The sequence below is a fragment of the Paraburkholderia sp. Tr-20389 genome (assembly GCF_017104565.1).
In the GTDB taxonomy this organism is placed as follows: Bacteria; Pseudomonadota; Gammaproteobacteria; order Burkholderiales; family Burkholderiaceae; genus Paraburkholderia.
In genome coordinates this window covers 1-57,671 of sequence record NZ_JAAGPD010000047.1, presented here as the reverse complement: position 1 = coordinate 57,671, position 57,671 = coordinate 1, and the positions used below count along the sequence as shown (strand labels likewise).

The window sequence follows — 57,671 nt, the reverse complement described above, 5'->3', positions numbered from 1 at the left end:
CGCCAAAAGCGCCGCTGCTATCGTGCGCAGGTCATGTGGAAGCGCTTCCACTTCTCGCTTCCATCCCGTCGACCGATGCGCTGCAATGCGCATCAACTCATCCAGCGAGAGGAGGTTCCGTGGCATACGATGCAGTGGCACCCGGCAGCAGTCAGCAAACCGATCCGTTCACGCCTTCCGCCGATTCGGTGCTGTGGCGCAAGGACTTTCTGCTCGGCGCGGCGACGGCCTCGTATCAGATCGAAGGCGCCGTCAACGAGGACGGCCGCCTGCCGTCGATCTGGGACATCTTCTCGGCGACGCCCGGCAAGGTGCTCGCGGGCGACACGGGCGCGGTGGCCTGCGATCACTATCACCGCTGGGAAAGCGATCTCGACCTGCTGACGCGCCTGAATTTCGAGGCGTACCGTCTGTCGATCGCATGGCCGCGTGTGATGGACGAAGCAGGGCGGCCGAATCAGAAAGGCCTCGATTTCTACAAGCGGCTGCTCGGCAGGCTGAAGGACAAGGGCTTGCAGACCTTTGTCACGCTGTATCACTGGGACTTGCCGCAGCATCTCGAAGACCGCGGCGGCTGGCTGAACCGCGAGACCGTCTATCGCTTCGCCGATTACGCGGACCTGATGAGCCGCGAACTGGCAGGCCACGTCGATGCATGGATGACGCTCAACGAGCCATGGTGTTCGGCGTTCCTCGGCTACGGCAACGGCCATCATGCGCCGGGCCTCGCGAACGTGCGCTACGCGACGCAGGCGATGCATCATCTGCTGCTCGCGCATGGTCAGGCCACCCAGGTGTTGCGTAGCAACGATCCGTCGTCGATGAAAGGCATCGTCGCGAACGTGGGGCGCGGCACGCCTGCGTCGTCGAGCGAAGCGGACCAGCGCGCCGCGCATCGGTTCGAGGTGCAGCACAACGCCTGGATTCTCGACCCGCTGCTCAAGGGCGAGTATCCCGCCGATCTATGGGAACTGTGGCCGGGCGCCGAGCCGCTCGTGCTCGCCGGCGACATGCAGACCATCGCCGCACCGCTCGACTTCCTCGGCATCAATTATTATTTCCGCACCAATGTGAAGAGCGACGGCGCGCATGGTTTCGTCGACGTGCCGCTGCCCGATGTCGAACGCACGCAGATGGGCTGGGAAGTGCATCCGGACGGCCTGCGCGATCTGCTGACGGGCTTTCACGGCACCTATGCGAACCTGCCGCCCATCTACATCACGGAGAACGGCATGGCGTCGGATGACCAGGTGCGCGATGGCCGCGTCGACGACCCGCAGCGTATTTCGTTCCTGAAGCGGCATCTTGCCGCCGTCGATCAGGCCGTCAAGCAGGGCGTCGATATCCGCGGCTACTTCGTGTGGTCGCTGCTCGACAACTTCGAATGGGCGTTCGGCTATGAGCGGCGCTTCGGCGTCGTGCATGTCGATTACGGCACGCAGCAGCGCACGGTCAAGCGCAGCGGCGAGCTGATCGCGAAGTTCATCGAGGCGCGCAGCAAGAAGGACTGACACGCGAACTGACACGCAGCCGACATAAGCTGGTATGCAGTCGAGCCGATAAATCGGGCATCGAGCCTGAAGGAGACGGAATGAACAGCAGAAAACAGTGGGCGTTGAGAAGCGGTATTGCACTGGCATTGGCCATCACGGGCGTCGTCGCGCATGCCGAGCCGTTGAAGGCCAATGTGATTCACTGGTGGACCTCGGGCGGCGAATCGGCGGCCATCCGGCAGTTCGCCGACGCGTACAACCAGGCGGGCGGCCAGTGGGTCGACAACGCCGTGGCGGGTGCGGACCAGGCGCGTGCGACCGCGATCAACCGTATTGTCGGCGGCGATCCGCCCACGGCTGCGCAGTTCAACACGTCGAAGCAGTTTCACGATCTGATCGATCAGGGCCTGCTCAATAACGTCGATGCCGTCGCCAGCAAAGAGAACTGGGCCGCCATCTTCCCGCAATCGATACTCGACAGCATCAAGGCCAACGGCCATTACTACGCCGCGCCCGTCGACATTCACATGCCCGCGTGGTTCTTCTATTCGAAACCGGTGTTCGCGAAGGCGGGCATTGCGGGCGACCCGAAGAGCTTCGACGAATTTCTCGCCGATCTCGACAAGCTGAAAAAGGCGGGCGTGATCCCGCTCGCGCTCGGCGGCCAGCCGTGGCAGGAGAAGATCACCTTCGACGCCGTGTTCGCCGACGTGGGCGGTCCGGACCTCTATCTGAAGGTGTATCGCGACCGCGATGCGAAGGCAGTCAATTCCGATGCCTTCAAAAAGGTGCTCGCGTCGTTCAAGAAGCTGCACGACTATGTCGACCCGGGCTCGCCGGGCCGCAACTGGAACGACGCGACGGCGCTCGTGATTTCCGGCAAGGCGGGCGTGCAGATCATGGGCGACTGGGCGAAGGGCGAGTTTTCGGCGGCGAAGCAGACGCCCGGCAAGGACTTCGGTTGCTTCCCGGGCTTCGGTCCGCACTCGCCGTATCTGGTGGCGGGCGACGTGTTCGTGTTCCCGAAGACCGACAACGCGAACGCGATCAAGGCGCAGAACCTGCTCGCCACGGTGATGACGTCGCCGCAGGCGCAGGTCGCGTTCAGCGCGAAGAAAGGCTCGATACCGATCCGGCCCGACGTCGACGTCAGCCAGCTCGATATCTGCGCGAAGGAGGGCATCGCGATCATGAAGGACAAGTCGCGCCAGTTGCCGAATCCCGAAATGCTGCTGTCGCCCGACATGCAGGGCGCGTTGACGGACGTCATCACGAACTTCTGGAACAAGAACCAGTCGGTCGACGATGCGCAGAAGGCCTTTGCCAGCGCGCTCAAAGGCTGACGCACGATGGGGACGCTCAAGTCGCACGCGTTGCCGGACATGACGACGAAGCCACGGCCCGTTGCCAGGACGCGCGGGCGACCCTTGCGCAAGCGCTGGTCGATCGCCGCGTGGATCGCGCTGATCCCGATGGCATTGACGGTGATCTTCGCGTATCTCGGCACGATGCTCTGGACCGCGCGCGTGTCGCTCAGCAACTCGCGCACGTTTCCGTCGAACGACTTCGTCGGTGTCACGCAATACGTGCGGCTGTTTCATAACGACCGCTGGCTCGTGTCGCTGCAGCACATCGCCATCTACGGCGTGTGCTTCATCGTCGCGTGTCTGGCGATCGGCATGCTGCTCGCGATCTTCATCGATCAGCGCGTGATGGCGGAAGGCGTGCTGCGCACGGTGTTCCTGTATCCGTATGCGATGTCGTTCGTCGCGACGGGGCTCGTGTGGCAATGGATCCTCAATCCCGAACTCGGCGCGCAGTCGCTGCTGCACAAGATGGGCTTCACGCATGCGCGCTTCGACTGGATCGTCGATCAGGACTGGGTGATCTATACGATCGTGATCGCAACGGTGTGGCAGGCATCGGGCCTCGTGATGGCCGTGATGCTCGCGGGCTTGCGCGGTATCGACGACGAGTTGTGGAAGGCCGCGCGCGTCGACGGCGTGCCGCGCTGGCGTGTCTATGCGAGCATCGTCATTCCGATGCTAGGCCCGTCGATCTCGACCGCCTTCGTGCTGCTGTTCGTCGCCGTCGTGAAGCTGTTCGACGCCGTCGTCGCGATGACGCAGGGCGGTCCCGGCACGGCGAGCGAAGTGCCCGCGAAGTTCATCATGGACTATCTGTTCGGACGCGCGAACATCGGGCTGGCGTCGGCGGCTTCCATCGTGCTGCTGGCCACGGTGCTCGCGATACTCGCGCCGTTTCTCTACGCGCGCAGCCGCAACGCGTCGCGCAAGGAGGTGTGATGAGCACGACGCTGCAACCCTCAGCAACGGCACCGCGAAAACGTCACGCGCACAGGAAGCGCTTGTCGCCGTCGCGTCTGGGCATCTACGGTTTTCTGATCGTTGCCGCGCTGTTCTTCCTGTTGCCGCTCTATGTGATGCTCGTCACTTCGGTGAAGCCGATGAGCGAGATACGTCTCGGCAACCTGCTCGCGCTGCCGATGCACTTCACGCTGCAACCGTGGGGCGATGCATGGCAGTCGGCCTGCACGGGGCTCGACTGCAACGGCATCCGTGTGGGCTTCTGGAACTCGGTGCGCATCGTCGTGCCGAGCACGGTGTTTTCCATCGTGATCGGCGCGATCAACGGTTATGCGCTGTCGTTCTGGCGGCCGCGCGGCGCGGGCGTGTTCTTCGGCGTGCTGCTGCTCGGCGCGATCATTCCGTATCAGGTGATGATCTATCCGATGGTGCGCGTGCTCGCGGCTGTGCATCTGTTCAGCTCGCTGCCCGGCATCGTGATCATTCATACGATCTTCGGCATGCCCGTGATGACACTGCTGTTCCGCAACTACTACGCCGGCATTCCCATCGAGCTGTTCAAGGCGGCGCGCATCGACGGCGGCGGCTTCTGGCGCATCTTCTTCCAGCTGATGCTGCCGATGTCGCTGCCCATCGTCGTCGTCGCGATGATCCTGCAGGTGACGAACATCTGGAACGACTACCTGCTCGGCCTCGTGTTCGCGGGCACGCGCAATCTGCCGATGACGGTGCAACTGAACAACATCATCAACACGACGACGGGCGAGAAGATCTACAACGTCAACATGGCGGCGACGATCCTGACGTCCGTCGTGCCGCTCGCGGTGTATTTCATTTCGGGCCGCTGGTTCGTGCGCGGCATCGCGTCGGGCGCAGTGAAAGGTTAGAAGGATTGATATGGCAACCGTACCGAACATGGCAAACGTCGCGGTCCGCGACCTGAAAATCCAGCTGGGCGCGAACACGGTGATCGACGCGCTCGATCTCGACGTTCGCGCGGGCGAATTCGTCGTGCTGCTCGGGCCGTCGGGTTGCGGCAAGTCGACGCTGCTGCACAGCATCGCCGGTCTGATCGACGTGACGGAGGGCAGCATCGAGATCGGCGGCGAAGACATGACCTGGGCCGATCCGAAAGACCGGCGCATCGCGCTCGTGTTCCAGTCGTACGCGCTGTATCCGACGATGAGCGTCGAGCGCAATCTGTCGTTCGCGCTGCGCATCAACGGCACGCCGAAGGCGGAGATCGCGCGACGCGTCGCGCGCGCGTCGGACATGCTGCAACTCGGGCCGCTGCTCAAGCGCAAGCCGGCGCAACTGTCGGGCGGACAGCGGCAGCGCGTCGCGATTGGCCGCGCGATCGTGCGCGAAGCCGACGTGTTCCTGTTCGACGAGCCGCTGTCGAATCTCGACGCCAAGCTGCGCACCGAACTGCGCCGCGAACTCAAGCAACTGCATCAGCGGCTGGGCGCGACGATGATCTACGTGACGCACGACCAGGTCGAAGCGATGACGCTCGCGACGCGCATGGCCGTGATGAAGAACGGTGTGATCCAGCAGTTCGGCACGCCCGCCGAAGTGTATGCGCGGCCCGCGAACCTGTTCGTCGCGACCTTCCTCGGCTCGCCGGCGATGAACCTGCTGAACGGCACGCTGCATACCCTGGGCGACGGCGTGCGCTTCACGGGCGCGAAGCTCGAACTCGACGTTTCGCCGTATCCATTCGCCGCGTCGCCCGGCAACGGCCAGCCGTGCGTGCTCGGCGTGCGGCCCGAAGATGTGCGCGTGCGGCTGGGCGCCGACTCGAATCAGCGCGGAGAAGTGTCGCTTATTGAACCAATGGGCAACCACCGGGTTATCTGGCTCGATTATCATGGCACACAGATAGCGTCGATCGATCAGGAGAAAACGCCCGTCGCCGTTGGCGACTCCGTGGCGTTCGCGATCGATGGCGCGCATATATCGCTGTTCGACGAGGCGGGCGGGGCGCGCCTCTGAACGGCAGGCGCAAACACTACAAGCGGACGGAGACACCGTGGCGACCCTCAAAGATGTGGCGGAGCTGGCGGGCGTGGGGCTCTCGACAGCCTCGCGCGCCATTTCGGGCAAAGGACCCGTATCGGCCGAAGCAGCCGCGCGCGTGAAGGCGGCGATCGCCGAACTCAACTTCCGGCCGTCGTCGATCGGGCGCGCGATGGCCACGCAGCAACTGGGCATCATCGGCCTGTTCGTGCCGACCTTCTTCGGCTCGTACTACGGCACGATCCTCAAGCAGACGGATCTCGAACTGCGCGCGGTGCATCGGCATGTGGTGGTGGCGACGGGCTGCGGCGAGTCGACGCCGCGCGAACAGGCGCTCGAAGCCGTGCGCTTCCTGATCGGGCGCGACTGCGACGGCGTCGTCGTGATCAGCCATGATCTGCATGACGAAGACCTCGACCAGTTGCATCAGATGCACCCGAAAATGGTGTTCCTCAACCGCGCGTTCGATGCGTTGCCCGATGCGTCGTTCTGCCCGGATCATCGGCGCGGCGGCGAACTGGCGGCCACGACGCTGCTCGAACATGGGCATCGCAAGCTGGCTGTGATCTCGGGACCGTTCACGGCGTCGGACAATGTCGAGCGGCTCGACGGCTTCTTTGACGAACTCGCGCGGCACGGCATTGCACGCGACAGCGTGCCGCTGATCGAATCGGACTTCTCGCCGGAAGGCGGCTATGCGGCGACGTGCCAGTTGCTCGAATCGAAAGTGCCCTTTACCGGGCTCTTTTGCGCCAACGATACGATGGCGGTCAGCGCATTGGCGCGCTTCCAGCAACTCGGCATCTCGGTGCCCGGCGATGTGTCCGTGATCGGCTACGACGACGATTATTCGGCCGCTTACTCGGCGCCCGCGCTGACGTCCGTCCATATTCCGACCGCGGAACTGACCCAGAACGCAGTGCGCTGGCTCATCAACCAGTGCTACGGCACGAAGTGGGAGATCTTCCGCGAGTTCCCCGTGACGGTGTCGATGCGGGCTTCGGTAGGGCGTGTTTAAAGAAGCTACACCCACCGGCTCTACACCCATCGGACTACTCCATCCCGCCTAGCGACGCTTCGCCGCGTCATCCCACGGGCGGATAGGCAGCGCGCCCGTCGCTTTCTACCCTTTGGTCGGTACTGTTACCGAAGGGAAAGGCGATGAGCGTCGCACATCTATCGATCGATGAAACCACGGATGCCCGTGCCTGGCGTGTGCTGGGCACGAGCACATTCGCGTTCACGATCTGCTTTGCCGTCTGGATGATCTTCGCGATCCTCGGCATTCCACTCAAGAAACAACTGCATCTGTCCGATACGGAATTCGGACTCGTCGCCGCGATGCCCGTCCTCACCGGCTCGCTCGCGCGCGTGCCGCTCGGCATCTGGACCGATCGTTTCGGCGGGCGCGGCGTGTTCTTCCTCACGATGATCGCGACCGTCGTGCCCATCTGGTTGATCTCGCTCGCGACGCAGTTGTGGCAGTTCCTTGTCCTCGGGCTGTTCGTCGGCATCGCAGGCGCGGCGTTTTCGGTCGGCACGCCCTATGTGGCGCGCTGGTTTCCGAAGTCGCGCCAGGGGCTCGCGATGGGCATCTTCGGCGCGGGCAATTCGGGCGCCGCGCTGACGAAGTTCGTCGCGCCCGTGTTGATGACTGCCGCCGGCACATGGACGATCGTGCCGCGCGTGTACTCGGTTGCCATGCTGTTGACGGCGCTGGCGTTCTGGCTGCTGTCGTCGTCGGATCCCGCGCATTGCCTGCAAAGCAAGGAGAGCTTCGCGGATCAGATGAAGGTCATCCGCGACCCACGTGTATTGCGCTATGCACAGTACTACTCGGTCGTATTCGGCGGCTATGTCGGTCTGTCGCTGTGGATGCCGCAGTACTACGTGAACCAGTACGGCTTCAGCCTCGAACACGCGGCATTCCTCGCCGCCTGCTTTTCGCTGCCGGGCGGCGTGCTGCGCGCGCTGGGCGGCTGGCTGTCCGACCGCTACGGCGCATCTCGCACCACGTGGACGGTGATGTGGATCGCGCTCGCGTGCTTCTTCCTGCTCAGCTATCCCGACACGGACTTCGTCATTTACTCGATGCACGGACCGCTTGCCTTCCATATCGCGCACGGCCCCGTCGCCTATACGGTGCTGATGTTCGTGGTGGGCGTCGCGATGGCCGTGGGCAAGGCGTCCGTCTTCAAGTTCGTGTCGAACGATTTCACGACCAACATCGGCGCGGTGTCCGGCGTGGTTGGTCTGGCGGGCGGACTTGCGGGCTTCCTGCTGCCCATCCTGTTCGGGCTGCTCGTCGACCTGACGGGCGTGCGCAGCACCTGTTTCATGCTGATGTTCGGCGCGACGGCCGTCAGTCTCGTCTGCATGCACTTCACTTTCCGCACGCGCGAGCGTGCAGCACACGTCCTCAATTCCTGAGCCTCGCGCGGACGCAATCGTTCGCTTCAAAAGAAAAGCCGCGCATCGTGCGCGGCTCAACCCTGATCCAACCAACATCATGTCCAGATATCTTCTTACGCAATGGGAGCCGGAAAACGCCGTCTTCTGGCAAGCAAACGGCGAGTCGGTCGCGAACCGCAACCTGTGGATTTCGATTCCCGCGCTGATGCTCGCCTTCGTCGTGTGGTCGCTGTGGAGCGTCGTCGTGGTCAACCTCGACAAGGCGGGCTTTCATCTTTCGAAGGGCCAACTGTTCTGGCTGACGGCCTTGCCCGCGGTGTCGGGCGCGACGCTGCGCATCTTCTATTCGTTTCTCGTGCCGATCTTCGGCGGCCGGCGCTTCACGGCCGTGTCGACTGCGAGCCTGCTGCTGCCCGCGCTCGGCATGGGCTTCGCGCTGCGCGATCCGTCGACGGGCTATCCGACCTTGCTCGCGCTGGCGCTGCTGTGCGGCCTCGGCGGCGCGAACTTCAGTTCGTCGATGGCCAATATCAGCTTCTTCTTTCCGAAGGCGAAGAAGGGCTTCGCGACGGGCATGAACGCCGGCATCGGCAACCTCGGCGTGTCGCTGGTGCAGTTCGTCACGCCCATCGTGGTGTCGAGCGCGGTGTTCGGCGCGCTGGGCGGCGCCGGGCAGACGTACAGCATGAAGGGCGTCGAGCACGGCATCTGGTTGCAGAACGCGGGCTTTCTGTGGGTGCCGTTCATCGTCGTGGCCACGCTGGCAGCATGGTTCGGCATGAACGACATCGCCGACGCGAAGGCATCGTTTGCCGAGCAGGCTGTGATCTTCCGGCGCATGCACAACTGGCTGATGTGCCTGCTGTATGTGGGCACGTTCGGCTCGTTCATCGGCTTTTCGGCGGGCCTCGCGCTGCTCACCAAGTCCGAGTTTCCGTCGATCAACCCGACCGCGTATGCCTTCCTCGGGCCGCTTGCGGGTGCGCTCGCGCGGCCCATCGGCGGCTGGATTTCCGACCGGCTCGGCGGCGCCCGGGTGACGCTGTGCACCTTCATCGCGATGATGGCGGCCGTGGCAGGTGTGATCGCTTTTCTGCCGCATGGCGAAGAGGCCGGCAACTTTGCTGGCTTCCTCGCCATGTTCATCGTGCTGTTCGCGCTGACGGGCATCGGCAACGGTTCGACGTTCCGCATGATTCCCGTGATCTTCCTCACGCAAAAGGAACGCGCATCGAAAGGGCAGCCGGAAGAGGTGAAGCGGCAGGCCATCCGCGACGCGGGCAAGGAGTCGGCCGCGGTGCTCGGCTTCGCGGCTGCGATCGGCGCGTATGGCGGCTTCTTCATCCCGAAGAGCTTCGGCACGTCGCTCGATCTGACGGGTTCTCCCGTGGCGGCGCTGTACTGCTTCATCGCCTTCTATGCGCTCTGCACGGCCGTGACCTGGTTCTTCTACGCGCGCCGCAACGCGCCGATGCCGTGCTGATCCATCGTTCGGCTCTATCCGTTCAATCCGGACTACGCCGAAAGGCGTAGCCACGCCCCGCCACTCGCTCCGAAGACGTATGCATGACGCTCCCTTTGAGGAATGGGCAGTGGCGGGCCGAATCCCTAAGCTTTGCGTATTGAATCCGCGGCTTCGTATGACAACCGCTTCCGGTTGTCAGCGCGTGGCCGCGATGCCTGGAGAGCAGGATGAGTCATTTTCTGGACCGATTGAAGTTCATGTCGCGCACGAAGTCGACCTTTGCGGGTGGGCACGGCGCCGTCGTGAACGAGGATCGCAAATGGGAGGACGGCTATCGCAGCCGCTGGCAGCACGACAAGATCGTGCGCTCGACGCATGGCGTGAATTGCACGGGCTCCTGCTCGTGGAAGGTGTACGTCAAGAACGGCCTCATCACGTGGGAAACCCAGCAGACGGATTACCCGCGCACCCGCGCCGATCTGCCGAACCACGAGCCGCGTGGCTGTCCGCGCGGCGCGTCGTATAGCTGGTACGTGTATTCGGCGCAGCGCGTGAAGTATCCGTTGATACGCGGGCGGTTGATGGAGATGTGGCGCGAGGCGCGCAAGACGCTGGACCCTGTGGCTGCATGGGCATCGATCTGCGAAGACCCCGTCAAGGCGAAGCGCTACAAGAGCGTGCGCGGGCTCGGCGGCTTCGTGCGCGCGGACTGGGATACCGCAACGGAAATCGTCGCAGCCGCCAACGCCCATACGATCGGCAAGTACGGCCCCGATCGCGTGATCGGCTTTTCGCCGATCCCAGCCATGTCGATGGTGTCGTATGCAGCGGGGGCGCGCTATCTGAGCCTGATCGGCGGAGCATGCCTGTCGTTCTACGACTGGTATTGCGATCTGCCGCCCGCGTCGCCTCAGATCTGGGGCGAGCAGACCGACGTGCCGGAATCGGCCGACTGGTACAACTCCACCTACCTGATGGTGTGGGGCTCGAATGTGCCGCAGACCCGCACGCCCGATGCGCACTTCTACACCGAGGTGCGGTACAAGGGCACCAAGACCGTGGCGGTGTCATCGGACTTCGGCGAGATGGTGAAGTTCGGCGACATCTGGCTCGCGCCGAAGCAGGGCACGGACGCCGCGCTCGCGATGGCGATGGGGCACGTCGTGCTGAAGGAATTCCACGCGGCCGGCAAGTCGGCATACTTTCGCGACTATCTGAAGCAGTACACGGACATGCCGATGCTCGTCACGCTGCGCGAGCATGGCGGCACGTGGGTGCCCGACCAGTTTCTCCGCGCGTCGCAACTCGTCCGCAATCTCGACGAAGCCAACAATCCGCAGTGGAAGACACTCGTGATCGACGCGCACACGGGCAACGTGGTCGCGCCGAACGGCACGATCGGTTTCCGCTGGGGCGAAGGCGCTCATGACGACGGCGCAAAGCTCGGCCGCTGGAATCTCGAACTCAAGGACGGCGGCAGCGGCCGCGACATCGATCCACAACTGTCGCTGCTCTCCACGCACGACGACGTGGCCGAAGTCGGTTTTCCGTACTTCGGCGGCGAGCATGGCGAGTTGCTGTCGCGCCGCGTCCCCGTGAAGAAGATCGAACTGGCCGATGGCTCGCATGTGCTCGTCGCGACCGTCTACGACCTGCAGATGGCCAACTATGGCGTCGACCAGGGCCTGGGCGGTCCGAACGTCGCGGCATCGTTCGACGACGACGTGCCGTACACGCCCGCATGGCAGGAGAAGCACACGACGGTGCCGCGCCAGCGCGTGATCCAGGTGGCACGCGAGTTCGCGGACAATGCCGACCGGACGCACGGCAAGAGCATGGTCATCGTCGGCGCGGCGCTGAATCACTGGTATCACAACGACATGATCTACCGCGGCATCATCAACCTGCTGATGATGTGCGGTTGCGTCGGACAAAGCGGCGGCGGCTGGGCGCATTACGTGGGCCAGGAAAAGCTGCGTCCGCAGTTCGGCTGGGCGCCGCTCGCGTTCGCACTCGACTGGTCGCGCCCGCCGCGTCAGATGAACGGCACGTCGTTCTTCTATAACCACACGAGCCAGTGGCGTCACGAGAAAGTGGGCGTCGACGAGATTCTCGCGCCCACGGCGGACCTCGCGCGCTACGGCAAGCTGACGATGCTCGACCTCAACGCGAAGTCCGAGCGCATGGGCTGGCTGCCGTCCGCGCCGCAGCTCGGTGCGAATCCGCTCGATCTCGTCGATGCGGCAAAGCGCGCGGGCCGTCTGCCCATCGAGTACGTGACCGGTCAGTTGAAATCGGGCGAACTCGGCTTTGCTTGCGACGACCCGGACAATCCCGCGAACTTCCCGCGCAACATGTTCGTGTGGCGCTCGAACATACTCGGCAGCTCGGGCAAGGGCCACGAGTACTTCCTGAAGTATCTGCTCGGCACCCAGAACGCGCTGTTCGCCGACGAGGCCGATGCGATCCGTCCCACGGAAGTGAAGGTGCGCGAGGCAGCCGAAGGGAAGCTCGATCTGCTCACGGTGCTCGACTTCCGCATGAGCACGACTTGCCTGTATGCGGACATCGTGCTGCCGAGCGCGACGTTCTACGAAAAGGACGACCTCAATACCTCCGACATGCATCCGTTCATCCACCCGCTGTCGGAAGCCGTGCAGCCGTTGTGGGAGAGCCGCAGCGACTGGGAGATCTACAAGACGATCGCGAAGAAGTTTTCGGAAATCGGCGGCGCGCATCTCGGCACGCGCACCGATCTGGTCTGCACGCCGCTCATGCACGACACACCCGGCGAGCTTGGACAGCCGTTCGAGCCGATGGACTGGCGGCATGGCGAATGCGATCTGATTCCCGGCAAGACGGCGCCCGCGATGACGCTCGTCGAGCGCGACTATCGGCAGATCTACGACAAGTTCACGTCGGTGGGACCGCTGCTCGACAAACTCGGCAACGGCGGCAAGGGCATCAACTGGCAAACCGGCCACGAGGTGACCGAGCTTGCGCACCTGACGGGACGCAGCGATCGTCAGGGCGCGGGCGAGGGACGCCCGAAGCTCGAGACGGCGATCGACGCAGCGGAAATGATCCTGACGTTCGCTCCCGAAACGAATGGACAGGTCGCCGTGAAGGCCTGGGAAGCGCTGTCGAAGATCACGGGACGCGATCACTCGCATCTGGCGATGGGCCGCGAGCACGACAAGATCCGTTTCCGCGACGTGCAGGCGCAACCGCGCAAGATCATTTCGGCGCCGACGTGGTCGGGGCTCGAATCGGAAGAAGTCAGCTACAACGCGGGCTACACGAACGTTCACGAACTGATTCCGTGGCGAACACTGACAGGGCGTCAGCAGTTCTATCAGGACCACCGGTGGATGCTCGATTTCGGCGAAGGATCCTGCGTGTACAAGCCGGCCATCGACACGAAGACGATCGCGCCGATGCACGGCGCGAAGCCCAACGGCGAACACGAACTCGCCCTGAACTGGATCACGCCGCATCAGAAGTGGGGCATTCATTCGACCTACACCGACAACCTGCGCATGCTGACGCTCTCGCGCGGCGGCCCGCATGTGTGGGTGTCCGAGTCGGAGGCGAAGGAGGCGGGTATCCGCGACAACGACTGGGTAGAAGTGTTCAACGTGAACGGCACGCTCACGGCACGGGTCGTGGTCAGCCAGCGCGTGCCGCGCGGCATGTGCCTGATGTACCACGCGCAGGAAAAGATCATCAACGTGCCGGGCGCCGAAACGAGCGGCATGCGCGGCGGCATCCACAACTCGGTCACGCGCACGGTGCTCAAGCCGACGCACATGATCGGCGGATACGCGCAACAGGCATACGGGTTCAACTATTACGGCACCGTCGGCAGCAACCGCGACGAGTACGTGATCGTGCGCAAGATGAAAAAGGTCGACTGGCTTGAAGCGCCGCTGTCGGAAGGAGCAGCAACATGAAAATCCGCGCCCAGGTGGCAATGGTCCTCAATCTGGACAAGTGCATCGGCTGCCATACGTGTTCGGTGACGTGCAAGAACGTCTGGACGTCGCGCGACGGCGTCGAGTACGCATGGTTCAACAACGTCGAGACGAAGCCGGGCATCGGCTATCCGAAGGAATGGGAGAACCAGGAGAAATGGCAGGGCGGCTGGGTGCGCAATCCGAACGGACGCATCGAGCCGCGCCAGGGGCCGAAGCTGAAGGTGCTCGCGAATCTCTTCGCGAACCCGAACCTGCCCGCCATCGACGATTACTACGAGCCGTTCACGTTCGACTACGAGCATCTGCAGAAGGCGCCGCTGTCGCAGACACCGCCGACGGCGCGGCCCGTGTCGGTCATCACCGGCAAGAAGATGGACAAGATCCACTGGGGACCGAACTGGGAAGACGACCTCGGGGGCGAATTCGAGTCACGCAGCCGCGACCAGCTGTTCGAGAACGTGCAGAAGGAGATGTACTCGACTTTCGAGAACACCTTCATGATGTATCTGCCGCGTCTTTGCGAGCACTGCCTGAACCCTGCGTGCGTCGCGTCGTGTCCGTCGGGCTCCGTCTACAAGCGCGAGGACGACGGCATCGTGCTCGTCGATCAGGACAAGTGCCGCGGCTGGCGCATGTGCATCTCCGGCTGCCCGTACAAGAAGATGTACTTCAACTGGCAAAGCGGCAAGGCGGAGAAGTGCATCTTCTGTTATCCGCGTATCGAGGCGGGCCAGCCCACCGTGTGCTCGGAAACCTGCGTGGGACGCATCCGCTATCTCGGTGTGATGCTCTACGACGCTGACCGCATCGGCGAGGCGGCATCCGTCGAACAGAAGACGGATCTGTATCAGGCGCAACTGGACGTGTTTCTCGATCCGTCCGATCCCGCCGTGCAGGCCGAGGCGCTGCGCCAGGGGATCGCGCAGAGCTGGCTGGACGCAGCCGTGCGCTCGCCTGTCTACCGGATGGCCTGCGAGTGGAAGATCGCGTTCCCGCTGCATCCTGAATACCGGACGCTGCCGATGGTGTGGTATGTGCCGCCGCTTTCGCCCATCCAGTCGGCAGCGGACGCGGGCCATGTGGGCATGAACGGCGTGATTCCCGACGTGCAGAGCCTGCGCATCCCCGTGCGCTATCTCGCGAACCTGCTCACGGCGGGCGACGAAGCGCCCATCGTGTCGGCGCTGAGCCGCATGCTGACGATGCGCGCATACAAGCGGGCGCAAACAGTGCACGGCGTGGCCGACGATGCGCTGCTCGCGAGCGCAGGCTTGAGCGCCGCGCAGATCGAGGACATGTACAGGATCATGGCGCTCGCGAACTACGAGGACCGTTTCGTCGTGCCGTCGTCGCACAAGGAAATGGTCGAGGACAGCTTCAACGACAAGGGCAGTTGCGGCTTTTCGTTCGGCAACGGATGCTCGGGCGGGGTGTCGGACGGCTCGCTGTTCGGCAAGCGTGCCGAGGGCAGCGTCGTGTACGCGGCGATGCCGAAATCGCGCAAGAAAGCAGGAGTGAACGGATGACGACCCATCGACCCACGGAGCGTGCCATGACGCCTTATGCCATTCTTTCCGCTCTGCTCGATTATCCGCAGCAGGAATTGATCGACGCGTTGCCGGACATCGAGTCGGCGCTCGCGGCATGGCCCGACGCACGCCGCGAACTGACGCCCGTCCTCGCGGCGCTGAGCGGCCACTCACTGATCGAGTCGCAGGAATGCTATGTGGCGACCTTCGACCGCAACCGGTCGCATTCGCTGCATCTGTTCGAGCACGTGCACGGCGAAAGCCGCGAACGCGGTCAGGCGATGGTGGATCTGCTCGACGAGTACCGCAGCCACGGGTTCGACGTCGCGGCGAACGAACTGCCCGACTACGTGCCGCTCTTCCTCGAAGTGCTGGGCCTGCTCGACGCGGACCAGGCGCAGGCGCTGCTCGACGAGGCGATTCATGTGCTCGCGGCGGTGGGCGAGCGGCTCGCGCGCGCCGAGAGTCCGTATGCGGGCATCTTCGCGGTGCTGCGCCAGCTCTCGCGGGTGCAGCCGCAACCGCTGATGAAGCCGCCCGTCAGCGACATGGACGAGGCGCTCGAAGTGTTCGGTGTCGGACCCGATGGCGTCGAGCCGCTGCTCACGCCTTCCGCGACCCAGACCATCCGCTTTCACCCGCGCGGGACGGCGACGCCTCGGGACATGCCGCCCGCGCATCTGAGCAGAGGGGCGTGAGATGAATACGTTCAATCAGTTTCTGTTTGGCATCTATCCGTATATCGCCGCCGCCATTTTCCTGTTCGGCAGCCTGGCGCGCTTCGAGCGCGAGCAGTACAGCTGGAAGGCCGACAGCACGCAGCTGATTCACCGCGGCAATTTGCGGCTTGGCAATATCCTCTTCCACGTCGGCATACTCGGGTTGTTCTTCGGTCACCTGTTCGGCCTGCTGACGCCCGTCGCCGTGTGGGACTGGCTCGGCGTGCCGCATAGCGTAAAGCAGGCTGTCGCGATGGCGGCAGGCGGCGTGATGGGGACGATCTGTCTCGCGGGTCTGGCCATCCTGCTGCATCGTCGGCTCACGAACGCACGGCTGTCCGCCGTCACGAAGACGGGCGACAAGATCCTGCTGGTGTGGATTCTCATCACGCTGCTGCTCGGTCTTTCGACGATCGGCGAGTCGGCCGGTCACATGGACGGCGCGATGATGGTGCGGCTCATGACCTGGGCACAGCATCTGGTCACGTTCCGCGGCGATGCGGCGAGCTACGTGAGCGAGGCGCCGCTGATCTTCCGCTTCCATCTGTTCATGGGCATGACGCTGTTCGTGATTTTCCCGTTCACGCGTCTCGTGCATATCTGGAGCGGATTCGCGTCGCTCACGTATCTGACGCGCGCGTGGCAACTCGTGCGCAGCCGCTGACGGACCGATGATGGTCGACGATGATCGATGAACGGGCCGGCTGTCGGCGGCCCGGGTTTGCCGGGCGGCATGGGCCGCCCGGACTTTTTGAGGAGAATCGGTGCAATGACGCGTCTGTTTGGAATCGCCGGCCGCTCGGGGCAGGGCAAGACGACCTTGATCGAGGCCATGCTGCCGTGGTTCACGGCGCGCGGGCTGACCGTCAACGTCGTCAAACACAGTCATCATCCTGTCGAACTCGAGCCGCCGCGCAAGGATAGCGCCCGGTTTCGCGCGGCGGGCGCGGGCGAAGTGCTGATCGCGTCGCCGGCGCGCTACGCGATCGTGCGCGAACTGCGCGACGCGGCGGAACCCTCGCTCGACGCGCTGATCGCAAGGCTCTCGCCCGCCGACCTCACGCTGGTGGAAGGTTTCACGCAGGTCGACATGCCGAGACTCGAAGTCGTGCGTCCTTCGACGGGCGGCCAGCCGCTCTGCCTGACGCAATCGAGCATCATTGCGGTGGCGTCGGATTCGCCCTACGAGGCAACCGCCTGCAATCTGCCGTTGAACGATCCGGCACGGGTGGCGGAGTTTATCTGCAGGATGCTTGGCGTCAATACGGACACACATCAGACGGCGGACAATCGCGTCATCCTGTCCTGACACGATGTCCTCCGAATGTCTGCCATACCCGCCGGCTCCGCCGATCCTTCGCCTGACGCGCCGCCCGAGCCATCGCCTGGCCAGCGTCTCGCGACGCGCATCGTGGTGCTGTCGGCGGTGGCGCTCGCGCTGGTGCTGAGCATGATCGGCGGGACCTTGTGGCTGTCGTGGCAACTGGAAGGCGCGGGCGCCGCCATCAACGACGCGGGCAGTCTGCGCATGCGCGCCAATGCCATCGCCATCTCGCTGTTCGAAACGCGCGCCGGACATGCGTCGTCGTTGCGCGCGCAGATGGGCCAGCTCGACGGCACGCTCGCGCGTCTGCGCGAAGGCGATCCCGCACGGCCGCTGTTCCTGCCCGACGACCCGCAGATCCGCCGTCAGTTCCGGATCGTCGAAACGACCTGGCAAAATCAGCTCAAGCCTGCCGTGCAGCAGGATCTGCAAGCGGCATCCACGACACCTTCCGTCTACCTCGGTCAACTGACGCAGTTCGTCACGGCCGCCGATGCGCTCGTCAGCCTGATCGAACAGGAGAATGCACGCAAGACGGCGTGGCTGCGGCTGTCGCAACTGGCGGTGGCGGCGCTGTCGTGCATCGGCACGGTGGCGATCGTCTACATGCTGTATCTGTGGTTCGTGGTGCCCGTGCAGCGTCTGCAGGAAGGACTCTGGCGTATCGAGGCGCGGCAGTTCGACGCCCGTCTGCCCGTCGACACGCGCGATGAATTCGGTCACCTCGCCGCCGGCTTCAACCGCATGGCGGCCGAGTTGCAGGCGCTCTACCGCGAACTGGCGCAACGGGTCGATGCGAAGACGGCGGAGCTTGCTGCGCAGAACCGCGAGCTGGGCATGCTGTACGAGATGGCCGCCTTCCTGAACCGGCCCGACGAGGTCGACGCGTTGTGCCGGGGTTTTCTCACGCGCCTGATCTACCAGTTCGAAGCAGACGGCGGAACGGTCCGGCTGACCGCGCCCGATGACCGCAATCTTCACCTGGTCGTGTCAGAGGGACTTCCCGCCAATCTCGTTCGCGACGAGCGGTGCATGCCCGCCGAGCACTGCATCTGCGGGGAAGCGGCCAGCCGGGGTGTGTCGATCGTGCGGAACATGACGGATCGATCGGCGGCTTTCGACGCGGTGCAGGGTCACTGCGTGCGCGCGGGTTTCGTGGAGGTGGCCGCGTTCGGGATCACGTCGCAGGGAGAGGTGCTCGGGTCGTTCTCGCTGCATTTCCGCCGCGACCGGCCGACGCCGCCTTCGGAAGTCAAACTGCTGGAAACGCTCGGCAAACACCTCGGCACCGCGCTGAACAACCGGCGGCTCGCCGCACTGGCAAGACAACTCGCTGTTTCCGAGGAGCGCAATCTGGTTGCGCAGGGATTGCACGACAGCATCGCGCAGACGCTCAACTTCCTCAAGATGCAGGTGCATCTCCTCAAGCTCGCCGCGAGCGAAGGCAATCTCGCCGAGATCGACGAGATCGTGCCGCTGCTGGAGGGCGGCGTCGGCGAGAGCTACGACGACGTCCGCGAACTGCTGTCGAACTTCCGCACCCGGCTCGGCGAGGGCGAACTGAGGCGCGCCGTCGACGACACCGTGGCACGCTTTCGCACGCAGGCGGGCATTCCCGTGACGCTCGACTACCGCGAGGACGGCGGCGCACCATTGGCGCCCGACCAGCAACTGCAAGTCCTGTTCATCCTGCAGGAAGCGCTGTCGAACATTCGCAAGCACGCGCAGGCGCAACACGTGCGCGTTCTGATCGTCAATGCGCGGGCCTTCCGGCTGCTCGTCGAAGACGACGGCGAGGGCTATGTCCTCGACGATATCGACGCCGATGGTGAGTCGCATGTCGGCTTTCACATCATGCGCGAGCGGGCCGCGCGGATCGATGCGACCTTGCGTCTGGATGGCTCGCGGGGGCATGGCGCGCGCGTCGAACTGCTGGTGCCCGAGAAAGCGCGGCAGACAGCCTGACAGGACATCGACCCTTTCTGCTGAGACCTCCATGACCATCCGCATTCTGTTGATCGACGACCACACGCTGTTTCGTTCCGGCGTGCATGCACTGCTCCAGCGGCAGCCCGACTTCGAGGTGGTAGGGGAAGCACCCGACGGCGTCGAAGGCATCAAGCGCGCGAAGCAGTACCGGCCCGACGTGATCCTGCTCGATCTGAACATGCCGGGCTTGTCGGGGCTCGAAACCTTGCAGTTGCTCGTGCAGGATCTGCCGGATACGGCCATCGTCATGCTCACGGTATCCGAAGAGGTGGAAGAGTTGACTATCGCGATGCGCGACGGCGCGTGCGGTTATCTGCTGAAGAACATCGAGGCAGACGTGCTGGCGGCTGCTATCCGCAAGGCGGCTGCCGGCCAGCCTGTGATCGCCGACGATATGACCGCGAAGCTCGTCGCGCAGATGCGGCGCCCGCCGCCCGCTCCCGTGCGCAACGACGACACAGCGGAGTCGCTGACGATGCGCGAGCGCGACATCATGAGCGAACTCGCGCGCGGCGCCAGCAACAAGGACATTGCACGCACGCTCGATCTCGCCGAAAGCACGGTGAAGATCCATGTGCGCAACATCCTGCGCAAACTGAAGCTCACGAGCCGCGTGCAGGTTGCCATCTACGCGATGGAACGCGAGCCGCACGCCGGCACGACCGACCGTGTTCAGAAGACTTAAGACGTGCATCGAAGGTATCCGGCGTGAACGAACGCATACGCGAACTGGCGAAAACCGATTTCGAGCGGCTGTCCGAATTCAGATACCGGCTGCGATGCTTCGAGCGCTTCTCCGAACAGGCCGCACGCAACGAAGGCATCTCGGCGCTTCAGTATCAGTTGCTATTGCATCTGAAAGGGTTTCCGGGGCGCAACTGGGCGACCGTCGGCGAACTTGCCGAGCGGCTGCAGGCGCGTCATCACGCAACCGTCGCGCTCGTGTCGCGCTGCGAGGCGCTGGGGCTGGTGCGGCGACAGACCAACGACGAAGACCGTCGCAAGGTCGAAGTCCATCTGCTGCGGACGGGCAACGAGGTGCTGTCGACCCTCGCGCAAACGCATCGAGCCGAATTGCGAGCGCTGGAGCGCTGCTATCTGGCGTTGCTGCCGGCGATATCGATTCCCCCGCAATAGACAACCGTGCCGGCGTGCCGATGCGCATGCCGTGATTGTTCACACCATCATCGAAACATGGAAACAGACGTCACTATCGTCGGAGCCGGCCCCGCCGGCTTGTGCCTTGCGCGGTCGCTGAGCGGCCGCGGCCTCAAGATCGTCGTGATCGATCAGCAGCCGCTGCGCGAACTCGAAACCCCGGCCTTCGACGGGCGCGAAATCGCGCTGTCGCACAAGTCCGTCGCGATCATGAAGCGGCTCAGCCTGTGGCAGATCATCGGCGAGGACGCGCAGTCGCAACTCCGCGATGCGAAGATTTTCAACGGTTCATCGCCCGAGGCGCTCGAGATCGGTCACTCGCTGGGCATTCATGCCGAACTGGGCTGGCTGGTGCCCAATCATCTGATCCGGCAGGCCGCATGGAGGTCCGTGCAGCGGAGCATGGCCGATAACGGCGACATCACGGTGATGGCGGCGGAGAAAGTCAGCGGCGTGAAAACCGGGTCGACGTCCGGACGCGTGACACTGGAGAGCGGCAACAGCGTGGTTTCGCGTCTGGTCGTGGCCGCCGACAGCCGTTTCTCCGCCACCCGCCGCCAGATGGGCATCCCGGCCAACATGCACGATCACGGCAAATCGATGCTGGTTTGCCGCATGACGCACAGCGAGCCCCATCATCACGTCGCATGGGAATGGTTCGGCTTCGGCCAGACACTGGCCGTGCTGCCGATGAATGCGGAGCCGGACACGGGCGCGCATCGGTCGTCGATCGTCGTGACGTTGCCGGGCCGGGAAGCCGATGCGCTCGCGAACATGGCGCCGGACGAATTCAGCCGCAACATCGAGCGCCGGTTCGAACGGCGGCTGGGCAGCATGCATCTGGCGAGCACGCGCCACGTCTATCCGCTCGTTTCCGTCTACCCGAGGCGCTTCGTGGCGAGACGCTTCGCGACCGTCGGCGATGCGGCCGTCGGCATGCATCCTGTCACGGCGCACGGCTTCAACTTCGGGCTGATGGGCGTCGAGGCCTTATCGGGCGAGATCCTGGCGGCGCATCGCAACGGGCAGGACATCGCGCGCGAGGCCGTGCTCCAGCGCTACGAAGCGCGTCACCGTCGCGCCACTCGCCCGCTCTATCTGATGACCCGGCTGGTCACCGACATCTATACGAACTGCTCGCCGCCCGCCCGCATGGCGCGTTCGATCTTGCTGCACGCGGCGGAGCACTTCACGCCTTTTAAGAAGGGCATCGCGTTCGCGCTGTCGGGCTGAATCAAAGTAAGAAAATTCCCATTACCAGGTGAGAATTCCAGCAATCAGTTAACATCGACGCTCTCAGCATCTCCTTGCCGGGGCGCGCGCGGTGATCCCGCCCGTTTCCCGGCGTCTTCCCAATCCGGAACACAGGAAATCAGCATGGTCACCTCCAGCAGCTACAGCGATACCCGTCTGTTGATCAACAACGAGTGGTGCGACGCCGCCAGCGGCAAGACGCTCGACGTCGTCAATCCCGCGACGGGCAAGCCGATCGGCAAGGTCGCGCACGCGGGCAAGGCCGATCTGGACCGCGCGCTGGAAGCCGCGCAGAAGGGTTTCGAAGCGTGGCGCAAGGTGCCCGCCAACGAGCGCGCGACGACGATGCGCAAGGCCGCCGGCTTCGTGCGCGAGCGCGCCGATCACATCGCGCGCCTGATGACGCAGGAGCAGGGCAAGCCGTTTGCCGAAGCGCGCATCGAGGTGCTGTCGGCGGCGGACATCATCGAATGGTTCGCCGACGAAGGCCGTCGCGTGTATGGCCGCGTCGTGCCGTCGCGCAATCTGAATGCACAATCGCTCGTCATCAAGGAGCCGATCGGCCCCGTCGCCGCGTTCACGCCGTGGAATTTCCCGGTGAACCAGGTGGTCCGCAAGCTGAGCGCCGCGCTCGCAAGCGGCTGTTCCTTCCTGGTCAAGGCGCCGGAAGAGACGCCCGCATCGCCCGCACAACTGCTGCAGGCGTTCGTCGACGCGGGCGTGCCCGGTGGCACCGTCGGCCTCGTGTTCGGCGACCCCGCTGAAATTTCGAGCTATCTGATTCCGCATCCCGTGATCCGCAAGGTCACGTTCACGGGTTCGACGCCCGTCGGCAAGCAGCTCGCCGCGCTGGCCGGTTCGCACATGAAGCGCGCCACGATGGAACTCGGCGGCCACGCGCCCGTGATCGTCGCGGAAGACGCCGACGTCGCGCTCGCCGTCAAGGCAGCGGGCGGCGCGAAGTTCCGCAACGCAGGCCAGGTGTGCATCTCGCCGACGCGCTTCCTCGTGCACAACAGCATCCGCGAAGAATTCGCCGCGGCCCTCGTCAAGCACGCCGAAGGCCTGAAGGTCGGCGACGGCCTCGCCGAAGGCACGCAGCTCGGACCGCTCGCGAACGCGCGCCGTCTGACGGCGATGGCCAGCATCATCGACAACGCGCGCTCGACGGGCGCGAAGGTCGCGACAGGCGGCGAGCGCATCGGCTCGGAAGGCAACTTCTTCGCGCCGACCGTGCTGACGGACGTGCCGCTCGAAGCCGACGTGTTCAACAACGAGCCGTTTGGCCCGATTGCCGCGATTCGCGGCTTCGACAAGATCGAGGACGCCATCGCCGAAGCGAACCGTCTGCCGTTCGGCCTCGCTGGCTATGCATTCACGAAGTCGTTCCGCAACGTGCACCTGCTGTCGCAGAACCTCGAAGTCGGCATGCTGTGGATCAACCAGCCCGCTACGCCGACGCCGGAAATGCCGTTCGGCGGCGTGAAGGATTCGGGCTACGGCTCGGAAGGTGGACCGGAAGCGATGGAAGCGTATCTCGTGACGAAGGCCGTTACCGTGATGGCCGTTTAACGCTCGCTGCACGTCTGCGTAATTAGTAGACACGCCGCCCGCCGCCATGGCGGGCGGTTTTTTTTCGGCTTGCCGCGAGCTTGCGAAGAAGCGACTCGTCGGACGAAACGAAAGCTGTTGGTAAAACTCCCGATTGGTGGCGCTGTCTTGCGCTTCTAGCATGACGATCGATGCTGCGTGCTCACGCGGCGCTTTGCTCATACCGTTGCCGCGTTTTCAAACGCGGCGAAACGATCCCGTTCTACTACTCACCGTACTGCCCGCTGCATACCTGGCGCATGCAGCAACCCTCGGCTTTGCCCATGCCGCGCGCGTCGATAAGAACCACGAGAACAAACAGAACGCGCGGCACGCGAGCGCCGAACCCGTCACCGCGCCCGAGCGTCGTTCACCGCGTCACCTGGAGAGTTTCGATGATTTTTCATGCGTCCATTCCCACGCAAAACCCCGAGCGCGTCGCGCGCACCCTTGCCGAAGTGTGGGGCGGTTTCGCCGCGCCGTTTTCGCCTTTCGAAGGCGCATGGATGGCCGTCGCCGGCGACGATCGCGGCACGATCATCGAGACCTATCCGAGCAACATGACGCTCACGCCCGGCGACACACGCGAGCCGCTCGCATCGATGACGGGCTCGCGCGCGCAATACAGCGGCTTCCATATGGCTGTTGCGTCGCCGCTGTCGGCGGAGCAGGTGATCGCGATCGGCGAGCGCGAAGGCTGGCGAGCCGTGCGCTGCACGCGCGGCAACAACTTCTTCGACGTGATCGAGCTGTGGGTCGAAAACAGCACGCTGATCGAAGTGCTGACGCCCGAGATGCAGGCGCAGTACCTCGCCTTCGCGACGCCGGAGAACTTCCGGGCACTCGCCGCGCAAGCGTCCGCTTCTGTTGTTGCGACGCAATGACTACACTGCGGTGAATGCCCTCACCGGAGTTCCGCGATGACTGTCGCTGCACAATTTCCCGCGTCGGTTGCGACGTTCAGAAGCGAGCATGGCTTTTCGATCACGGTCGCGCGGCTGCGCGGCCTGCTCGCCGACAAGGGCATGACGATCTTCGTCGATATCGACCAGGCCGACGCCGCCGCGCAGGTCGGCATGACGCTGCGGCCGACGCGCCTGATCGTATTCGGCAATCCGAAGGGTGGCACGCCCGTCATGCACGCGAATGCATGCGCCGGGCTGCTGCTGCCGCTGAAGGCGCTCGTGTGGGAAGACGACGCGCGCGTCACATGGCTGGCGATCGACGACGTGACGGGCGCGCTGGTCGAAGGCTATGGGCTGGACGCGACGCTCGTCGAGCCGCTCGCGAAAGCGAAAGTCCTCGTGCAGATGGCGGCCTCGCGCGATCCCGCGTGATGCATCGTCGCCGCGCATCGATCTGCCCCGTACATTGACGAGTGTCATCGACGCTTGCGCATCCTGCGCGCAGGGCAGCGGGCGCGTCTACCATGACGCACTGCCATGCCGCCCACGCACGCGCGGCGCAAACCTTCACGCCATGACACTCATGCACGGGATGCGGACATCTGTATTGGTTGTTGCGGTATCGCTTCTTGCGGGGCTTCCCGCCTGTACGACTTCTCCCGCCGTGGCGCCGACCCACGCGAGCAGCGGCGCAACGCTGCCCGCGCTGATCGCCCATCGCGGGGGGACGGCCGACTATCCCGAGAACACCTTGCCCGCGATCGAAGGCGCGCTCGCGCACCGCGCCGACGTCATCTGGCTCACCGTTCAGTTGAGCCGGGACGGCGTGCCCGTGCTGTATCGTCCGAAGGACCTGTCCGCGTTGACCGATGCGAGCGGCCCCGTCGCTGACCGCACCGCTGCCGAACTGGCGCGTGTCAACGCGGGCTGGCAGTTCGAAGCGCCGCAAGCGCCGGGCGTCAAACCGTATCGAGCAAAGCCGGTCGGCATCCCGACACTCGAAGACGCGCTGCGGCTCATTCCGCGCAACCTGCCCGTCGTGCTCGACATGAAGGCGTTGCCTGCCGCGCCGCAGGCGGATGCGGTCGCACGCGTGCTCGATGCGCTGAACGCATGGCCGCGCGTCACGATCTATTCGACGGAAGCCGATTATCAGAGCGCGTTCGCACGGTATCCGCAGGCGCGTGTGTTCGAGTCGCGCGATGCGACGCGTCAGCGGCTTTTCGGCGTCGCGCTGACGGGGCAATGCGATGCCCCTCGCGCCGGCACGCGCGCCGGGTTCGAACTGGGCCGCAAGGTGGAACTGATCGAGCGCTTCACGCTTGGCGAAGGCCGCTCCACCTTCACGGCGCGGACGTGGACGCCGGCGTCCGTGCAGTGCTTTCGCCGCGCCGCGGATACCTGGCTGATCGCGTTCGCGGTCAACGATGAAGCCACCTATCGCGAGGCCGCGTGTCTTCGTATGGACGCCGTGCTCGTCGATTCGCCTGAGACGATGTCGCGCGTGCGCGCGAAGCTGCAATCGACCTCGCTCGACTGCACGCCGCAGACAGGCGACGACATGCGCTAAGCGACACGCGCGTTCAATGCTCGACGGAAGTCGCAGCAATCGCCACCGCGAGCAGCGCTTCGAGTTGTGAAGGACTCGCGAGGCCTGTAATCGAACCGACCTTGCGTCCGTTGCCGTCGTAGACCACGGTGAACGGCACCGCGCCGCGCGTATCGCCTTCGCGAAGCATCGTCGCGATTCCGCCCATGCCCGCGAGATAGAGCGGGTAGTGGATCCCGTAGTCATGCGCGAATGCGCGCACGGCGGCCGCTTCGTCGAGCGTTTCCGTCCGCCGCAAATGCTCGCGCGGCTCGAATTTCTGCTCGATCGGCTCATCGAGACGTGCTGTTCCATCCGGTGGCCGCAATGATCCGATCGAGCATCGTGTCGAGCCTTTGCGGCATTCGCGTGCACGGGTATCGCCCGTAAAGTTCGCTCCATCGGCGCATCGCATGCAGCACGGTCCGCGGCGCGCAACACGGGAGATTGACATGCAAGCGAAGACAAACGATCCGGTGATGCCTGCTTCATTCTTCGGTATTGCCGTTGGTTCACTGGCGCTCGCGAACGCCTGGCGCGTCGCGGCGCGCATCTGGCATGTGCCTGCTGGTGTCGTCGATACGCTGACGTTCGCGGCGCTCGCCGTGTGGGTCATCGTGCTCGCGGCCTATGCGCGCAAGTGGTACGTACAGCGCTCGCAAGCCCGAGCGGAATGGCAGCATCCGCTGCAATCGTCGTTCGTGGCGCTCGGGCCGGTGTCGAGCCTGCTCGCGGCCAACGCGCTGCTCAACTATTCGCATACGGCAGCGCTCGTGGTGTTCGCCATCGCTGCGGTGGCGCAGCTCGCGCTCGGCATGCATCTGCAAGGGCGTTTCTGGCAAGGTGGCCGCAACCCGGAACTGACGACGCCCGCAATCTACCTGCCCGCCGTCGCACCGAGCTTCGTCGCGGCGACAGCGGCGGCATCGTTCGGCTGGCCGCAGGTGGGGATGCTGTTTTTCGGCGCCGGGATGCTGTCATGGCTCGCGATCGAATCGGTGATCCTGCATCGGGCCGCCGTGCATAGCCCACTGCCGGAAGCGCAACGTCCGCTGCTCGGCATTCAGATCGCTCCGCCCGTGGTGGGCGGCGTCGCCTATATGAGCGTGACGCACGGCGCGCCGGACCTGTTCGCGTTTGCGCTGCTCGGCTACGGCATCTATCAGGCGCTGCTGATGATGCGCCTGCTGCCGTGGATTCGCCGTCAGCCGTTCGCGCCGTCTTACTGGGCGTTCACGTTCGGCGCCGCTGCACTGCCGACGCTCGCGATGCGGATGGTCGAGCGCGGTGCAGCAGGCGAGATTGAATGGCTTGCTGTCGCGTTGTTCATTGCAGCGAATGTCGTGATCGGCCTGATCGCGTGGAAGACGGTACGGGCATGGATCGGCGGGCGGTTGTTGCCGAAGGTCGATGTGCCGCAAGCCGGGGCACAAGAGGTGGCGCAAGCGGCGATTCAGGCGACGGTGCATGCGCGGCGTACCGCACGTATCGTGCGGCTCGTGAAGCAGGCCGCCGGTGTGAATCGCCGCAGTATTGCCTGACCACGCTCACGCGGCCACTTGTTCAAACGAAAAGCGCTGTGCCCTCACCAGGCGCAGCGCTTTTTTCATTTCCCGCCCGAGGCGCCTTGCGTCTCGCGATCCCATGCTTTGAGGCTGACGCCGAGATATTCCGCGAAGCCATCGGCGGGCGGCGACAGTGAACGGTCGACGGGACGATAGATGCACACCTCGCGGATCGTCTCCGGCTCGACCACGCGCCGCATCGCGAGCCCGAACGTCTGCGCGAGCGGCTTCACATACGCGGGCGCCAGCGTGACGGCAAGTCCCTGCGCGGCGAGTCCGAATGCCGTCGTCACGTTGTCGACGACTTCGACGGGCGCAATGCGTGCATCCGACGGCTGGTCGGCCAGCATCTGCGCGACGCTCGCTTCGTGATCGCGGCCCGTCGCGATGATGGGCGTGCCGCGCAGATCCTGCCAGCGCAAGCGCCGCCGGCGGGCCAGCGGATGCTGTTCCGCGCACCACAGCACCCACGGGCTCCGGAAGATCGCTGTGCGCTGGACGCGGTCGCCCGTCGCGCGATCGGGACCGACGGCGAGATCGACGTCGCCGCTCGCCACGCGCTCCACGAGTTGCTCGACATCCGTATCGACGACGCGCACCACCACCTTCGGCTTCTCCTGCGCATAGCCCGCGATCGCATACGGAATCGCCGTGCTCGCGAGCACGAGCGGCGCGCCCACCCGCACGATGCCCGCTGCGCGATTGCGGATGTCGCTTGCCGTCTGCTCGGCCGCGCGCAGGTGACGCAGCACGGATTCCGCGGACGGGAGAAAATCGCGGCCTGCCGTGGAAAGACTCACACGCCGCGTCGTTCGATCGAACAGACGAAAGCCCAGTTCGCGCTCGAGTTCGGCCAGCAGTTGACTCACGGCGGACGAAGTCAGCCCGAGCCGTTCCGCAGCCGCGGCAATGCCGTTCTGGTCGACGATCGCGAGAAACGCCTCGAATTGGCGTATGGTGATGCGTGTGAGGGCCATCGGCGGATTCTAAAGCGAAACTTACGAATCAATCAAAATCGATTGATTGTGACAACGCGCGCTTTTCGACACACTGATGCGCACGCCGCGAGTCATGGTCTCGCAAGATGGCCTCACGACCTCTCGCAGAGAAACATCCAGCACACACAGACAGAGACACAACCATGTTCGAACACATTCCTGCCTATCCCGGCGACCCGATCCTGAGCCTCAACGAAGACTTCCAGCGCGATCCGCGCACGAACAAGGTCAATCTGAGCATCGGCATCTACTTCGACGAAAACGGCACACTGCCCGTGATGTCGTCGGTGCGCGAAGCCGAGGCCGCGGTCGTCGCGCAGGGCACGCCGCGCTCGTATCTGCCGATGTCGGGCCTGCCCGCCTATCGCGACGCCGCACAGGCGCTCGTGTTCGGCACGGAGAGCGCAGCACGCGCCGCGGGCCGCATCGCGACCGTGCAGACGGTGGGCGGTTCGGGCGCGCTGAAGGTCGGCGCGGACTTCCTGAAGCGCCACTTCGCGGGCTCGCAGGTGTGGCTCTCCGACCCGAGCTGGGAGAATCACCGCGTCGTGTTCGAAGCGGCGGGCCATACGGTCAACACGTATCCGTACTACGACGATGCAACGGGCGGCCTGCGCTTCGACGCGATGCGCGACACGATCGACGCGTTGCCCGAGCGCAGTATCGTGCTGTTGCATGCGTGCTGCCATAACCCGACGGGCGTCGATCTGACGAAGGAGCAGTGGCGCGAACTCGTGCCCGTGCTGCAGCGTCGCAAGCTGATCGCCTTCGTCGACATGGCGTATCAGGGCTTCGGCGACGGCCTCGAAGAAGATGCCGCATGCGTGCGCATGCTGGCCGATGCCGACGTGCCGATGATCGTCGCGAACTCGTTCTCGAAGAACTTCTCGCTGTACGGCGAGCGCTGCGGCGCGTTGAGCGTCGTGTGCAAGGACGCCGCGGAAGCGCAGCGCGTGCTGGGCCAGCTCACGTTCACGATCCGCGCGAACTACAGCAACCCGCCGATGCACGGCGCGCGGCTCGTTGCCGGCGTGCTCGGCGATGCGAAGCTGCGCGCGTCGTGGGACGACGAACTGCGCGTGATGCGCGAACGCATTCATGAAATGCGTCATGCGATTCACGAAGGCCTCGCGGGACGCGTCGATGAAGTGATGCGCGCGCGTTATATCGCGCAGGTCGGCATGTTCACCTACACGGGCTTGTCTGCCGACCAGGTCGAAACGCTGCGCGTCGAGCACGGCATCTATCTGCTGCGTTCGGGCCGCATGTGCGTCGCGGGTTTGAATCGCGGCAACGTCGGGTATGTCGCGTCGGCGATTGCCGCCGTCGCCGGACCCGGCGCGCGTCCGTAAGACGCCGATAAGGAGACACACCATGGAGATCATGGAGCGAGACGAACCGAACACGGCGACGATGCATCCCGACGAATGGCAGGCACGCGTTCAATTGGCCGCGTGCTATCGCGTCTTCGATATGCTGGGCTGGACCGAGCTGATCTACAACCACATCACGGTGCGCTTACCCGAAAGCGTGACGGGCGGAGCGAAGCAGTTCCTGATCAATCCATTCGGCCTGCATTACAGTGAAGTCACCGCGCGCAACCTGGTGAAGATCGATGCGCAAGGGCGCATCCTCGACGGTTCGACGTATCCCGTCAATCCCGCCGGCTTCACGGTGCACGCAGCGCTGCACGAAGGCATCCCCGATGCGCATTGCGTGATGCACACGCATACGACGGCGGGGGTCGCCGTCGCGTGTTCGGAAGACGGTCTGCAGCAGACCAACTTCTACAGCGCGCAGTTGCACGAACGCATTGCGTATCACGACTTCGAAGGCATCACGATCCATGCCGAAGAAGGGCCGCGGCTCGTGGCGCACATCGGCGACCGGCAAGCGGTGATATTGCGCAATCACGGCCTGCTTGCGTGGGGCAAGACACTGCCGCAAGCGTTCGCGTTTCTGTGGACGCTGAACCGCGCTTGCGAAATTCAGGTCGCGACGTTCGCGATGGGACGCGCGCGGCCCGTGCCGGAAGCGATCGCCGCACAGTGTTCGCGCGATGCGCTGCAATTCGACACGCGTTACGGTGCGGGTCAGGACGTTTTCGATGCGCTGGTGCGCAAGGTCGATACGATCGACGCGAGCTACAAGAACTAAGGAACAACAACGATGAAGGTATGCATTTACGGCGCGGGTGCGATCGGCGGATGGATGGGCGTGAAGCTCGCGCAGGCGGGCTGCGAGGTGAGCGTGGTGGCGCGCGGCGCGACGCTCGATGCATTGCGCACACACGGTCTGCGCCTCGTCGAGAACGGCGAGATGCACACGGTCGCCGTGCAGGCGAGCGATAACCCGGCCGCGCTCGGCGCGCAGGATCTCGTGATCGTCGCGGTGAAGGCACCGGGCATGACCGCCGTCGCGCAGCATATCGCGCCGCTGCTGGACGCGAATACGGTGGTCCTGACGGCGATGAACGGCGTGCCGTGGTGGTTCTGCGCGGGCTTGCAGGGTGAATTCGCGGGCGCGCGTCTCGCTTCCGTCGATCCCGACGGTTCGATCGCCGCCGCGATTCCCGCCGAACGCACGCTTGGATGCGTCGTGCATGCAAGCTGCCGCGTCGATGCGCCCGGCGTCGTCGCGCATCATCAGGGGCGTGGGCTGATCGTCGGCGAAGCGACGGGGCGCGCGAGCGAACGCGTGGCGTCGCTCGTCGAACTGCTGCGCAAGGCGGGCTTCGACGCCACGGCATCCGGCCAGATCCAGCGCGACGTCTGGTACAAGCTGTGGGGCAACATGACGATGAACCCGATGAGCGCGATCACGGGCGCGACCACGGACAAGATCCTCAACGACCCGCTCGCACGCGACTTCGTCACGCGGGTGATGCTCGAAGCGAAAGCGATCGGCGCGCGCTTCGGCATTCCCATCGAGCAGGCGCCGGAAGATCGCCACGCCGTCACGCTCAAGCTCGGCGCGATGCGTACGTCGATGTTGCAGGACGTGGAGGCCGGCAAGGCCGTCGAACTCGATGCGCTGGTCGGCGCCGTGTGCGAACTCGGCAAGCTCACGGGCGTCGACACGCCGTATGCGAACGCGCTGTTCGGGCTCGCTCGTCTGCACGCTCAGGTACGTGGGCTGTATCCTCTCGGCTGACATCGAACGTTTAACCATTTCCAGCCCACGCAACACAGCATGAAATTCACCGATCTCTCGTCCCCAGCGTACTTCGACGATCCTTATCCGTTCTACGAAGGCATCCGCGGCGCGGGCGCCTTCGTGCCGCTCGCGCCCAGCATCTTCCTGACGGGCCGCCATGCCGTGATCGATGCCTTGCTGCCCGATCGCCGCATGGGCAAGACCTACATGCCCAGCGTGGTCGCGCGCTACGGCGAGACGGCGCGCGAGCAGCCCGTGTTTCAGGCGCTCGAACGCACGTTCCTGATGATGAATCCGCCCGCGCACACGCGTCTGCGCGCGCTGCTGATGAAGGCGTTCAATGCGCGGCAGATCGAAACGCTGCGCACGATCGCCGAGCAAACGACGGACAGCCTGATCGACGCGATGCAAGGCAAGCGCGAAGTGGATCTCGTGAGCGAGTTCGCGATGCCGCTGCCGTTGCAGATCATCTGCCGCCTGCTCGATGTGCCCGTCGAGGAAGGCGAGCGTTTCGGCGAAGCGGCCAGCCTGCTGGTGTCGGCCTTCGACCTGGCGCCGTTGTCGCCCGAGGCGCTCGCGCGCGCGAACCAGGCGGCGCTCGACCTCGAACAGTATTTCCGCGCGGTGATCGCGGAGCGCCGTGCCGCGCCAGGCCACGACATCGTGTCGTCGCTGATCCAGGCGGAAGAGGGCGGCGAGCGGCTGTCGGAAGATGAAATCGTGTCGAACGCGATCCTGCTGTTCGTCGCGGGACACGAGACGACGTCGAACATGCTCGGCAACGCGCTGATCGCGTTGCATCGCCATCCGGCCCAGCTTGAGCGGCTGAAGAACGACCTGTCGCTCGTGCCGCAGGCGGTGGCCGAATGCGCACGCTACGACACGGCCGTGCAGATGGTCGTGCGCACGGCGTTCGACGATATCGACGTAGGCGGACAGACCCTGCCGCGCGGCTCGATCGTCTTCATGCTGCTCGGCTCGGCCAATCGCGACCCGGAGCGTTTCGACGCGGCGGATACGCTCGATATCGGCCGCGAGGCGTCAGGCCATCTGTTGACGTTCGGCGCGGGTATTCACTATTGCCTTGGCGCGCGTCTCGCGATGATGGAACTCGAAATCGCGCTGCGCAAGCTGATGACGCGCGTGCCGCAACTGCGGCTCACGAATCTCGATGCGTTGCAGTGGCGCCGGCGGAACAATCTGCGCGGCGTCGAGACGCTGATCGCCGCTTTGTGATCTGACCGCTGGCGAGACGGGCGTGTCGCGTCGTAAAGGCGCTCACATCATCTCGCGATGCCAGCGCTCCAGCTGCTCGATGGTCGTGCCGGCGCCGCCGCACACGATCACGAGCACGCTGCCGAAGCGTTGCAGCGCCGGCGTCTGCCGATAGACGAGCGCCAGGCTCGCACCGCATGCGGGTTCGACCAGCACGCGGTGATCGTCGACGAAACGGCGCGACGCATTCACTGCTTCCGCATCCGACACCACCACGCATTCCACAGGATGCGTCTGCGTGAGCGTGAACGCCTGCTCGCAGACCTGCTTCGCGCCGAGCGAGGTCGCCACGCTCGTGATGCCCGGCAATTCGATCCGCTTGCCCGCCCGCACCGACTGCGCCAGCGACGACGCGCCTTCCGTTTCGACGGCGATCACGGGCACGTTGCCGAGACCGTTGCGGCGCAAGCCTTCGATCGCACCCGCCATCAGCCCGCCGCCGCCCACGGACAGCACGACGGCATCGAACTTTGCGCCCGCGCGCGCCACTTCGTCGATCATCGACGCATGGCCGTGCCACAGCAGCGGATCGTCGAATGGGTGGAGGTAGGCGTCATCGGGACCGACCTGTTCGAGCGCGAACGCATTCGCTTCCTGCCAGGTCGCGCCGTGCACGATCACGTCCGCGCCTTGCAGACGGATCAGGTCCTTCGCGCGCTCGCCCGTGCTTTGCGGTACGACGACGGTGACGGGGATCGACAACGCGCGGCCCGCATACGCGACCGCGATGCCCGCGTTGCCGCCCGACGACGACACGAAACGCCGCTTGCCCTGGTCTGCATGCTGTTCGCACGCATAGCCGATGCCGCGAATCTTGAACGAGCCGGGCGGCTGCAACGCGTCCATTTTCAGCAGCACGCGGCGGCCGAGTGCATGGCTGAGCGGTTGGGATTCGAGAAGCGGCGTATCGATGTGCAGTGTCATGGTCGGGTTGCCTCGAAGCGGCGCGAGATGAGCTTCGCTGAAACGTTGATACATTGAGTCGCCGATGATAGCAAGCTGCGTCGGCGCGTGAAAAAGGGCGATCCGAAAGCGCGGACCGCCCTGTCGTGCCGAACGCGTTACTTACCCGCGATCAGACTCGGATCGCCGGCAAAACGCGCGCTGGTGCGAGCCGGGCCGTCGTCGAGCAAACCTTTGGTCAACTCCAGCGCCTGACGCTCGAAGAGCCGTCGGTACACGCCGTTGTCGATGCGGATCAGTTGCTCGTGACTGCCTTCCTCGACCACGCGGCCCTTGTCGAGCACGAGCAGCCGGTCGAGCGCGCGCACGGTCGACAGACGATGCGCGACGACAAGCGTCGTGCGTCCGACCATCAGCCGTTCCATCGCCTGCTGGATCAGCACCTCGCTTTCGCTGTCGAGGCTCGACGTGGCTTCGTCGAAGATCAGGATCGGCGCGTCAGCGAGGAACGCACGCGCGATCGCGACCCGCTGGCGCTCGCCGCCCGACAGCTTGACGCCGCGCTCGCCGACTAGCGTGTCGTAGCCGTGCGGCAGCGCGCTGATGAACTCGTGCGCGCTGGCGAGCTTCGCGGCCTGCACGATGTCGTCGAACGATGCGCCCGGCCGCGCGTACGCGATGTTTTCCGCGAGCGAGCGGTGGAACAGCACGGGTTCCTGTTGCACGATCGCGATGTGCTGGCGCAGCGATGCCTGCTGCACGTCGGCGATATTCTGCCCGTCGATCGTGATGCGGCCTTCGTCGATGTCGTACAGGCGCTGGATCAGCTTGATGAACGTGGTCTTGCCCGAGCCTGAATGGCCAACGAGACCGATCCGCTCGCCCGGCGCGATGCGCAGCGAAAAGTCGTTGTACAGGGCCGTGCGCTGCGCGCCGTAGCGGAACGTCACGTGCTCGAAGCGGATTTCGCCGTGCTCGATATCGATCGAGCGCGCGCCCGGCTTGTCTTCGATGCCGAGCGGCTCGCGCTCCAGCGCGACGAGTTCCTCCATGTCGTTGACCGAGCGTTGCAGGTTGCGCACGTGCATGCCGACGTCGCGCAGATAGCCTTGCAGCACGAAGAACGTGGTCAGCGCATACGTGATGTCGCCGACGCTCGCTTCGTCGCGCAGCCATAGCAGCAGGGCAGCGCCGAGTATGGCGGCCTGCATCAGCGCGAGCATCGCACCCTGCACGCCGCCGTTGGTCGTGCCACGCTGCCACGTGCGGCGCGTGCGCTGCCGCCATTTGCCGATCACGCGTTCGAGCCGCGCCTCTTCGCGTTCTTCCGCGCCGAACGCCTTGACGACGGCGTTGCAGCTGACGGCGTCGGCGAGCGCGCCGCCCATGCGCGTGTCCCACAGATTGCCGAGCCGTGCGGCAGGCGCGACGTAGCCAAGCGACAGCGCGACCGTCACCGCCACATACAGCAGCGAGCCGAGGCCGACCACCGCGCCCATCACGGGCCAGTGAATGCCGAGCAGCACCGTCGATCCGGCGAGCATCACGAGCGACGGCAGCAGCGCGATCAGCAGCGTGTCGTTGAGCAGGTCGAGCGCCCAGATGCCGCGCGTGATCTTGCGCACCGTCGAGCCCGCGAAGCTGTTCGCGTGCCAGTCGGTTGAAAAGCGCTGCACGCGATGAAACGCGTTCGCGCAGATCGTGCTCATCATCTTCAGCGTCATCACGATGATGCTGCGATACACCAGTTGCCGCAGCAGCGTACCGCCGATGCCGAGCGCGATCAGCACGCCGAACGCTGTCAGCGCCGGATGCGAAGCGGCTTCCTTGCCGAGCGTGCTGCCCGACGCGAGCGCATCGACGAGACGGCCCGCGAAGAGCGGGGTCAGCACGTCGGCGAAGGCGGCCATCAGCGCGAACGCCGCGACGCCCGCGACGCGCACCGGCTGCCTGCGCCAGTGATTGAAAGTGAAGCCGAGAACGCTTCTGAACGCTTGCGCGCCAAAGTCGAGTTTTTTGCTAGCCATGTGTCACAGCCTGCGGCGCGAAGCGGCGCAGCGCTATCCAGTCAGGAGATCCGGAAACGGACGACCGATGCCCGCCAACGTGCGGCGGCGACAAAGAAAACCGGTAGTCTGATCAAGGCGCGGGCTGTTGCGTTGCTGCGTGCCAGCGCGGACGGCAACCTAGCTCGGAGAGCTGATGAAGCGTCGTGGCATCCCGCGAGAGACTGCGATGTACGTTGCGTGCATTGAACGCCTCCCTTGGGTGAATGAGTGGATGAAGAACGACTGCTTGAGGCTTTGGATTGTAGCAGGAAAGCTTGCAAAACGCGCTTGCAATGTGCGTTGACCCGCTGCTTCGTGTGGCTTTATGCACGCTTCATCGAACCGTCACGGCGCGCGTTTGCGGCCTGAGCGCGCGCATGCCGGATACAATGCGGCAGCGCTGAACCGTCCAGCTTCGGGCCTCGTGCCCAACGCCGATCAACACCATTCGATTTCAACTCATGTCCAGTTCCACTCGGGCCTTTTTGCTGGGTCCGTTGCTCAAAGGGGTGTCCCGTTCCTTCTATCTGACGCTGCGCATTCTGCCCGCCGGCATGCGTGATCCGATCGGTCTCGCGTATCTGCTCGCGCGCGCGGCGGACACGATCGCCGATACCGCGCTGATTCCGCCCGAACAGCGTCTCGCGCTGCTGCTCGCGTTGCGCGAGCAGGTCAACGGCGCGACCGACGATGGCGAACTCGCGCGGCGTCTGGCGAGCGAAGTGGCAGGGCAGCAGACGCAGTCGGATGAAAAGGTCCTGCTCGAATCGATCGCGCCCGCGCTCGACGTGCTTCAGCAACTTGACGCCGCCGACCGCGCCGCCGTGCGCGAGATCGTCACGACGCTGACGACGGGTATGGAGTTCGATTTGCGCACGTTTCCCGATGAGCGCTCGGGGCAGATTGTTGCGCTGCGCGAATACGAAGAGCTGGATCGCTACACGTATCTGGTGGCGGGTTGCGTCGGCGAGTTCTGGACGAAGATGACGTATGCGCATCTGCCCGGCACGCTCAAGACCGATTTCGCGACGATGCTCGAACGCGGCGTGCGCTTCGGCAAGGCGCTGCAGATGACCAACGTGTTGCGCGATTGCGGCAAGGATTTACGGATCGGCCGCTGTTATCTGCCTTCGGTAATGCTCGATCGTTTCGGGCTCACGCCGCAGCTTCTGCTGGAACCGCAGGCTTCGTCGCGCGCGCAACCGTTGATGCACGAACTCGTGCGCAAATCGCTCGATCACTTTCGCGCGGCGCTCGACTACACGCTGGCGATTCCGCGTTTTTCGCTGCGCTTGCGGCTCGCCTGCGTGTGGCCGATCGTGATCGGGCTCGAAACGATGCTGCTGCTGGTCGATAACGCACATTGGCTGGAGCCGGCGAAAGTGTCGAAGATCCGGCGCAAGCAGGTGTATGGAATCATTGCGCGCTCGCTGCCCGTGTCGCTGTCGAATGCGGGGCTGCGCGACTGGATCGAAGGGCTGATCGGCGCGATCGAAGCGCGTATCAGCCGATAACAGCCGATGATTTGTTCATACCTCGACTGAAGGCCTATGATGAACATCGCACAACCTGCAACGAAGGGCGGCCACGGCCGCAACCGATCATGACGGCAGTCGCCAACTGGCACGCACACGTGTACTTCGATCAGGCGACACGCGACACCGCGTGGGCGCTGCGCGAAACCATCGCGGCGCGCTTCGGCGAACGCCTTGAAATAGGGCGTTTTCATGAGCGGCCCGTCGGTCCGCATCCGATGTGGTCGTATCAGCTGAAGTTCGATTCCGCATTGTTCGCGGAGTTGTTCGAATGGCTCGCGCTCAATCACGGCGCGCTCGACGTCTTCCTTCATCCGAACACGGGTGACGCGCTGCGCGATCATCGCGATTCGGCGGCATGGATCGGGCGCTCGTATCAACTGAATCTCGCCGCGCTGGGCGGATAGCGCGCACAGCCCGGCGCAGCGTCGCGCGCGAGGGCGCGCATGGAGGTCTGGTCATGACGGTCACCAACGCGGTGTCGGGCACCAACGTCCATGAAGTAGCGGATGGGATCTACCGGATCAACACGCCCGTCGTCTTCGAAGACGGTCCGGGCGGCTTCTCGTTCAACCAGTACCTGATCGTCGACGACGAGCCGCTGCTGTTCCATACGGGGCCGCGCAGGATGTTCGGGCTCGTGCGCGAAGCGGTGGCGTCCGTGCTGCCGCCTGAACGGCTGCGGCACATCGCGTTCTCGCATGTCGAAGCGGACGAGTGCGGCTCGCTGAACGAGTGGCTCGCCGCCGCGCCGAATGCGCAGCCGCTGTGCAGCGCGATCGCCAGGATGGTGTCGATCGACGATCTCGCCGACCGGCCCGCGCGCGGCCTCCAGGACGGCGAAGGCGTCGATCTGGGCAAGCATCGTCTGCGCTGGCTTGCGACGCCGCATCTGCCGCATGCGTGGGAAAGCGGCATGCTGATCGACGAAACGTCCGGCACGCTGCTGTGCGGCGACCTCTTCACGCAGCCCGGCGCGGATCTGCCCGCCGTCACGAGTGCGGACATTCTCGGCCCGAGCGAAGCGTTCCGGCGCAGCATGGATTACTACTCGCATACGAAGCACGGTGACGCGATGCTGGAGCGGCTTGCCGCACTCGCGCCGCGCACGCTCGCGTGCATGCACGGCAGCGCGTGGCAGGGCGACGGCGCGGCGCTGATTCGCGCGCTTGCGGGATCGCTGCGCGATTGAATGCGCAGCGTAGCGCACGAACGTCGCAGCGCAGCAAAAGTTTTTTCGCATCGCATGTCGATTCACAGCGTGGCCGTTCGTCGTCACAGTAAGCGGACATATCGTCCGCTCCCTGCCTGCAAGGACGACGACAATGACCTTGAAGCTCTACGCCCATCCCTTTTCCTCGTATTGCCAGAAGGCGCTCATTGCGCTCTACGAGAACGGCACGCCGTTCGAATACCGGCGCCTCGATGAACCCGGCGCGATGGACGAACTGGCTGCGCGCTGGCCGATCCGGCGCTTTCCGATGCTCGTCGACGACGGCCGCACGATCGCCGAGGCGACCGTGATCATCGAACATCTCGCGCTGTTTCATCCAGGCCCGGTGCAACTGCTGCCCGACGATCCGCGCGCGGCGCTCGACGTGCGCTTCATGGACCGCTTCTTCGACAACTACATGGCGACGCCGCAGCAGAAGATCATTTTCGATTCGATGCGCAAGGAGCACGAGCGCGATCCGCGCGGCGTCACCGATGCGCGGACGCTGCTCGAGACCGCCTATGCGTGGCTCGACAACGCGATGAAGGGCCGCGAATGGGCGGCGGGCGAGCATTTCAGTCTGGCGGACTGCGGCGCGGCGCCGTTTCTCTTCTATGCCGACTGGACGCATCGTATCGATCCGAAGTTCGAACACGTGATCGCCTATCGCAAGCGTCTGTTGAAGCGGCCGTCGTTCGCACGCGCGGTCGATGAGGCGCGGCCTTACCGGCATCTCTTTCCGCTCGGCGCGCCGGATCGCGACTGAGTTGCCATTCCCCGAATTCCAACGGCTGCCCGTTGCGACGCGCAGCCTGCGTGCATGCTTCTCCAGTGGGGGCCACCATGTCTACTGCATCTTCTCTCGTGCCCGCCGTCGAGCTTGCGAAGCGCAACGGCAGGCACTTTCCGAACGAGAGCGTCGAGTATCGCCGCGCGCGCGACGCGTTGCTCGCGGAGGAAATCGAGCTGCGCCGCCATATCGAACGCGTCGCCGAGCAACGCCGGGCGTTGCCGCAAGGCGGCGAGGTGACGGGCGACTATCGCTTCGTCGGCGAAGCGGGTCCTGTCGATTTCGCAGGGCTATTCGGCGACAAGGACACGCTCGTGATCTACAGCTTCATGTTTGGGCCGCAGCGCGAGCGGCCGTGTCCGATGTGCACGTCGCTGCTGGGCGCGTGGGACGGCGAGGCGCGCGATATCGCGCAGCGTATCGCGCTCGCAGTGGTCGCGCGTTCGCCGATCGAGCGGTTGGTCGCGTTCAAGGAAGAGCGCGGCTGGCGCGCACTGAAGCTGTATTCGGATGTGAACGGCGCGTATAGCCGCGACTTCGGCGCGATCAATGACGACGGCGGCGACGATCCGGCGTTCCAGGTTTTCACGCGCCGCGACGGCACGATCCGGCATTTCTACGCGTCGGAAATGGGCTTTCCGACCGCCGATCCCGGTCAGGATCCGCGCGGCGCGCCGGATCTGATGCCGATGTGGACGATCTTCGACATGACGCCCGAAGGGCGCGATCCGCATTGGTATCCGAGGCTCGACTACGCGCGCTGAGGCGCGGGCACGACGGATCTTCAGTCGGCGACGCGCTTGTCGGCGAGCGCGCGTTCGCAGTCGCCGAGCACCGTCAGGACGAGACGGGCCTGAGCGTCGAGTTCATCGGTATCGAGAATTTCTTCAACGGCGTCGCGCGCCCAGTCGGCTTCGACAAACGATGCATGCCGTTGCGCGATATCGAGCGCGATCGCGGACAGCCTCGCGATGCACAGCCAGTCGGCGGTGCGCCCGTGCCGGTCGAGCCACTTGTGCGCGGCTTCTACGTGAAAGGACGGGGAGGGCCAGGTTTCGTTCAGATACCAGGCGCCGAGGCTTCCGCAGGTGAGCCAGCACAGCAGCTCCACGCGGTCGCGTTGGCTCAGAAGGTGGCGTACATCACTCATGGCGACGCTCGCGAAGGTAACGGATATGACGTGAGTTCCGCGTAGCAAAGCTCGAACCCGTGTGTGTACGACAATAACACGCACGTTGTGCCGTGCAGGACAGGGTTTAACCGGATGCCGGGTCTCTCGCGTGATGCCGAATGTGGGCTGACCGACATACGCGTGTTGCGTGACGGCGCGTGCTGCACACGCGCAGTGCAAGACGGCGCGGGATGCCCTGTCAGCGGGCGCACGCCTCGCGTGTCTCGTTCATCGTGGCCGTATCGTCGAGGCGGATCGTCTGGCCATGATGCAGCACAGTGAAGGCGTCGTCGTGCAGGCCGGCGGCACGGGTCGCTTCGGCGAGCTTTTTCGGCGGCTCGTCGAGCGGTTCGTCGGCGAGTTCGAAGGTGCCCCAGTGAATGCCGATTGCTCTTTTCGCGTGTACGTCCTGGAAAATCTGCACGGCCTGCTGCGGATCGACGTGCTGTGGACCCATGAACCAGCGCGGCGCGTACGCGCCGATCGGGATCAGCGCGAGATCGAAACATCCGAACGCCGCGCCGATGTGTTTGAAATCGTCTGAATAGCCGGTGTCGCCCGCGAAGTACAGCGCATACGGATGCGTGGCGCCCGCGGGCGTTTTCACGACCCAGCCGCCCCATAGCGTCTCGTTGCGATCGGTGAGGCTGCGCGCGGACCAGTGCGTCGCGGGCACGAACCAGAAGTCGAGGGCCGCCGCGCTCACGTGGTCGCCCCAGTCGAATTCCTGCGCGTTCGCGATGCCTTTTTTCCCGAGCCAGTCCTTGATGCCGAGCGGCACGAGAAAGAGCGGCGGCCCACCAGGCTGCGCGTTCAGCGCCTCGACGCTCGCGGTATCGAGATGATCGTAGTGGCTGTGCGAAATCAGCACGACGTCGATATGCGGCAGTTCGTCGAGCGAGAGGCCGGGCGGCACGTGCCGTTTCGGTCCCGCGAACGTGAACGGCGACGCGCGCTCCGAGAACATCGGATCCGTCAGCACGTTGACGCCGTTGATCTGCAGCAGGGCGGTCGCGTGGCCGATCCACGTCATCGTGTCTTCGCTGCGATTCGATCGGAGCCACGCGACGTCAGGGTGATCGACGGGAAATGCGTAGCCGTTCGCGGGCGGCGGCGGCAAATCGTGCGTCCAGCGGTTCCAGCGCCATTTCCACACCGAGCCGCGCGCGAGCGGGCCCTCGCTGTTCTCGTAGCCGTCTTTCGTGCGCGGCGCGTGCTGGATGCCGCTCGAAGCGAGCTTATCAGGCGAGGGATCGGGCGTCTGAGCACCGGCCGTGCTACTCGCCGTCGCTGCGCTCAATGCGATGACGGCGCACATGACGCGCGAGCGGAAAGGGAATGGCATCGTATGAAAATGATGGAGCGTGTCACGCCGCCGTAAAATGTGGGGTGCAACAGTGTAGGCCGGGCGTCGTTTTTTTCGCCCGCGCAGTGGCGAACCGACTATCCACGTTCGGAGCGCGTCGGCTCCGGGGGGCATTTTCCCGCCCTTCGAGGCGCGCAATGTCGCTGTGCATCCGTCTTTCGCCATTCGTGCGTAGACGGAATGAAACGGAATAATTGTGCCGGTGCTGAATCCGTAAAATGCAATGAAGTGCCGTTCTCGTGGAAGAAGTCGCCCTGCAATCGCGGAAATCGTGCATTTTTTTGCGTTGAGGGCCATTCAATCGGCCCGATTCAAACCGTCAAAATCCAAAATAAGGCAAAATTCAGGGCATTCGCGTCGGCCGTGGCGTCGCCGGCGGCATTTCCCAACCTTTCTCGACCAAGAGCAAAGCGATGAGTAACAAGCAACCTACGATCATCTACACCCTGACCGACGAAGCCCCGCTGCTCGCGACGAGTGCCTTTCTGCCGATCATCCGTACGTTTACCTCGCCGGCTGGCGTCAATGTCGAGACCAGCGACATTTCGGTGGCAGGCCGTATCCTCGGCGAATTCCCGGAATTCCTGACGGAAGATCAGCGCGTGCCGGACAACCTCGCCGAGCTGGGCCGCCTCACGCAAGACCCGGACACGAACATCATCAAGCTGCCGAACATTTCGGCGTCGGTGTTCCAGCTGGTCAGCGCGATCAAGGAACTGCAGTCGAAGGGCTTCAAGGTGCCGGATTATCCGGAAGACCCGAAGAACGACGAAGAAAAGGCGATCCAGAAGCGTTACTCGAAGTGCCTCGGCTCGGCCGTGAACCCGGTTCTGCGCGAAGGCAACTCGGACCGCCGCGCGCCCGCCGCCGTCAAGAACTACGCGAAGAAGCACCCGCACAGCATGGGCGACTGGAGCATGGCGTCGCGCACGCACGTCGCGCACATGAAGCATGGCGACTTCTATCACGGCGAAAAGTCGATCACGACCGACAAGGCGCGTGAAGTCCGCATGGAACTCGTCACGAAGCGCGGCGAGACGATCGTGCTGAAGCCGAAGGTTTCGCTGCAGGAAGGCGAGATCGTCGACAGCATGTTCATGAGCAAGAAGGCGCTGGTCGAGTTCTACGAAGACCAGATGGAAGACGCGCACAAGACGGGCGTGATGCTGTCGCTGCACGTGAAGGCGACGATGATGAAGGTCTCGCACCCGATCGTCTTCGGCCACGCGGTCAAGGTGTTCTACAAGGACGCGTTCGCGAAGCACCAGAAGCTGTTCGACGAACTCGGCGTGAACGTCAACAACGGCCTCGTCGACCTGTACACGAAGATCGAGGCGCTGCCGGAATCGCAGCGCGACGAAGTGATCCGCGACATGCACGCGTGCCACGAGCATCGTCCGGCGCTGGCGATGGTCGACTCGGCCAAGGGCATCTCGAACCTGCACGCACCGAACGACGTGATCGTCGACGCATCGATGCCGGCGATGATCCGCGCAGGCGGCAAGATGTGGGGCGCCGACGGCCGTCCCGCCGACACGAAGTGCCTGATCCCGGAAAGCACGTTCGCGCGCATCTACCAGGAAATCATCAACTTCTGCAAGACCAACGGCGCCTTCGATCCGCGCACGATGGGCACGGTGCCGAACGTCGGCCTGATGGCACAGAAGGCGGAAGAGTACGGTTCGCACGACAAGACGTTCGAGATCAAGGAAGACGGCGAAGCGCGCATCGTCGACAACGCCACGGGCGAAGTGCTCTCGGCGCTCACGCAGCAGGTCGAAGCGGGCGACATCTGGCGCATGTGCCTCGTGAAGGACGCGCCGATCCGCGACTGGGTCAAGCTCGCTGTCACGCGCGCACGTAACTCGGGCACGCCCGCCGTGTTCTGGCTCGACCCGTACCGTCCGCATGAAAACGAGCTGATCAAGAAGGTGCAGACGTACCTGAAGGATTACGACACGAACGGCCTCGAAATCCAGATCATGTCGCAGGTCCGCGCGATGCGTTACTCGCTGGAACGCGTGATCCGCGGCCTGGACACGATCTCGGTGACGGGCAACATCCTGCGCGACTACCTGACCGACCTGTTCCCGATCATGGAACTGGGCACGTCGGCGAAGATGCTGTCGATCGTTCCGCTGATGGCGGGCGGCGGCATGTACGAAACGGGCGCGGGCGGTTCGGCGCCGAAGCACGTCAAGCAGCTGGTCGAAGAGAACCACCTGCGCTGGGATTCGCTGGGCGAGTTCCTCGCGTTGGCGGTGTCGCTCGAAGAGCTGGGCATCAAGACGGGCAACGCAAAGGCCAAGGTGCTGGCGACGACGCTCGACGCTGCAACCGGCAAGCTGCTCGACAACAACAAGAGCCCCTCGCCGAAGACGGGCGCGCTCGACAACCGTGGCAGCCAGTTCTACCTCGCGATGTACTGGGCGCAGGAACTGGCCGCGCAGAAGGACGACGCGGACCTCGCCGCGAAGTTCGGCCCGCTCGCGAAGGTGCTGACGGACAACGAAGCGACGATCATCGGTGAACTGACGGACGTGCAGGGCAAGGAAGTCGATATCGGCGGCTACTACAAGCCGGACTTCGCGAAGCTGGAAACGGCGATGCGTCCGAGCAAGACGCTCAACGCCGCGCTGGCTGCCGTGACGGCGTAAGCCGCCGCGCTGTCGTGCTGTAAGCGAAGCCCGCGCATTGCGATGCGCGGGCTTTTTGTTTTTTGAGCCGTTGTGCTGCGAGTCTTATTCGACGTCGATACTAGCGCCCGGTATCGCGTGGACCGAATGATTAGGCACTCTAATTAAAAGGCAATGCTGCGCGTGTTTGAACGCGGGCAGTGCACCTCTCTATTGGAGCAAGCTCATGAGCATTTCGCCAGTCAATCGGCCTTACCCGAATTACGCTGCCTATCGTCAAGCCGACGACGATGAGTCCGGCCAGGATCAGGCAAGCACGGATACCCCTTCCCATTCCGGCAATACGGATTCGCCCTCCGCGAAGCGCAATCCGCCGCCTGGTACGCCGCCGGGATCCGGCGGCTCGGCACGCAGTCCGATGCGCGCGGGCCAGGGCGCATCAGGTCCGGCCAGAAGCGCACGCCGGGCGACATCCGGGCTTCGGCCCGGTATGCGTCTGCTGACACAGCGGACGCATACCGGCGCGGCAGCGCCCGATTCGAACACCGCTTCGGCCGGTTCGTCAGGTGAATGCCAGAATCTGCTCGAGCGGTACGAAGGTACGAAGGATCACCCCACCGACACCGACAACGCCAACGGCATGGCCGATGTGGCAGAGGACGCCATGCGCGGCATGCCGCAGGATGAGGTGACGTTCGTCCGGCAGGTGATCAGAACGAATCTGCAGATCAACGCGCTTTCCCAGCCGGCCCGGGGCCTATTCCGCGCCACGCTGGCCGCATTGTTCCTCCGGTATGAATCGGCGACTTCCACGGAAGACCGGCTGAAGCTGGCGAAGCAGATCGAAGACGACGTGATAAAGCCGGTCGACACGGCCTATGCCAAGGCAATGGCCGACCCGCAACAGCGCGCGCAGATGGAGTTCAGGCCGCCGTATGGCTACGGGGTCCTGGGCTCGAGCGGACAGTATCAGGCGGATCTGCTCAGGCAACTGGGGCAACAGTTCAATGCAGCGAAAACACCCGCTCAACGCGAGGCGATCTTTGCGCAGGCAGCGCGTCTGCGTCAGTCGATGCAGCAGTATATCCAGGCCGCTGAGGTGCGCGAGAAGGGCCGGCTCGACGCGCAGTGGGCAGAGGCCGACCGCGAACTGGACAAGGCGCTGGATGAAGCGACAGGGATCACAGGCGAAGGACAGGAAGTCTCATTCAACAAGCTGACGTACTTCATGGGAAAGGCGTTCACGTCACCGCGCAACGCACAGGAATTCGCGTACCGGATGCAGCACGACCCGCAACATTTCCAGGTGCTCAAGGACTGGTCCAGGGATGCGGCGCAAAAGAGCCAATGGGCCGCGGACCAGGTTCCCTACTGGACGAAAGCAAACCACTGGGATTATGGATCGTACAAGGAAAGCATAAGAATTCCGCCGGCGCCCGAGGACATCACGAACGTCGATACAAGCAAGATGCGCATGGGCAACTTCGCGAACGATCTGCTGTATCGCTACCAGTCTGATGCGGGGAACATTGCTAACAACGCGCAGATGCACCATGCGGTGCAGCAGGGCGGCCCGATCAGGGATGGCTGGATAAACGCCCACATGCCGCCGAAGCCGCTTTGGCTGGCGAGGCTGGAGGAGGGAATCGGACGGTTTGCGCTTGATTCGGTTCCCGGCGTGAATATGTTTGCGGACGTCCTTGAGCCGGCGCCCCATCTGTCGTCAGATGAAAAGTTCGGCATCGACGTCGGCGGGGGGGCGCTTGGCACAGTGGCGGGCGAGGCGAAATTGCCGGACTTACCGGTGGGCAACGAAAAGCTCGGCCGGGGGGCGGGCAAACTGGGGGACGCTCATGCAGGTTCGAAGGGCGCGGGCGGCGAAGGTATTGGCGCTAAGGGCGGCGATGTCAAGCCAGGTGAGACGGGCGAGTCTGGTGCCGGCAAGGAGGAAGCAACGGCGGGTAAGGACGGTGACGCAGGACATACTATCGGGTCGGGAGGCGCGACGGGCGATGGCGCGGGAGGTGCGATGCACGATCCGGCCCGCTCGACAGTCGTGCCGGGTGTGCCGGATACCTATGCGAGCAGGCCCAGCGGCGAGCTGACGGCAGATCCGCAGTATCGCGGCATCTACCGGGATAGCAGGGGCCAAGGTTATATACGGCAAGGCGACACGACCTTTGCCGTGAAGTACGACAAGGACAACGAGAGCTGGAACGTGCAGTCCCCGGATGGTGGTGCCAGGCCGCCCTATGCGGTGAGGCTCAATAGTAACGGCAACTGGGAGTTCAATCCGGACACGGGGCTCAAAGGCGGCTCGGGGCGCTTTCCCGGGTTCCGTTACACGGAGGAGGACGGAAAAAAGGCCTATGAGGATCATGAACGGCGCGGTCGCACGTACGGGCAGATCGGGAACGAACTGGGTATTCCGGAAAAGACTGCCTACAACTGGGCTAACAAGTATGCAGAAGACAATGGCTTTGAGATGCCGCGTGGTCGAGCAAATGTTACTCGCGCCAATGTTAGTCGCTCCAATTACACCCCTGAACTCGGCCAGACGGTCTATGAGGATCACGAATTGCGCGGTCGGACGTACGCGCAGATCGCGAACGAACTGGGTATTCCAGATGAGACTGCTCTCGACTGGGCTACGAAGTATGAAAAAGAGAATGGCTCTGAGACGCCGCATGGTAGTCGTCCCGGATACACCGAGGTGCTTGGCCAGAAAGCTTATGAGGATTACGTCGACCTGTGCTTTTCCTATCCGGAGGTCGCCAAAGATCTGAAAATTAGTCCCTATCAGGCCGAAGCATGGGTCAAGAAATATCAGTTGGAGCACGATAAGCCGACACTGCCGGCGGTTTCGCGTATCGAAGCGTCCGCAGCATCCAGAAATGGACGTGCCATCTATGAGGATCTGTTGAGAGGACGCTCTCTGGAAGAGACGGCCTCGAAGCGGGCATTCGGCAATAAAGTCGCAGCCTATCGCGGCGCAATGCATTACGTGCAGACCGGACTCGACACGCACGGTAATGCCGGAGAAAAAGCGGCAGCCGTCAGGGTGGTCAACGACGCACAGGCGAGAGACATCGGTACTGCCCCAGCTGTCCGTGAGGCCTCGCCCGCCGCGCGTCCCGTGCGGCTGATGGACATTAAATACCCGATGACTGCGGATCAGTACAGCAAGATCCGTGAGCTGTACGGTACGGCCCCGACGGCGGATATCGCACGGCAAACAGGCGTGCCTGAAGCGTCGGTCAAAGCAGTCGGGGAAGGCAGTGGCTACTATTCGAACATCGACCAGGCATACGTCAGGCCGATTTCAGACCAGGACACGGAACAGCCTGCCGCCAAGCGTCCACGAGTTGACACATCCGGAGCGGGACCATCGGGAATCCAGTCCGGCGGTGCGGGACAGCAGGCCAGCGCAACGAGTCCACAGGCTGGACATACGCCACCGTCCCCAGCGGGGTCAACAGGCGCACCGCCGCAGTCTCCCGGTACGCCGCCAGTGCCTCAAACTTCATCGCCGCACGCGTCCTCGCCAGGCTCACCGGCACAGCCCGCGGGTACGCCTCGGGCGTCTGATGCTCCGTCAACGCGCGCGCCGTCGCCAGTTCAACCGGAGATCGTGTGGACACGGGACATTGTTCCCCAATGGGGCCGTGCCGAGCTGCGCAAGGCGTTGGATCCGGCCCACGCTGATGAACTTGATCCCGTGGTCCGCAAGGCAATCGTCGACTGGATCGACGGCAAGGCACCCGCACCGGAATCGCTGGATATGGAAATGTACGAGCAAGGCTTCTTCGGCTTGACCTCTGAGCAGGTCCGAAAATACTTCAAACCGGATCTGCAACCGCCGCTCACGGATGCGGAGGTGGCCGAGATCGGTGAGTGGCTGAATTCATTCGACTGAGCGGCGGGCGCTGTCCGCCGTGGATGACGCGGCTGTGGTTTCGATGGACGCGCATGCTGGCTCAGCCAGCATGCGCTGACCCGCGCTTCGTGATACGCGGGTTAGCTGTTCGGGCCGCGCAGCATGGGCATAATGTCGGGGGCGCAAGTCCAGTATGGGCTGGCCACGGCGTATGTGGCGCAGCATACCCATCATCAAGTGCAAACGTGGAAGGCGCGGCACCCCGATCTATCGGAATCCGTATGACATTGGTTTGGATCAGCTGGACCTGCCTCATAACTGCTGGCCTTTATTCCAAACCTCGCGGCACGGGCGCTCATGCCGATTGAACCGGCACGCGGCCTTCCAACGGGCAAACTCACCAGTCAACTGCATGCGTGCTCAACATCAGGCATTCTTCGCATCGCTGTTCTTCTCGCGGCTCGCGGACCAGATTCTGCTTTTTCTCGTGCCGCTCGTCGTGTTTCAGACCACGCAACAGGCGACATGGTCGGGCATCGCGTTCTTCATCGAGGCGTTCCCGCGCTATCTCGTGTTTCCCGTGTGCGGCGCGTTGTGCGATCGCATGTCGCCCGTCACGGTGCTGCGCGCGAGCCAGCGTTTTCGCGCGATAGCGTGTGCGGCGGGCATCGCGGGCTTTGCCGTCGTCGGCGGAATCGGCTGGCTGATCGCGTTGTCGGCCGTATGCGGTGCGTTGACGAGCCAGGGGCTGGTCGCGCGAGAAGTGCTGCTGCCGCAGGTGTTCAGGTCGGAGCGCTTCGAGAAGGTGCTGTCGTATGCGCAGATCGCCGATCAGGTCGGCGTCGTGCTCGGCCCGATGCTCGCGGGTGTGCTGCTCGGCTGGTGGCGCTGGGAATACGTGGTGGGCGCGGCCGCACTGCTGTTCTTCGCCGCCGATGCCGCGACGCTTCTCTGGCAGCGGGCCAGCGCGTTCGAATGGACGGCGCATGAGCACGCCGCCGCGTTCGAATGGCTCGCGCCTGTGAAAACGGGCCTCGCGCATGTCGTGCGGCTGCCGGGTCTGGGAAGACTCGTCGCGCTCGCCGCTGCCGAGAATCTCGTGATCGGCGTGACGCTCGCGAGCTCCGCCGCGATGGTGACGGGTCTGCATCGCCGGCCGGATGCGTTCTACACGTTCGTGCAGACGGCGGGCGCCGTCGCGACGATCGTGATCCTCCTGCTGATCGCACGCGTGCGGATACCGCGCAAGGCCTTGGGGCTGACGTCGTTTCTCGCTATCTTCGCGGGCGGCCTGCTCGCGGGCCTGAGTCCTTCCGTATGGGGTTACGTCGCAGGCTTTCTGCTGATCGTCGGCTTCGACAAGATGTTCAGCATCTACATCCGCAGCGTGCGGCAGGCGATCATTCCGGCCAAGGACTACGGCAAGACGCTCGGCGTCGTCATCATGCTCAACAATCTGACGCAGCCGCTGGCGGGTTTGCTGGTCGGCATGTTCGCTGGCAATGGGCGGATGAGCGCGGTGGTCGTCGCGATTTCGCTCGGGATGGGGACGCTGGGGCTTGTCGTCGTGCTGGCGGGCATCGGCGCAAATCGGGTGCGCGTTGCTTCGTTGAGCGAGAGGTCGCCGGACAGCGTCGAGTGAATCTTGGCGATTGTCGCCGTCATGACGTCGATCGAGAAGCGCCAAACAGCGAAGCCCGCGCATCGCGCGCGGGCTTTTTCATGCACCGTGTCTGTTTTTATGATTGAGTCTGCCAACCGGACTTCCACTGTGCGAGCGCATCCTTATCGCCGGAAGAGAGCGGAATGCTTTTCCGGTTGTGGACCTGTCCGTTGCTGTCGACGGAGTAGAAGGTGTGCTGGCTGCTATCGACCTTGTCGACATCCCGGCTGCCGTCGGGATTGCGCGTGACATACGTCAGCGTTCCCGTGCCTTCGTTCGGGTTGTAGCTGACGGAAGACGTTTCTTTGCCGTTTCTGTCGTAAGTCGATCTCGCGCCTTCGTGTCCGAACACATTACCCGAACTCACGCTGCGGCTGCCGTCACCGTTCAGTGTGGCGTGAACCGTGACACTGCCGGTCTCCGGGTCGTAGTGTTCGGTTTGCTCGCTGTCCGGGGTTGTCGTACGCACGGTCGTGACCTGGTTTTGGGCGTTGTAAGTCGTCGATTTAACGGTGCGGGCATCGTGATCGACGTGCGTGACTTCGCGGCCGCCATCGGCTCCGTAAGTCACGCGTTGATTCAAATCTCCTTGCTGGGGATTGAAGGACGTCGAACTGACTCGCTTTCCATCGGGGCCGTATTGGACTTGGGAACCCAGCAAATTTTCGTCGGTATACGAATTGAGCGTCTTGCTGCCGTCCGGGTTCGTGATGATCTGATTGGTCAACCGATTGTTGGCGGGATCGTAATAATTCTTCTGACCGCCAAGCGCATTTCCTGCCCCAACAGGTTGCGGCGGCGCTACGTTTGCTGCGTTTTCGCTTCTATCAGTGAGCGACTGCCGGGTCGCCTGGTCGTAGGTCACGGTCTTTTCCGGCGATCTGTTTCCTTGCTTGTCGATGCTGACCTGCTTGCCCGTACCGTCAGCCCCGACCGTGTCGACGGTGCGGGTGCCGTCCGCCCTGTACCTTGTGGTCGAAGTCACGCGGCCCGACCCGTCGTAACGATACGACGCAACGGGCTTGCCGTTCGCGTCATACTCGTTTTGCAGTCCAACCGTGCGTCGATCGTTGAACGAGTAAAGGGTGCGGCTCCCGTCCGGATGCGTGACGACCTGGTTTGTGTCGCGCCCGTCGCTCGGGTCGAAATGATCCTTCTGCTTTTCACGGCCTTTGGGATCGTACTGGGTCATCTGCATGGTCTGGTTGTGTCCGTTGAATCGGGTCTCCGACCGTGATCCGTCAGCGTTGAAGCCACGTTCGACACCCGAGCGGTCAGCGTTGAAGTCGCTTTGCTGGATCGTTCGGCCATTGCCGTCCTTGACGGTCACGCCGTAGCTGTCGTCGGTCTTGTAGGCATAGGACGACGTTTGCAACGGTTTGCCCGAAGGGTCGACTGTCTGTGTCGACTGGAGCTTGCCGTCCTTGTAGTTCTGGGTGGACACGTCTCCAGACTGCCAGTGCTCGCTTGCCGATGTGATGTCGCCGGTCGTGTCGTTACCCTCGTAGCGGGCTGAGGCTACGCCGCCCGGCTCAATCGGGGCTGCGCCCGTGCTTCGATGAGCATAGTAGTCATAGGAGCCTGTAGCGCCGTGACCACCGGAAGTCGCCATCGCTTCCATCCCCCTGCGGATCAGCCGATTTTCGTTCTGCTTTTCCGTCAGGCCTTGAGGGCGATTTGCTTCCGCGTGGTCGATCGCATCGATCGTCGCGTTACCTTCAGTGATGGACGTTCCTGGATTCCCCGGCGTCGCAGTGTTCTGCGCGATCTCCTTCCTGATCTTCCCGGTGTTGTACTCCGCTTCGCTCTCGGCGCGGACGTAGAGCATCGCACTGGTGTTGTAGGCGCCTGGATCGCGGGGATTGACGTGCGCGAGATATTTCCGTTCAAACTCCGTGTCTTGAGGCGCGTAGATGAAATGGCCCATTTCGTGAGCAAACGTGCCTAGCCCGGAATTGTCCTCGCTGCTAAAAGTACGGGGCGGAATAATGATTCGTTTCGTCTCCGGATCGTATGCTCCGCCCCCATCGCCAGGGAGATCGGTTCTCACCGCAATGGGTCGATAGTCGCCCGCCGCGACCCGGGCATCGCCTTCATGAATCTGCGCAACCAAAGTCGGACTCTTGTTGACGAGATCGAGTTGGCTTGGAGTGAGTTTTACGTCACCCCAAAATGCTTCATTGCCAGTGACGGGTTGCAGTTTCGTATCCATGATTTCATCCTTTTCAGTGAACGAGATGGACGTGTCGCGAAACCCTTTTCCGAATCCTCATCTTCGATCATCGCGACATGGCCGCGCAGGGCACGGCGTCTACAGTGTGCGAGTGAGCCGATTTCATCTGTGGTACCGGGTCATTCATTTGTATCGAGGTATTGCAGCCGCGGGCAGCGATAAAAATAGATCGGCATTGATTGAATAAGCTGTCGAAATAAATAGGCGATACAAACCAATACAAAATGTAATTGCATCATGCGCAGCCAGGCGCGACTTCCTACGATGAGTTTCCGCTCATCTGCGCCAAGGGCGGCTCGTCACGATGATGGAGGCGCATCCATCAGGAGTTCGTATGAAAATCGATGCACACAGCAACCCTTCCTGGCATCACCATTCCGAACAGAAAAAGTCAGATGACAGTAACGCCGATGTGAATGGCAAGTCGCCGCAGAATGATCATGCGCAAGACGCCGGAGCCGCTTCACCCGATTCGCGATCCGATCCTCGCTATGAGAAGGCGAGACAACAGGCGACCGAGCAAGTCCTTGCCATTGACACGGCAGAGAAGGCAGACCAGTTGAGCATAGTGTTGGACCGCGTGCTTGACGACATGCAGAATGGCAAGGACGCGACCGACGACGTGATCGCGTTTCTGTTGGCGCTCGATCAGGTGATGCGGTTGTACACAAATGAGCCTCTTTCGACGGAAAAGCAGAACAAGATCGATCGGCTGACCAGGGCGATCGCTAACGCTCCCCCAGGCGAATCGCCTGAATCCATTCGTGCACGTGCGCAAATCGACCCACCGAAAATTTCTCATCAATCCGACGCGGACCGCTATGCCAAGTACGGCAAGTCGGCAAGCACCTTCACCCGCGCGTTGATTTTCGACTGGGCGCGTTTCAATAATTCGAACGTGCTGAAGGGCACGTTGCTCGGAAAACTGCAACAGCCTCGATTGGCCATGCTCGACAATACCGGCCCGTACACCCGGTCGGGTGTCCTGTTGGGTACGCGCCTCAACGCGGGCGCAAGCTACCTCGCGAAAGGCATCTCCGCCTTGCTGTCAGGGCTCCAGAAGGCGAGCAAAGGTGAGGATCCAACGAAGGACTTCCTCGCAGCATTTGCGTCGTTTGGTCAAGGCGCCAACGAACTGGTCATTGGCGTCGGGACCGATGCCGGCAATCATCTTGCACGCAGTCGCACGCTGCAGCAGCAGAGGGCAGCCAGTCAGGCGGTGCGGAATCCAACGACCTCCACGGCGTCAAACAGTCCGGCGGAGAATTCGACGACGCCCCCGGCGTCAACCAGTCAGGCAGTGCGGAATCCGACGACGCCCGAGGCGTCAGCTAGTCCGGCGGTGGATCAGGACATGCCGACAGCGTCAACCAGTCCGAAGGCGGCGAAGCCGACGACGCCCGTCGCATCAAACAGTCCTGACTTTGCGAACTTTGCGCCAGATGATCCGCTTGCCGCCAAGGTGGATCAGGACGGCGACGCAGCGACTCACACGATTGACGACAAGGTATCCGAGGGGCAGGAAGGAATTCGTCAACAGGTGATCGCCAAGCTCAACGCGACACCTCAAGACGATCAGCAACTCGTGCTGCAGGATTCAGTGCACGAAATCGCGCCCGACTATTATCAAATGAACGAGATCGGGGACGGGCTCAAGAAACGTGCGCTTGAAATCGCGAAGGACACGCACGAAAACATCGTGAAAATTGACGAGCAAGCCCAGCCGCTAGTGCTGAAACTCAAGTTGCGCGGGATATCTACCCTCGAAGAGGCCAGACGCTCGGGTGATCAGGAAGTGATCGCGATTGTGAAGCAACTCGATCACTATGCCGATCTCAAACGCTCGGCCTATGATGTGTTCAACAAAGCGATGGATCAAAGCGCCGACCTGCTCAAGCAGTCGACAGAAGCGCTCCGTGACTTGAAGAGTCTGCGCGGGCTTCCGCGCGAGGAAGCCGAATCGCGGTTGAAGGCCTGGGCGGACAAGTATGGAAAAAACTTCTCACGTGTGCAGGATACGTGGCTAAAGCAAACCGATAGCTGGCCCGAATGGATGAAGATATCGAAGCCGCTGCGCATGCAGTTGATACCGACAGGTGTCAATACGGCTTTCGGCGGGATCACGTTTGGAATTGCGCTCGACGACTATCTGAAGAAACAGAAGAACGGCGAACTGACCGAACAGGACCGGCTCGCTTTCGCCAGTGCCTGTATGGCCTTGATCGCGGGGCCAATCGGCTTCATTCCCGTCGTCGGACCGATCGCGTCCATGGTTCTCACGATCATAGGCGTCATTTGCGGCGGTATGGCTGACCAGTTTGAAAAGTGGAAGGCAGAGGAAGCCGAAGGCAAACTGAGAGAGCAGATACGGCAAACGTATAACAAGGCGAACCCTGACCACGGGATAGGGGAGCCTTATGATGGAGGTTGATGCGAACAGGAAACACAACCCAAGCGCATGGAGTGAACGCGCCTGATGTCTCGCTCCTGCCAGCCGTCTCGACAAAAACGTGCGAGACGGCCACGTGGCATCCGATTGATCTGTCGATTCCAGGTCGTTCAAGCCTCGTTGCGCAAATATCCCTCGCGCGCCGGATCGCGCATGCGGAACGACACGAGACAGGCGATCGCACAAAGCGCGGTCACGTACCAGTAGAACATCGATTCGCTGCCCGCCTGCTTGAGCCACAGCGCGACATATTCCGCCGACCCGCCGAAGATCGCATTCGCAACCGCATACGACAGCCCGACACCGAGCGCCCGGACTTCAGGCGGGAACATTTCGGCCTTGATCAGGCCGCTGATCGACGTATAGAAACTCACGATGGCCAGCGCGACCACGATCAGCAGGAACGCGATCACGGGACTCGTCACATCCTTCAACGCATGCAACAAAGGCACCGTCCCAAGCGTTGCGAAGAAGCCGAACAGCAGCATCGACCGGCGACGCCCGATCCGGTCCGACAGCGCGCCGAAAAACGGCTGGATGACCATGAAGACGAACAGCGCCGCCGTCATCACATTGCTTGCTGTCTTCGCCGGCATGCCTGCCGTGTTGACCAGATACTTCTGCATGTACGTCGTGAAGGTGTAGAAGACGAGCGAACCGCCTGCCGTGAAGCCTAGCACCGTAAAGAAGGCGCCCTTGTGCTGCCACATGCCGCCAAGCGTGCCGGCTTCCTTGCGGCGGCGTGTCTCGGCCGTCGTCGTTTCGTCGAGGGAGCGGCGCAGGTAGAGCGCGATCAGCGCCGCAACTGCACCGATGCCGAAAGGAATGCGCCAGCCCCATGCCTTCAGTTCGTCGGTGGTGAGCAACTGCTGGAGGATCACCAGCACGAGCAGCGCAAACAGTTGTCCGCCGATCAGCGTCACGTACTGGAACGACGCGAAAAAACCGCGGCGGCCCTTCAACGCGACTTCGCTCATATACGTTGCACTGGTCCCATATTCGCCGCCGACCGACAGCCCCTGGAAGAGCCGTGCGACCAGCAGCAGCGCGGGTGCGAGCGCACCGATGCGCGCATAGGTGGGCAAGCAGGCGATCACCAGCGAACCGCCGCACATCATGAAAACGGAGACCATCATCGAGAAGCGTCGTCCGTGCTTGTCGGCGAGACGCCCGAAGAACCAGCCGCCGATGGGGCGCATCAGAAAGCCCGCCGCGAAGACGCCGGCCGTGTTGAGCAACTGCGTGGTCGTGTTGCCTGCCGGGAAAAACGCGGGTGCGAAGTACAACGCGCAGAAGGAGTAGACATAGAAATCGAACCACTCGACCAGATTGCCGGACGAGGCACCGACGATCGCGAGGACGCGACGGCGGGTATCATTGGTGGATATTTCGGCTGGCGTGTAAAGATCTGTCATTGACGGGCGTCTCCATGTTGACCTGAGAAAAGTTTCGACGTTGAACTTCATCATGCCTTCCGCTCTCGCCGGCGGATTGGTTCGGCATTCTAAATGATTCCATCAGTTTTGTTTACTTCGATTGACTAAACGAAGCATCGAACCACTTCGGCACCGACGGGCCACCCGCTTGCGGCGAATGACGGGATCGATGTCAGAATGACGTGTTCGCCTTCATCGTAGGGAGACGCATCGACATGGAACAGGACGACGATCTGCAGCACTTCGAATCGCACGGCGCAGCGCCGCTGCCCGAAGCGGACGCGGAGGGCGCTGTGGAGAATGACGGCGCGAGCATTGCCTGGTCGGCATACGACGCAGGCGAGCCGCCGGTGGCCCCGCGCTCAGTGGGCCGAACCGTCGTGCTGCTGCACGGCGGCCTCGGGCATCGCGGCAATTGGGGTTATCAGGTGCCTGCGCTCGTCGGCGCAGGTTATCGCGTGATCCTGATCGACAGCCGCGGACATGGACGCAGCACGCGCGACGCGCAACCCTACAGCTACGAACTGATGGCCTCCGACGTGCTCGCCGTACTCGACGCGCTGCACGTGCAAAAGGCGGCGTTCATAGGATGGAGCGACGGCGCATGCACCGCGCTGATACTCGCCCGGCGCGCGCCGCAGCGCGTCGCGGGCGTGTTCTTCTTCGCGTGCAACATGGACCCCGGGGGTGCGAAGGAATTCGTGCCGACGCCCGTGATCGACCGCTGCTTCAGCCGGCATCGCGCGGACTATCGGGCGCTGTCCACGACACCCGACGACTTCGACGCGTTCGTCGCCGCCGTCAGCGAGATGCAGCGCACCCAGCCGGATTACTCGAAAGAGGATCTCGCGCAGATCGGCGTGCGCGTCACCGTGGCGATCGGCGAGCACGACGAGTTCATCCGCCAGGAACATGCGGTCTATCTGGCGCAAAGCATCGCCGATGCCGAACTGATCGTGCTGCCGAACGTCAGCCATTTCGCGCCGCTGCAACGGCCGGCGCTGTTCAACGGTGTGATCGAGCGGTTCGCCAGAACCGTCTTCGAAGGGACCGAATAGGCTCGCTTTATTCGGCCTTCGCGCCGATTTTTTCGTCCGCGTTCGGTTTGTCCTCTTCCCATCCGCCGCCGAGCGCAAGGAACAGGTTCACCTGATCGAGCGCGACCTGGCTTTCGGCCGCCGACACTTGCGAGGCGACACTCGTCAGCGTGCGCGTCGCATCGAGGTCGGACAGGAACGACTCGCGTCCGGCCGCATACAGACGATGCGTTTCGTCCGCCGACTGCACGGCCGACTTGTACGCGGTACGCAACGCATCGGCGCGCGTCGTATCGGATGCGTAAGTGGACAGGCTCGTCTGCGTCTCGCGCAGCGCGTTCAGCACGACGCCGTCGAAGTGCGCGAGCGCGCCGCTCGTCGCCGCTTCCGCTTCGTGGACGCGGGCACGCTGGCCGTTGATCGGGAAGGTCCAGCTGATCAGCGGACCGAACGCCCAACGGTTCGTCGCCGGGCCGAACAGGTCTTCGGCGACGCCGATCGAGCCCGCCGATGCGCCGATGCTGATGGACGGATAGAGCGCCGCCGTGGCGACGCCGATACGCGCCGTCGA

The 57,671-nt window shown here is 63.6% G+C and carries 45 protein-coding genes; 36 read left to right on the top strand and 9 right to left on the bottom strand.

The features are described 5' to 3' along the window. Positions 1-119: 119 nt before the first annotated feature. From G3N95_RS32860 to G3N95_RS32760, 21 genes are all read left to right on the top strand, one after another. A complete protein-coding gene (locus G3N95_RS32860) occupies positions 120-1,511 on the top strand; it encodes a GH1 family beta-glucosidase (RefSeq protein ID WP_205974269.1) in 1,392 nt (463 codons plus the stop codon). A gap of 80 nt (positions 1,512-1,591) precedes the next feature. After that, the gene (locus G3N95_RS32855) at positions 1,592-2,836 is read left to right on the top strand and encodes an ABC transporter substrate-binding protein (protein ID WP_205974268.1); all 1,245 of its coding nucleotides are present in this window, start codon (positions 1,592-1,594) and stop codon (positions 2,834-2,836) included. A gap of 39 nt (positions 2,837-2,875) precedes the next feature. Next, entirely contained in the window at positions 2,876-3,799 is a 924-nt protein-coding gene (locus G3N95_RS32850; protein ID WP_205974300.1) for a sugar ABC transporter permease, read from the top strand. Continuing rightward, a complete protein-coding gene (locus tag G3N95_RS32845) occupies positions 3,799-4,707 on the top strand; it encodes a carbohydrate ABC transporter permease (RefSeq protein WP_205974267.1) in 909 nt (302 codons plus the stop codon). Before G3N95_RS32850 ends, G3N95_RS32845 begins: the two co-directional genes overlap by 1 nt. A gap of 10 nt (positions 4,708-4,717) precedes the next feature. After that, positions 4,718-5,815: an ABC transporter ATP-binding protein gene (locus tag G3N95_RS32840; RefSeq protein ID WP_205974266.1), complete on the top strand. Its 1,098-nt coding sequence runs from the start codon at positions 4,718-4,720 to the stop codon at positions 5,813-5,815. 37 nt (positions 5,816-5,852) lie between these two features. Then, complete coding sequence (locus tag G3N95_RS32835) at positions 5,853-6,857, top strand: substrate-binding domain-containing protein (RefSeq protein WP_205974265.1); 1,005 nt, start codon at positions 5,853-5,855, stop codon at positions 6,855-6,857. Positions 6,858-7,000: 143 nt separating this feature from the next. Beyond that, entirely contained in the window at positions 7,001-8,269 is a 1,269-nt protein-coding gene (locus G3N95_RS32830; protein ID WP_205974264.1) for a nitrate/nitrite transporter, read from the top strand. A 79-nt stretch (positions 8,270-8,348) separates the two neighbouring features. Next, the gene (locus G3N95_RS32825; protein ID WP_205974263.1) at positions 8,349-9,734 is read left to right on the top strand and encodes a NarK family nitrate/nitrite MFS transporter; all 1,386 of its coding nucleotides are present in this window, start codon (positions 8,349-8,351) and stop codon (positions 9,732-9,734) included. A 209-nt stretch (positions 9,735-9,943) separates the two neighbouring features. Then, positions 9,944-13,669, top strand: a complete 3,726-nt coding sequence (locus G3N95_RS32820) for a nitrate reductase subunit alpha (protein ID WP_205974262.1) — start codon at positions 9,944-9,946, stop codon at positions 13,667-13,669. Next, positions 13,666-15,219, top strand: a complete 1,554-nt coding sequence (gene narH / locus G3N95_RS32815; RefSeq protein WP_205974261.1) for a nitrate reductase subunit beta — start codon at positions 13,666-13,668, stop codon at positions 15,217-15,219. Before G3N95_RS32820 ends, narH begins: the two co-directional genes overlap by 4 nt. 26 nt (positions 15,220-15,245) lie before the next feature. Next, positions 15,246-15,920, top strand: a complete 675-nt coding sequence (gene narJ, locus G3N95_RS32810; protein ID WP_205974260.1) for a nitrate reductase molybdenum cofactor assembly chaperone — start codon at positions 15,246-15,248, stop codon at positions 15,918-15,920. Between the two features lies 1 nt (position 15,921). Continuing rightward, positions 15,922-16,605, top strand: coding sequence for a respiratory nitrate reductase subunit gamma (gene narI, locus G3N95_RS32805; protein ID WP_205974259.1), 684 nt, complete (start codon positions 15,922-15,924; stop codon positions 16,603-16,605). 105 nt (positions 16,606-16,710) lie between these two features. Further along, entirely contained in the window at positions 16,711-17,250 is a 540-nt protein-coding gene (mobB, locus tag G3N95_RS32800) for a molybdopterin-guanine dinucleotide biosynthesis protein B (protein WP_205974299.1), read from the top strand. 15 nt (positions 17,251-17,265) lie between these two features. Beyond that, positions 17,266-19,230 (top strand): type IV pili methyl-accepting chemotaxis transducer N-terminal domain-containing protein, encoded by a 1,965-nt coding sequence (locus G3N95_RS32795; RefSeq protein WP_205974258.1) that lies wholly within the window; start codon positions 17,266-17,268, stop codon positions 19,228-19,230. Positions 19,231-19,261: 31 nt separating this feature from the next. Then, on the top strand, positions 19,262-19,939 hold the full coding sequence (locus G3N95_RS32790) for a response regulator (protein WP_205974257.1): 678 nt from the start codon (positions 19,262-19,264) through the stop codon (positions 19,937-19,939). 23 nt (positions 19,940-19,962) lie between these two features. Beyond that, positions 19,963-20,391, top strand: a complete 429-nt coding sequence (locus G3N95_RS32785) for a helix-turn-helix domain-containing protein (protein WP_205974256.1) — start codon at positions 19,963-19,965, stop codon at positions 20,389-20,391. A 57-nt stretch (positions 20,392-20,448) separates the two neighbouring features. Continuing rightward, positions 20,449-21,645, top strand: a complete 1,197-nt coding sequence (gene ubiM / locus G3N95_RS32780; protein WP_205974255.1) for a 5-demethoxyubiquinol-8 5-hydroxylase UbiM — start codon at positions 20,449-20,451, stop codon at positions 21,643-21,645. A gap of 144 nt (positions 21,646-21,789) precedes the next feature. Then, positions 21,790-23,238 carry an NAD-dependent succinate-semialdehyde dehydrogenase gene (locus G3N95_RS32775; protein WP_205974254.1) on the top strand — a complete coding sequence of 483 codons (1,449 nt, stop codon included), beginning with the start codon at positions 21,790-21,792 and terminating at the stop codon, positions 23,236-23,238. A gap of 413 nt (positions 23,239-23,651) precedes the next feature. Then, positions 23,652-24,140: a hypothetical protein gene (locus G3N95_RS32770; protein ID WP_205974253.1), complete on the top strand. Its 489-nt coding sequence runs from the start codon at positions 23,652-23,654 to the stop codon at positions 24,138-24,140. A 36-nt stretch (positions 24,141-24,176) separates the two neighbouring features. Then, the gene (locus G3N95_RS32765) at positions 24,177-24,593 is read left to right on the top strand and encodes a DUF302 domain-containing protein (RefSeq protein WP_205974252.1); all 417 of its coding nucleotides are present in this window, start codon (positions 24,177-24,179) and stop codon (positions 24,591-24,593) included. A 160-nt stretch (positions 24,594-24,753) separates the two neighbouring features. Next, entirely contained in the window at positions 24,754-25,731 is a 978-nt protein-coding gene (locus G3N95_RS32760; protein WP_205974298.1) for a glycerophosphodiester phosphodiesterase family protein, read from the top strand. Positions 25,732-25,744: 13 nt separating this feature from the next. Here the strand turns inward: G3N95_RS32760 and G3N95_RS32755 are convergent, their stop codons facing one another. Then, positions 25,745-26,077 (bottom strand): hypothetical protein, encoded by a 333-nt coding sequence (locus G3N95_RS32755; protein WP_241019082.1) that lies wholly within the window; start codon positions 26,075-26,077, stop codon positions 25,745-25,747. A gap of 124 nt (positions 26,078-26,201) precedes the next feature. Here G3N95_RS32755 and tehA point away from each other — a divergent pair, with 124 nt between their 5' ends. Next, positions 26,202-27,290, top strand: a complete 1,089-nt coding sequence (gene tehA / locus G3N95_RS32750) for a dicarboxylate transporter/tellurite-resistance protein TehA (protein WP_205974251.1) — start codon at positions 26,202-26,204, stop codon at positions 27,288-27,290. 65 nt (positions 27,291-27,355) lie between these two features. Here the strand turns inward: tehA and G3N95_RS32745 are convergent, their stop codons facing one another. Continuing rightward, the gene (locus tag G3N95_RS32745) at positions 27,356-28,291 is read right to left on the bottom strand and encodes a LysR family transcriptional regulator (RefSeq protein WP_205974250.1); all 936 of its coding nucleotides are present in this window, start codon (positions 28,289-28,291) and stop codon (positions 27,356-27,358) included. Between the two features lie 164 nt (positions 28,292-28,455). On the opposite strand from G3N95_RS32745, the gene G3N95_RS32740 reads away from it, so the two are divergent. Genes G3N95_RS32740 through G3N95_RS32725 form a run of 4 tightly spaced genes read left to right on the top strand, consistent with a single transcriptional unit; the run spans position 28,456 to position 32,704 of the window. Beyond that, positions 28,456-29,664, top strand: a complete 1,209-nt coding sequence (locus G3N95_RS32740) for an amino acid aminotransferase (protein WP_205974249.1) — start codon at positions 28,456-28,458, stop codon at positions 29,662-29,664. Positions 29,665-29,686: 22 nt separating this feature from the next. Next, positions 29,687-30,469 carry a class II aldolase/adducin family protein gene (locus G3N95_RS32735; RefSeq protein ID WP_205974248.1) on the top strand — a complete coding sequence of 261 codons (783 nt, stop codon included), beginning with the start codon at positions 29,687-29,689 and terminating at the stop codon, positions 30,467-30,469. Between the two features lie 12 nt (positions 30,470-30,481). Next, positions 30,482-31,465 carry a 2-dehydropantoate 2-reductase gene (locus G3N95_RS32730; RefSeq protein ID WP_205974247.1) on the top strand — a complete coding sequence of 328 codons (984 nt, stop codon included), beginning with the start codon at positions 30,482-30,484 and terminating at the stop codon, positions 31,463-31,465. Between the two features lie 39 nt (positions 31,466-31,504). Further along, positions 31,505-32,704, top strand: a complete 1,200-nt coding sequence (locus tag G3N95_RS32725) for a cytochrome P450 (RefSeq protein ID WP_205974246.1) — start codon at positions 31,505-31,507, stop codon at positions 32,702-32,704. Positions 32,705-32,746: 42 nt separating this feature from the next. Here G3N95_RS32725 and G3N95_RS32720 read toward each other — a convergent pair whose 3' ends face one another. Further along, positions 32,747-33,667: a serine/threonine dehydratase family protein gene (locus tag G3N95_RS32720; protein WP_205974245.1), complete on the bottom strand. Its 921-nt coding sequence runs from the start codon at positions 33,665-33,667 to the stop codon at positions 32,747-32,749. A gap of 137 nt (positions 33,668-33,804) precedes the next feature. Continuing rightward, entirely contained in the window at positions 33,805-35,673 is a 1,869-nt protein-coding gene (locus G3N95_RS32715) for an ABC transporter ATP-binding protein (RefSeq protein ID WP_205974244.1), read from the bottom strand. A gap of 482 nt (positions 35,674-36,155) precedes the next feature. On the opposite strand from G3N95_RS32715, the gene G3N95_RS32710 reads away from it, so the two are divergent. The 5 genes from G3N95_RS32710 to G3N95_RS32690 all read left to right on the top strand — a co-directional run bounded on the left by G3N95_RS32710 (position 36,156) and on the right by G3N95_RS32690 (position 39,996). Next, positions 36,156-37,208, top strand: a complete 1,053-nt coding sequence (locus G3N95_RS32710; protein ID WP_205974243.1) for a phytoene/squalene synthase family protein — start codon at positions 36,156-36,158, stop codon at positions 37,206-37,208. 89 nt (positions 37,209-37,297) lie between these two features. Next, entirely contained in the window at positions 37,298-37,636 is a 339-nt protein-coding gene (locus tag G3N95_RS32705) for a DOPA 4,5-dioxygenase family protein (protein ID WP_205974242.1), read from the top strand. A 53-nt stretch (positions 37,637-37,689) separates the two neighbouring features. After that, positions 37,690-38,421 (top strand): FprA family A-type flavoprotein, encoded by a 732-nt coding sequence (locus G3N95_RS32700; protein WP_205974241.1) that lies wholly within the window; start codon positions 37,690-37,692, stop codon positions 38,419-38,421. A gap of 133 nt (positions 38,422-38,554) precedes the next feature. Beyond that, a complete protein-coding gene (locus tag G3N95_RS32695; protein WP_205974240.1) occupies positions 38,555-39,208 on the top strand; it encodes a glutathione S-transferase family protein in 654 nt (217 codons plus the stop codon). A 77-nt stretch (positions 39,209-39,285) separates the two neighbouring features. Further along, entirely contained in the window at positions 39,286-39,996 is a 711-nt protein-coding gene (locus G3N95_RS32690) for a DUF899 domain-containing protein (RefSeq protein ID WP_205974239.1), read from the top strand. Between the two features lie 20 nt (positions 39,997-40,016). Here G3N95_RS32690 and G3N95_RS32685 read toward each other — a convergent pair whose 3' ends face one another. Together G3N95_RS32685 and G3N95_RS32680 are read right to left on the bottom strand one after the other, a co-directional pair. Further along, positions 40,017-40,382: a hypothetical protein gene (locus G3N95_RS32685; protein WP_012404696.1), complete on the bottom strand. Its 366-nt coding sequence runs from the start codon at positions 40,380-40,382 to the stop codon at positions 40,017-40,019. A 220-nt stretch (positions 40,383-40,602) separates the two neighbouring features. After that, complete coding sequence (locus G3N95_RS32680) at positions 40,603-41,748, bottom strand: MBL fold metallo-hydrolase (RefSeq protein WP_205974238.1); 1,146 nt, start codon at positions 41,746-41,748, stop codon at positions 40,603-40,605. Positions 41,749-42,182: 434 nt separating this feature from the next. On the opposite strand from G3N95_RS32680, the gene G3N95_RS32675 reads away from it, so the two are divergent. The 3 genes from G3N95_RS32675 to G3N95_RS32665 all read left to right on the top strand — a co-directional run bounded on the left by G3N95_RS32675 (position 42,183) and on the right by G3N95_RS32665 (position 49,924). Next, entirely contained in the window at positions 42,183-44,426 is a 2,244-nt protein-coding gene (locus G3N95_RS32675; protein ID WP_205974237.1) for an NADP-dependent isocitrate dehydrogenase, read from the top strand. Between the two features lie 205 nt (positions 44,427-44,631). Then, entirely contained in the window at positions 44,632-48,321 is a 3,690-nt protein-coding gene (locus G3N95_RS32670) for a hypothetical protein (protein WP_205974236.1), read from the top strand. Between the two features lie 373 nt (positions 48,322-48,694). Further along, positions 48,695-49,924 carry an MFS transporter gene (locus G3N95_RS32665; protein WP_205974235.1) on the top strand — a complete coding sequence of 410 codons (1,230 nt, stop codon included), beginning with the start codon at positions 48,695-48,697 and terminating at the stop codon, positions 49,922-49,924. A gap of 97 nt (positions 49,925-50,021) precedes the next feature. Here G3N95_RS32665 and G3N95_RS32660 read toward each other — a convergent pair whose 3' ends face one another. Next, on the bottom strand, positions 50,022-52,157 hold the full coding sequence (locus G3N95_RS32660) for a hypothetical protein (RefSeq protein WP_205974234.1): 2,136 nt from the start codon (positions 52,155-52,157) through the stop codon (positions 50,022-50,024). Positions 52,158-52,512: 355 nt separating this feature from the next. Between G3N95_RS32660 and G3N95_RS32655 the strand changes: the two genes are divergently transcribed. Next, on the top strand, positions 52,513-54,609 hold the full coding sequence (locus tag G3N95_RS32655) for a hypothetical protein (protein WP_205974233.1): 2,097 nt from the start codon (positions 52,513-52,515) through the stop codon (positions 54,607-54,609). A gap of 128 nt (positions 54,610-54,737) precedes the next feature. Here the strand turns inward: G3N95_RS32655 and G3N95_RS32650 are convergent, their stop codons facing one another. Continuing rightward, a complete protein-coding gene (locus tag G3N95_RS32650; RefSeq protein ID WP_205974232.1) occupies positions 54,738-56,042 on the bottom strand; it encodes an MFS family transporter in 1,305 nt (434 codons plus the stop codon). 236 nt (positions 56,043-56,278) lie between these two features. Between G3N95_RS32650 and G3N95_RS32645 the strand changes: the two genes are divergently transcribed. After that, the gene (locus tag G3N95_RS32645; RefSeq protein ID WP_205974231.1) at positions 56,279-57,121 is read left to right on the top strand and encodes an alpha/beta hydrolase; all 843 of its coding nucleotides are present in this window, start codon (positions 56,279-56,281) and stop codon (positions 57,119-57,121) included. 7 nt (positions 57,122-57,128) lie between these two features. Here the strand turns inward: G3N95_RS32645 and G3N95_RS32640 are convergent. Further along, on the bottom strand, positions 57,129-57,671 hold a 543-nt coding region (locus tag G3N95_RS32640; RefSeq protein ID WP_205974230.1), incomplete at its 5' end, for a TolC family protein.

Bases quoted from the DNA above. Each gene is read 5' to 3' on its own strand.
- G3N95_RS32855 (WP_205974268.1), top strand. From the start codon at position 1,592: ATGAACAGCAGAAAACAGTGGGCGTTGAGAAGCGGTATTGCACTGGCA.
- G3N95_RS32850 (WP_205974300.1), top strand. From the start codon at position 2,876: ATGACGACGAAGCCACGGCCCGTTGCCAGGACGCGCGGGCGACCCTTG.
- G3N95_RS32845 (WP_205974267.1), top strand. From the start codon at position 3,799: ATGAGCACGACGCTGCAACCCTCAGCAACGGCACCGCGAAAACGTCAC.
- G3N95_RS32840 (WP_205974266.1), top strand. From the start codon at position 4,718: ATGGCAACCGTACCGAACATGGCAAACGTCGCGGTCCGCGACCTGAAA.
- G3N95_RS32830 (WP_205974264.1), top strand. From the start codon at position 7,001: ATGAGCGTCGCACATCTATCGATCGATGAAACCACGGATGCCCGTGCC.
- G3N95_RS32825 (WP_205974263.1), top strand. From the start codon at position 8,349: ATGTCCAGATATCTTCTTACGCAATGGGAGCCGGAAAACGCCGTCTTC.
- G3N95_RS32820 (WP_205974262.1), top strand. From the start codon at position 9,944: ATGAGTCATTTTCTGGACCGATTGAAGTTCATGTCGCGCACGAAGTCG.
- narH (WP_205974261.1), top strand. From the start codon at position 13,666: ATGAAAATCCGCGCCCAGGTGGCAATGGTCCTCAATCTGGACAAGTGC.
- narJ (WP_205974260.1), top strand. From the start codon at position 15,246: ATGACGCCTTATGCCATTCTTTCCGCTCTGCTCGATTATCCGCAGCAG.
- narI (WP_205974259.1), top strand. From the start codon at position 15,922: ATGAATACGTTCAATCAGTTTCTGTTTGGCATCTATCCGTATATCGCC.
- mobB (WP_205974299.1), top strand. From the start codon at position 16,711: ATGACGCGTCTGTTTGGAATCGCCGGCCGCTCGGGGCAGGGCAAGACG.
- G3N95_RS32795 (WP_205974258.1), top strand. From the start codon at position 17,266: ATGTCTGCCATACCCGCCGGCTCCGCCGATCCTTCGCCTGACGCGCCG.
- G3N95_RS32790 (WP_205974257.1), top strand. From the start codon at position 19,262: ATGACCATCCGCATTCTGTTGATCGACGACCACACGCTGTTTCGTTCC.
- ubiM (WP_205974255.1), top strand. From the start codon at position 20,449: ATGGAAACAGACGTCACTATCGTCGGAGCCGGCCCCGCCGGCTTGTGC.
- G3N95_RS32775 (WP_205974254.1), top strand. From the start codon at position 21,790: ATGGTCACCTCCAGCAGCTACAGCGATACCCGTCTGTTGATCAACAAC.
- G3N95_RS32770 (WP_205974253.1), top strand. From the start codon at position 23,652: ATGATTTTTCATGCGTCCATTCCCACGCAAAACCCCGAGCGCGTCGCG.
- G3N95_RS32765 (WP_205974252.1), top strand. From the start codon at position 24,177: ATGACTGTCGCTGCACAATTTCCCGCGTCGGTTGCGACGTTCAGAAGC.
- G3N95_RS32760 (WP_205974298.1), top strand. From the start codon at position 24,754: ATGCGGACATCTGTATTGGTTGTTGCGGTATCGCTTCTTGCGGGGCTT.
- tehA (WP_205974251.1), top strand. From the start codon at position 26,202: ATGCAAGCGAAGACAAACGATCCGGTGATGCCTGCTTCATTCTTCGGT.
- G3N95_RS32745 (WP_205974250.1), bottom strand. From the start codon at position 28,291: ATGGCCCTCACACGCATCACCATACGCCAATTCGAGGCGTTTCTCGCG.
- G3N95_RS32740 (WP_205974249.1), top strand. From the start codon at position 28,456: ATGTTCGAACACATTCCTGCCTATCCCGGCGACCCGATCCTGAGCCTC.
- G3N95_RS32735 (WP_205974248.1), top strand. From the start codon at position 29,687: ATGGAGATCATGGAGCGAGACGAACCGAACACGGCGACGATGCATCCC.
- G3N95_RS32730 (WP_205974247.1), top strand. From the start codon at position 30,482: ATGAAGGTATGCATTTACGGCGCGGGTGCGATCGGCGGATGGATGGGC.
- G3N95_RS32725 (WP_205974246.1), top strand. From the start codon at position 31,505: ATGAAATTCACCGATCTCTCGTCCCCAGCGTACTTCGACGATCCTTAT.
- G3N95_RS32720 (WP_205974245.1), bottom strand. From the start codon at position 33,667: ATGACACTGCACATCGATACGCCGCTTCTCGAATCCCAACCGCTCAGC.
- G3N95_RS32715 (WP_205974244.1), bottom strand. From the start codon at position 35,673: ATGGCTAGCAAAAAACTCGACTTTGGCGCGCAAGCGTTCAGAAGCGTT.
- G3N95_RS32710 (WP_205974243.1), top strand. From the start codon at position 36,156: ATGTCCAGTTCCACTCGGGCCTTTTTGCTGGGTCCGTTGCTCAAAGGG.
- G3N95_RS32705 (WP_205974242.1), top strand. From the start codon at position 37,298: ATGACGGCAGTCGCCAACTGGCACGCACACGTGTACTTCGATCAGGCG.
- G3N95_RS32700 (WP_205974241.1), top strand. From the start codon at position 37,690: ATGACGGTCACCAACGCGGTGTCGGGCACCAACGTCCATGAAGTAGCG.
- G3N95_RS32695 (WP_205974240.1), top strand. From the start codon at position 38,555: ATGACCTTGAAGCTCTACGCCCATCCCTTTTCCTCGTATTGCCAGAAG.
- G3N95_RS32690 (WP_205974239.1), top strand. From the start codon at position 39,286: ATGTCTACTGCATCTTCTCTCGTGCCCGCCGTCGAGCTTGCGAAGCGC.
- G3N95_RS32685 (WP_012404696.1), bottom strand. From the start codon at position 40,382: ATGAGTGATGTACGCCACCTTCTGAGCCAACGCGACCGCGTGGAGCTG.
- G3N95_RS32680 (WP_205974238.1), bottom strand. From the start codon at position 41,748: ATGCCATTCCCTTTCCGCTCGCGCGTCATGTGCGCCGTCATCGCATTG.
- G3N95_RS32675 (WP_205974237.1), top strand. From the start codon at position 42,183: ATGAGTAACAAGCAACCTACGATCATCTACACCCTGACCGACGAAGCC.
- G3N95_RS32670 (WP_205974236.1), top strand. From the start codon at position 44,632: ATGAGCATTTCGCCAGTCAATCGGCCTTACCCGAATTACGCTGCCTAT.
- G3N95_RS32665 (WP_205974235.1), top strand. From the start codon at position 48,695: ATGCGTGCTCAACATCAGGCATTCTTCGCATCGCTGTTCTTCTCGCGG.
- G3N95_RS32660 (WP_205974234.1), bottom strand. From the start codon at position 52,157: ATGGATACGAAACTGCAACCCGTCACTGGCAATGAAGCATTTTGGGGT.
- G3N95_RS32655 (WP_205974233.1), top strand. From the start codon at position 52,513: ATGAAAATCGATGCACACAGCAACCCTTCCTGGCATCACCATTCCGAA.
- G3N95_RS32650 (WP_205974232.1), bottom strand. From the start codon at position 56,042: ATGACAGATCTTTACACGCCAGCCGAAATATCCACCAATGATACCCGC.
- G3N95_RS32645 (WP_205974231.1), top strand. From the start codon at position 56,279: ATGGAACAGGACGACGATCTGCAGCACTTCGAATCGCACGGCGCAGCG.